Raw genomic sequence first — 40,516 nt, 5'->3', positions numbered from 1 at the left:
GTGAGTGTTTTTGGCGAGCGTGCGTGATCTCGTGCGTGAAAAGTTCCGATTCGAGACCGATTTTGAAATCGTCGGCGTTTACGAAAATATAATTCAGGAATGTGTGCGGAAGCGTCGGCGTCTTTTGGAGGACGAACGTCGCTTGATCGCGATTTACGTGTTCGTTTTTGGTAATTTTCGATTTGAGTTGGATCAGGTTTTTCACGAATCGGAAACCGAAAACTAAAAATCCGGTTGTATAAACTACAATGAAAACCATCGGCCATAAATCGAACTCCGATGCTGTTTGAACCGACGTCGCATTGATCGAAACCGGCAACATTTCAAAAACCTGAGGCGCGGCCGATGCGATATTTTCGGTTTCAATTTCAATCGTCACAAACGGAACGACAATCGAAAACACCAACGCGAACAGTAAATAGAACCTATTGAATCGGTGCATTTTCGTCTGTTCGAGCAGCAATTTATACAACGCGAAAAGCACGATCTGGCAGGTTATCGAAGTGACCAGGAAATCAATCATTGCTGTTTCTTTTTGATTTGTTCGTCTATGATCGAGCGCAGTTCCTTGAGTTCATTTTCAGACAAATTGGTCTCGGTCGTGAAAAAGGAAGCGAATTGGGACGCGGAATTGCCAAAGAAATTTTGAATCAATCCATTTACGTGTTTCGAGAAATAGTCGTTCTTCTTGACCAGCGGATAATATTCACGCGAGTTTCCGAACTCATTGTACGCGACGAATTTCTTGTCGATCATGCGTTTGAGCAACGTCGCGACCGTCGTTGTTGCGGGTTTCGGTTCAGGGAACGCATCGAGCAAATCTTTCATGAACGCTTTTTTGAGCTTCCAGAGATGTTGCATGAGTTGTTCTTCGGCGTTCGTTAGATTCATTTTTATTTGTATTGTTATTTTTTATCCGTTAGATCTTTTTCCCCGACGATTTCGCCTTTGTAATACGTGTCGATCCAAATGGGTTTCCCGATCGAATCGAAGGTTGTCCAATCGCCCGAGTAATACCAGTGAATTAAAGTTGCGGTGGTGTCGAGGCGCGTGTAACCTTCGCGCTTTAGTTTCTCGTCTTCTCCGTAAATGAACGTGTGGCAAACAGTGCCTTGGTATTTCTCTTTTTTGTAGCGTTTATTTTCGGCTATGTAAATCCAGGTTCCGGTTTGGTAGTTTTTATTGTAGCGACCTTTGGCGATGTAGACGATTCCGTTTACGGTGTCGCGTTCTTTCCAGAAACCTTGGCGTTTGCCGTTGGAAAACCGGTTCGAACACGAAAGGAAGGCTAAAGCGATGAAAAAGGTTGCTATTATTTTCATTCTACAAATATAGTTGTATTTCTACAAACGTAGAGTTATCAATTTTTATTGTGGAGGTTTTTACATTTTTATTTTTTGCCACGAAGGCACGAAGGCACGGAGTTTTGGGAATTGTATTTTCGGAGATGCTCGCGTTAGGGCTGGGAGCGGCATCCTTTTGTGAGGCACGAAACAAAAGATATAGCGGACAGCCCGGCGACGGCTTGACAGGTTTTAAGATTACCGATAAGTTCCAGCCGGCGCAACGCCAAAAAAAATAAACCATTAAGATCATTAAAACCATTAAGAATCAAAACGCTTAATGAACTTAATGGTTTAAAAATTCTCACCAAAAAACCGCCCGTACAGCTGAACCGCAAACCCTTAATTCTCTTAACTATCTTAATGGTTCAAAAAAAATCCGCTGCAAAGCGGATTCTAGTAACTTAAAAACTTCGTGTCTTCGTGCCTTCGTCGCAAAAAAAACTATCTCGATAATTCCACAAAGTACTTGTAAAACAACGGAATCGTCTCAATTCCCTTCAAGTAATTGAAAATCCCGAAATGCTCATTCGGCGAATGGATCGCATCGCTGTCCAACCCGAATCCCATCATAATCGTCTTGCTTTTGAGTTCCTTTTCAAACAACGCCACAATCGGGATCGAACCACCCGAGCGCACCGGAATCGGTTTCACGCCGAAGCTTTCCTCATACGCTTTTGCCGCGGCTTGATACCCGATGGAATCCGTCGGCGTAACATAACCTTGTCCGCCGTGATGCGGCGTGACTTTCACCTTGACGCTTTTCGGGGCGATCAACGTAAAATGTTTCGTGAACAATTCCGTAATTTCTTCCCAATCCTGGTTCGGAACGAGTCGCATCGAGATTTTCGCGAACGCTTTGCTCGCGATGACGGTTTTCGCGCCTTCGCCTGTGTAACCGCCCCAAATTCCGTTTACATCCAAAGTCGGACGGATGGAATTGCGCTCGTTCGTTACATAATCTTTCTCTCCATAAATATCTTCGATGTCGAGCGCTTTCTTGTAATTGTCGAGAGAGAACGGCGCTTTTGCCATTTCATCTCTTTCCTCGCGCGACAATTCTTCGACCTTGTCGTAAAATCCCGGAATCGTGATGTGGTTGTTTTCGTCGTGTAATGAAGCGATCATTTTCGCGAGAATGTTGATCGGGTTGGCGACCGCGCCTCCGTACAAACCGGAATGCAAATCTCTATTTGGGCCGGTAACTTCAACTTCGACGTAACTCAATCCGCGCAATCCGGTCGTAATTGACGGTTGTTGGTTCGAGATCATTCCCGTGTCTGAGATCAAGATCACGTCGCACTTTAATTTCTCCTGATTGTTTTCGACGAACCAGCCCAGGCTTTTAGACCCGACTTCTTCTTCGCCTTCGATCATGAATTTCACGTTGCACGGCAGATTGTTGTTGCGCACCATGTATTCGAGCGCCTTCACGTGCATGTACATTTGGCCTTTATCGTCGCAGGCGCCGCGCGCGAAAATCGCACCTTCAGGATGGATTTCAGTTTTTTTGATGACGGGTTCGAACGGTGGCGACGTCCACAAATCCATCGGGTCGGGCGGTTGCACGTCGTAATGTCCGTATACTAAAACGGTCGGTAAATTCGGGTCGATCGTCTTTTCGCCATATACGATCGGGTAACCCGGCGTGTCGCAAATCTCGACTTTGTCGCATCCGGCGGCTTCCAAACTCTTTTTGACGGCCTCGCTCATGTCAATTACGTCCTGCGAATACGCGCTGTCAGCTGATACCGACGGAATCTTTAAGATGTCAACTAATTCGCTGATAAAGCGATCCTTGTGCTGTTGCACATAAGGTTTTATGTCGTCCATGAAGGAAATTATTGGTTATGTATCAAAAGTAAGAAAAAGAAATAAATCAAAATTTGCGCAAAAATGATTTGGAAATTGTGATGAATGCTTATATTTGCACCCACAATTGCAATAGCAATTTGATTTCTACCGCGGATATGGTGAAATTGGTAGACACGCCAGACTTAGGATCTGGTGCCGCAAGGTGTGTAGGTTCGAGTCCTATTATCCGCACTTCAAAAGTCTCTAAAGTCTTGTAAATAAAGATTTTGGAGATTTTTTTTTGAATTATTCCCCTAAGATTCCCCTTTTTCGTAAAGTTAATGCATTTTAATCCTATTGAATCTACTGAAAGTTAATGATTCTTTGCAGTACTTTTAGATAACCCAACCAACTATTCTGTAGTCATTCTAAAATGTAGTTTTTACTTGAAGTAAAATTTTCTCCATTTTTTCAATAGCTTCTTGTTCTTTTAAATGCGCAACATAACGTAATTCGTTAGCTTTTAGGACAAGGTTATTTATCTCTTTTTGCTTTTCGTGGTTTTTTAATAATGGAATTTCGACTTGTGACAAGTGTCTATCGTCAATCTCGTCAACTACAGAGCCGTATGTATGGCGGGTAATTAGCCTGTATCCAAACTCTGTATTCAACCAACAATATATATATCCTGCAATGTCAAGGTTTGCGGGAACGATTCGCATAACATGTTGATTTAACGTCCAGTTTTCCCAATGTTTTGGGATTATGTTAACTTTCCCAATTGTGCCGCTACATGTAACAGCCACCATATTTTCTTTTAGAAAGAGCTGTTCGCCAATACGTTTTAAATGTTGGTCAAGCGACAAATATTTGATGTTGCTTGGATTTAACTCTAATAGCTGCTTCCCTCCAAAAAAAGGTATGCCATTATGCTTTTCAACGTAAACCCTCTTAAATCGCCCTGGCAGTATTATATTTGAAGCGATTCGTTTATCTCCTAAAGTTGTTACTTCTTTCGCATTTGCCTTTATGGCGGTTAATATAGCACTGGTTGAGGGAACATGAAATGATGCTTCCATCCTAAACCGTAAATTACTTAGCTTAGTGGAATAATTTCGAAGCTCAACAGAATTGTCAAAGCATTTGGTTTGTAATTCTTCAATTGGTTTAAGTTGAAGCTCATCGTAAAGAATTTGCTCAGCTTTATCAATTAACTCATTGGATTGGTCTCTAAGATTATAGGATTCGACCACGAGATTATGAATTTCTTTTTTAATTGGTTCAGGTGAGTTAGGAATAACGATTTTTTCAAAATGTTGAGGCTCAATTTGGTCAACAACCGCTCCAAATGTATTGCTCTTTACAATGGTTTTTCCTGTTTCAGTCTGAAAATACGCATACATATAACCTGCATTATTTTTCGCGATTATCCTGATTGCGTGCTCGCTGATTAAACTTTTTGCCAAAGTTTTATTTACAAATGTAACGTTGCCAATTGTCCCCGAACGGGAAATTAATATTGTACCCTCCTTAACTTTAAATTGCTCAACGTTAATTACATTTGAAGACAAAAACTTTATCGGTCGTGGGTTCACAAATAGCATTTCTGAACTACCTATAAAACCAACTGCACCGTCTGTGTTTCGGCTTACATAATTTCTTTTTGCGCGACCACCATAGAAACAATCTTGGATAAATCCGTCTTTCGACCAGGCGTAGACGAATCCATTCCGATTATTCATTACTTTATCTTTTGCAACTTTAGATTCTATGCTAAATGCACTTGCTTCTAATCGTAACTTGTTATTAAAAACTTCTGCAAGTGAAACGGACGTATATTTAGGTGGTTCGGGAAGAAAGCTGTAATCGACTTCTTCCTCAACATCTTGAAGTTTAAATGCTAGATTGTTGTTTACCATGAAATGCCTTGTTTAGTTTTCCACTTTTTGAAAACCTCCGCAACGTGAATAGTTTGGTCGTTCACAATTTTTTCTTGTGTCACTTCTTTACGGGCAATTAGATTTCCATCGGCATCCTTTTCTCTTACAACTTCCTCCACCTCAATCATTACGATATTGCCTTTTTCATCGCGCTTAAAAATTTTGCCTCCCCTTTTATCGTGCCCAATATGGTCAATCATAGTCATAAATATATCATAGTCGATAATTTCTCTCGACTTCTCTTCTTCCGAGATTTCACTCTTCGTTTTCTTTTGAAGAAACAAAATAGAACATTGCGTGCCATTTCGTGGTTGGAAAGCATCGGCATGTAAGTCTACACTAGCTACAATTTTAGTGTTTTTTATCAACCAATGGCGTATGTATTCAAGACCTGGAGCACCTAAAATTGAATCAGGTAAAACAATTGCAGTCCTTCCGCCCTCTTTTAAAAGTTGGATTATTCTTTCTATAAATAGTTGTTCAGGAGGAACACTTGATTGAAGTCGGTCTGTCTTAAACCAATTCGCAGTCTTGTCTTTATTCCAAATATATCCTAAGTCAAATTGCTCAAGTATTTGTTGGTCTTTTATGGGGATTTTTGAACCAAATGGAGGGTTAGTGACGATAATATCAAAATAACCTAAACTTTTGTGATTGCGAATATCATTTGGGGAGATATTTAATGCTTTAGCAAGTTTCTTTTTCGTGTCCTCTTCCCACTCTTGGGGCGGGAGCAGAGAATTAAGTTGAAGAATATTTCCGCTGCCATCATTGTTCATTACCATGTTCATTTTGGTAGCTTTTACCAAATCGGGATTAATATCAAATCCGTAATAATTTTCTGCGGCTATTTCAGAAATTTGTCGTAAAAAGATTTTTTTACATCTGGATTCCATTCTGCTTCTTTCCCGTATTCAATCTCCATTTTTTTTCTGAGAGCGTCAATTACGGAAGTCATCGCCGTTACAACGAAGCCACCCGTGCCACAACTACTATCCAAAACCTTTTCATTGGCTCTAGGATTTATCATGTCAACAGCCATTTTCATCACATTTCTCGGCGTGAAAAATTCTCCTCTATCGCCTCTTAAATTAGCTCCAACTATCTCCTCATAAGCTTTACCCTTTATATCAATATTTGTAGTTAGGAGCGCATATTTCTGAAGTTCAGCTACTAAATAAGTTACCGTTCTTGGAGTGAGCTTTATCTCGTCATTTTTATCAAAAATTTGCCCGTGGCGTGTTTTTACGTCTTCAAAAATCTTAGAAATTCTTTTATAAACGCTGGCTTGACCGTCCTTGTAATTCCTTTCTTTTGATGTGGTGTAAAATTCTATCGGTTCAAGTAAATTACGTTCATCATGAATTTTGCAAAAAATAATTTTTAGAAACTCAAAGAATGCAGGTTGTTTTTGCAGTCCTTCGTTAACATAAATTATATTGTGGCACGTCTTGAACGTAAAAAGTAAATTGTCTTCATACGCCTTTATGAGTGTATTACGATTAGGTCTTTCGTGTTCGTCAGTAGTTCCTTCAGCGGATGGAATGTCATTAAATTCTTCAAAGAGATACTTGCCTTCCTCGGTTTTTATTTTTCTCCAAACTTCTTTGTGCATACCATTTGTCCACATTCCCCACTCACAATTGCTGCAAGCCGCCATATAAGAACGCATTTGAGCAACCCCGTCTTTTTTGTCGCTTGGTTTTACAGATTCTTTTTTACATTCGATTACAAGCCAAATGTTATCTTGGTCTTTCATCACCTCGTCAGAACTACCTTTAGGGAATATTACAATGTCGGCTCTTTTCTTACCCGAACCCATTTGTACCAACCGTTCAATTTTAATTTGTTCTTTAAGGTATTTATGCTCGTTTATTAATCGTTTTTCAACGGTTTGCCGAACATATTCTTCTGGTGTATCAACGCGAATCGTGCCGTCGATATAGTCACGAAGTTTTCCTTCGGGAATTGAAATGATAACTTTAGTTTCTACCACTGTAATAGTAAGTTTATTGAGCCAATTAGTATGCTTATAATAAAATAGATTAGATGCTAGCTAATTTTTTAATATGGCTGCAAGATAAGGTAATAGAATGAAAAAACTACAACCTGGTTTCGTAGGTTTTGGATTACAGAATCTAGGCTATTTCGAAAATAACAAAAAATTAATTTCTGATAACTAATTGAAAATCAACGCACTTTTAAAAGTTGATATAGTTTTATTTCATCTATTTTTAGTTTCTGGAAAATGTCCTACCTCTGTAAAAGGAAATCAAAATACGATTGGTTTTCATGCTTTGAAGATGCATCACAAAAGCAGTTTTTAATATCCCCTGATTATCGAAACATTGATAGTCGGTCATAGAGTTTATGACTGAAATAGGGGAGCTTGTCAAATTTTTAAAAACTAAAGTTATGCGTGAATCAACATTTAAATTAATCGAAATCTCCATTGAAGAGCTTTCTGAAATTATAAGAACGGCAGTCGCAAAAGAATTACATAAGCAAAATCCTGTCAATCAAGTTGCGGATATAAACGTGTTAATGACACGGCAGGACGTTAAGGACTTTTTGCGAGTTTCATATACCACTTTATTTCACTGGAACAATAATAACATTTTAAAGGTGCACGTGAAAAGAGGACGAAAGGTGTTTTATTTAAAATCCGATGTGATTGGCTTAGACGATTCTAATCTCGATAAGGATGTTGCTTAATCTTACCCAATTTGTAACATCATGATTGACGGAATTAGAATGAAGATAGCAGACATAGAAAAGTTTGAAAACGACATTATGCTCGACGGTGTTTTGCCAATGGCTGGTGGAAAAACAGACTTTTTTACGGGTAATGTGTTAGAATACCCTAAAGGTGGAAATCTAAACAGTTTGGAGTACAAGATAACTGAGCAAGGCGCAATAATTAGCGGAAGCGTTCATAAATTTTACAATAATGTGATTTTAGGCGAAGACCAGAATTATGATGATTTTGGTTATTCAAAGCTCGTCAGTGCTACCAAACTTTTGAATCGATTTTTTCATTTGGAAGGCGGAACTACACTGACAAATTTAGAGTTTGGCTTTAACATTAAAATTGATGAAGACCCTAACGATTTTGTTAAATATAGAGTTTTGATGTACAATTTCCGAGACCATGAGGAGAGGGATAGGTTCGATACAGGCGAATATTATAAGGAATTTAGAAGAACCGATTACAAATGGAAAATCTACAAAAAAACAAACTTTAAAAAACCAAATGAAAACATTTTGAGAATTGAGATTAAATTTTTACGGTCACGGCAATTAGATAAGTTAGGAATCGTGTCAATCAACGATTTAACTAAAAAAGAGAATTTGGAAAATTTGTTTGATTTTTTTCTGGATAAATTTGAAGACCTGATGATTGTAGATAGCGGGATTGGAAACGTTGGGTCAATTGAACAAAGAAATCGACTGATGCAATTTACGAATATTAAATACTGGAACGATTTAATAGAACAGAATGTTACGGATAAAGTTCGTGATAACAGGAGGGCATCTGCTATTAAACTAATTAGCAATCTTAAGATGGACACTACGAAAAATATCCTTCGAGATAAAATCGTCTCGAAATTTTCCCTGCTTATAGCATCTTAAATTCATTAATGTTTAATTAAGGGAGGATTTGTCAGATACAATACTTATGACATTTAAGACTTGACAATGTTCCAAAATCTTTTTAGCGGCATTTTTTAAGCTGTTAGCCAGACTTTAAATCTATTTAGGTAATCTTTTTACTAATATTAAAATTTAAGGGTTCTTGGGCTTTGTTTTTCGTTCAGCAATATTTTGCTTGAGACTTTTTCCTTTGTACTCTAATTCGTAAAGTGTCTCAATCGTATGCTCAACAATTTTTATAGCAAGCTTCAATTCTAATCTAGGTGGTGCGGCGAGCTCATGGAGTGCTTCATTTCCGATAAATCTTAACTCGTGCAAAATTTCAGCATTCCCTTTAGTTAGATACCCTTGTTGTGCTAGGCCTTCGATTTTTCCTTGTAAGCATCGCACCATTTTTTTTGCCCCCGCTTTATCAATTATCGCTATCCCTTCAATTTTCTTATCAACGCAAATTCCTTCAATAATCGCTCTTAAGCCCCCGCTCGCAAGGATTAACTGATTATTATTATATGCTTCAATCGTTTCTTTATAAATGTTTCTGATATTTAACGGAGTGTGAGAAAAAGAAGTTATAGGCAAATGATGTATGCTCGAATTTGGAAATAGTTCCAATGAAAATGGTTCGTCCCCATCGTCCCAATGCGAAAGCGTTGCAACATCGTTATAAACTTTTCTAAAACTAATTGTTTTGCATCCTTTACATTGAATTACTTGGTAATAGTTATTCTCATAATAACCATCGTCCTCAATTAAATGCTCGTACGTTTGATGTAATACTTCTTGGTCGGTGGCGCCTTTGCACTTTCTACAAAAGCTATCTTTTTCAATTTTTTTTGGCTCCATTCAATTTGAATTAAGTTTCTGCTAAAAGTATTGTTTATTGGAAAGCTAACGACATTGTAACATTTTTTTCTGTAATGGCTTTTTTAACGTCTATTCAATCTAAGGTTTGCAGGAGCGGTAGTCATTAAAGTGTAATACGAACATAAGTTTTGCTCATCGCAAAATAAAAGAACTTGAAAAAAGTACCTGTAAAAATTTTGACATGATTTCTGTTCGTTTCTGCAGTTAAATATTTTAATCGTATTATATATATATAACATTAAAACCTTACTATGAGAATTAATCAATTTATGAACGAAAATTTGCGAGGAGTAAATGACGTAATTACTAGCTTGCCCAACAACAGATTTGATTCACATGAATTTATAAAGGCTTTCGCCAAGAAATTCGAAATCCAATATGTTAGTTTTTTGCAACTCTATAAGGTAAAGCCCCATCGAATCGTACATTCGTTAATTGCCCGTGATCTTACTAAGAATATGGTTCTTTTAAAAATTAGTAACGAAGGAAAGGTCATGAGTGAAACTATTTTTGGACTTATGAACCCGAATCAAATGTGGAATAAGAAAGTGAAAGGTAAGCTTTGCTCGAAGCCATCGGTTGACGAATCGCTTTAAAAGTATTCATTTAATTTATAGTTCCAAGATTAGCACAGGAAATTAAACGTAATTCATTTGTATTAGAATTATTACATTGCAATGATAACGGCTATTCGCTACTATCTTTAACTGTCACATAACTTTATTTTTGAACACACTTTACGAATTTATTAATGAGGAGCTAGAAAAAAGAGAACGAGACTATATCTCTTCTCCGGCGTATTTGGTAGAGCATTACAATATTGAACAGCAGAATATTGAATCTTACAACGGACGACAATTGTTGGAAATGATTCAAAATGCGGACGACGCCTGCGAAAACGCTCAAGTAAAAAAGGTAGTAATATCCTTAGACAATAATTATCTTAACATTTCAAATAATGGAGAGCCATTTAATGAAGATGGCTACAGGTCAATTATCTACAGTAACCTGAGTCAAAAGGCTTTGTTGCAAAATAAAATAGGCCACAAGGGCTTAGGTTTCCGTTCAATATTAAGTTGGTCTGATGAAGTAATTATCGATAGTGGGGGAATCAAACTTGGATTTTCGGAGGAAATTGCCCAACATTTTTTATTGGCTCTTCGAGAAAAGTCTGAAAGTGTTGACACTTTTTTAAAAACTCATAGTAAAAGTGATTTCCCAATAGCGACTTTAAGAGTTCCGAAATTACTTTCTAAGCAAATTGTCAGAAATAAGTTTGATACCACCATTTCAGTTAAACTAAAGGACAACATTTTCGATGATGTCCAGGAGCAAATATTTTCTGTAATAAATAAAGAGACTCTTATTTTCTTAAACCACATAGAAATTTTAGAAATTATAAGTCCGAAAAGGAAAATTCAGTTTGAAAAGAAATATCTAAATAAGGAAGAAACCGAAGTTTTAGTAACGAGTTTTGACCGGTTAAATGACTTATTTGAAGAGAAAACTTGGAATATAAAAAGTAAGCGCGGGATTCATAAAAATAAAAACTATGAATTATCTATTGCATGGAATGACCAATTAAATGATAGTGAAAATGTAGTCTTTAGTTACTTCAAAACCCAAGCACGTTTTCCCTTTCCGGCGTTGTTACATGGCACATTTGAATTAACCCCGGATAGAAATCAACTGACTAACGATACTGAGGGGCACAATAAATTTTTAACAAAGCAACTTGCAGATTTGCTCGTTGAAAGCTCATTAGAAATAGCGAAAAAAAATCCAATCTCAAATTATCTACCTCTATCGTTATTAAACATTGACTACGGAAAAGTCGATACTGTTTTGCTTAGCTTTGGTTTTGAAGACATTGTATTAGATAAAATTAAGTTATCGGCAATTTTTCCAAGTGTTAATGGTAGCTACCTCAGACACAAAGACAGGCCTGTTTATTATAACTATCCCGTAGCCAAAATATTGGAGGGTGATGACGTTAAGTCATTAATGCCACACACTGACAACTTAAAACTATTGGAATTTTTAAACAAGGTGGGCTACTTTCATTATAATCTGGATTCATTTATTTCAATAATATCAAACCGGCTTAGACAATTTGACAATGAAAAGTATTCTCATCTTTTATTTCATTTATTAAACTACCCATACTTTGTAGAGCAATTTTCAGACAGCGGATTTGATAAATCGTCGACGCAACCGTTTTTAAAAGACGATGACGGTAATCCTATACCATGGAAGGCTAATATATTTATCCAGCCTCTTGACGAAAGAGGGTTTAAGCTTCCAAGATTTTTGAATATAAGGTTTTTGGATTCTGAACTTGTGGATGAACTTCTAAAAAGATTCGATGAAGATGATATCGATATTATCATCGAAAAACTGGAATTTTTCCAAGTGAAAGAATACTCATTTCAAGAAATTACGGAAACCCTCATTAGTTATTACTATGCAAACGGACATTTAAGCGTAAAAAAAGTAACGGAACTTCACGCTTACTTATTCAAACTGTTTAAACGAGAAGTTAAGTATGCCAATTTGTCACCGTTGTCAGAAGCGATACATACTCCTGTGTTATCCATCAGCGGTAAAGTCAAACTATGTTCCGAAGTATATTTCGGGATTGATTATGGTAATAATTTGATTGAGCAATTGTATAGTTATGATAAGACTAAGATATTAGCTTCCCCACTTCTGTTGGAATTAGAAAACGAAAATATTGAAATTCTTCGAAAGTATTTTCATTGGCTTGGAGTTGTAGAAATCCCTCGTTATCAAATTTTAGAACTTGAACGGAAAACTTCTGAATTTAATGATTTTAAGGAACATGCCCTAAGAAATTATGATTATAGAAAGCGACTTGAACATGGGGAGCTTTACGATGATTTTAACCATTTGAATGGCGTACTAAGGGGAATAACTAAAATCAAAGTAGGCTATTTTGATGATATTAGAAAGATACTCGCCAAGTCAAAGCCGGAGTTAATTTTTGCATGGATAAGGGCAGACGATAATCTTAAAAAGACCCTTGAAGGGAATTGTGAAATACTTTCAGATACGACGATGTATGTGGATATTATAGGCAAAACTAACTATAGGTTCATTTCGAAATCGAACATGAGGTCATTTACAAAATGGCTGTTTGCTACTACGCCATGGTTGCCCGTAATTTCGTCTTCAAAAAAATCAATACCTGACACCTGTTGCTTGTCAAAAACAATCACCGATGAGTTTAGTCCTTTCGTCGAAAAACCGAAACTTGATTTAACTAAAATAGCAGATAAGTTAGACGTGCCAGAGGATGTAATTCAAAATTATTTACTATTAGTTGGTGTTCATCGAGAAATAAGCTCGTTTTCAATATCATCACTCTATACGATGCTGATGTCACTCCCGAAATCAGATGTAAACGGAAAGGCTGCTAGGAAAATTTATCGTGAGATAATTAGTAATTTTAATGAAAACAGAATAGACGTTCATCACCCAACTTATACCGACTTCGTGAAAAATGGTTCGATGTTTTGTCAAAAAGGGAAAAAGATGGAATACTTTCCTGTTTCCAACAGTTATTACATTCCGACGAAATCTTACGGCAACAACGTTTTGAAATTGTTCCCGCTAGCAATGATTGATAGTAAACAGGGAGCGCAGAAAATTGAAAAACTTTTCGGAGTTAAGAGGCTCAAAGATATTTTCTTCATTATAGCTGGCGAACCTAAAAAAAGTATTTTAAACGATAATTTTCAGAATGAAATAGAAAGGTTTAAGGGACTAATATATGTTTTACGGATGTATAAGGATACAAATCATGAAATTGCTAATAGACTTAAAAGAATAAAAATTATTCTCGCAAATGATATTGAAACTTCTTTCAAACATGACAACATCGCAACTAATTTCGAGCTAGAAAAATTTGAGTATATAACGCAAAAGAGAAATTTGTTTTATATTTCTGTGCCTGATTCTGTCGTCTCACACCACGAACTGCGGGAGTCTAACCAGTTTTGTCAATCTATTGCCGAAATTTTTTCTACTGTCCTCGAAACGGAGGAATACACAGATTTCATACATGACCTTTATTCTAAATCTGAAATAAGACGAGAGGCTAGATTATTAAGTTACACGCAAATGGATGATAACACTGACATTCAAGCTGCGAAAAATCAATTAAACATTGTGGACGATGCTAGACTATCCTTTTGGCGTGCATTTTCTATGTCGCTAAAATCTAAGAAAATTAAAGATATTGGCACCGAACATGACCTCAATATCTTTCTCAAAAATCTATCAAAAGTTGATGTTTCTTGTATTGAACAAATTGAATCAAATGATGTATTTAATCAATTGGAGGAATTGTCATCTCAAGAACTTATATATAATCTATTTACGAAGTTTAAAATTGATTACAAAATATTCGTACGACACTACTCCGGATTAGATCTATTACCTTTTTTTAAAAGCAAATTCGAGGACTTAAAGATTCTAAATAGAAACATTTTCTCTTTCGAGCTTTATAGAAAATTAGAGAATCAAGATATTAATGAAAAAGAACAGTATTTTGATTCAATAGACGATTACAATAGTTTAAAGTATAATGTTAGTGAACCATTTGTATTAGATTTTGAATTATATTTCAAAGGCCTCATTTTCAATTTGTTTTCAATTAATTGTCAGTCAAATGACGAGGTGTTTTCTATCGAAGAAAAGATAGGTGAAACAATCAGGGTACTTAAGGAGCAAAATATTATAATCCCCGAAAGACTTAGAGAGTTGAAAAGTTTTCAGGCGTTATTGTTATTTGGAGAGTCAGTGGAACTCCTTAGACGTATAGGCATTTTTAATTCCGAAATCAATTCCTCGGGTAATAGCTCGACTAGCCAGGTAAAATTTCGAGGGGAAACTATTGAGTACGACGATTTCGAATTCTTGGCAAAAAAAGTCCTTGCGGATTTAAATTTTGCGAAAATCAAATTGAACGTTAGTAAGACTGTCGCGGCGGAAGAGCAAAGTAACGACAATAGACCTGGGAAGAGAAGTAAAGGCCGCAAATTACGCTTCGATACAAAAAATGAGGAACAAATCGGTTTTATTGCAGAATTAATCTGCTATCACAAACTTACAAATAAATACGGGGAGAAAAACGTCAACTGGGTATCCGAAAATGCCAATCGAGCTTACCCCGAGAAATTTATTACACGAGAGGCTGGAATGGGATACGATATGGAATTAAATGATAAAGGGAAAGTGAGGTTTATTGAAGTAAAAGGAACTTCAAATATTAATAGTGGAATCTATATGAGTAAGGATGAAATAAAAAAAGCAATGGAATTTCCTGAACGATATGATTTGCTTATTATTGAAAGTCCGCTAAGCAACGAACCCACACTAAGACACATTAAGTCTCCCTTCAAATTTAAAAAGGATGAGTCATTATTTTCGAACGAAAAACTTAAAGTGTACAATGATAATTTTATAATTAAATTTAAGTGGGAGCAATAAATTTTAAAAACATATTACGAAAATATTAGTTCGAATTGGATAGAGTCCTAAAAATAAAGTGTCGACTCTGAAGCAATATTATCAAACATTTTTTTAAATTTTTGCCTTAACATGAACACGTTCTTCTCTAATATATTATAAAATTTATAATTAAACTGGTATGCAAAATTGCGTGTAGGAGTATTTCTACCTACCCCTATAGGCCGTAATTTCGCCTTTAAATTGAGATTGATTCTTTCTGCCAACATAGGCGTATATCTTATTATACTATTATTTATATTTTTGGCTCCTCGTATACATTCAAAAGGTCGTTCCGTATGACTGCTGGATAAGGCATTATTTTTACCTCGCCCCCCTGTTGCTAAATTTAAAAATGCACTAAAGGGTTCTGGGGTCGTAAAAAATCTAAGAATTTTCAGTATTTTTTTTCAAGATTTGCTGACTATTCCAGTAAGCTCTTAATCTTTCAGCATACTCTCGCGGCGTAATTTTAATATAGTTTAAAAACTGAGCTTCGGTCGAATGCCCAGTTAGCTTCATAAGTGTGAGAGTATCAACTTTGCCATAAAGATTTGTTGCAAGCGACCTGCGGCAAATGTGCGAGGTGACTAACTCATATTTTGGAAATTTTCCATGCGACTTGCGGTGAACAACTGTTTTTGATGTATTAGACGTTTCAAGGGGAATTAATTTTGCACCATCAACAATTTGTGTCAGACCTGCTTTCCTTGCAATTTCCTTGATATAGGTATTAAACTTTTGGTCACTAATTTGCCTGGGAAATTCCCCGTCTCTTTTATCAAGAATGCTTTGAACTTGGTCATGAATGGGGAGTATAACTGGATATTCTGTTTTTACAGTGACTTTTTCAATAAACCCGTCCTTGATATTGTTTTTTGATAGCTTTAGAAAGTCGGAAACTCTAAAGCCAGTTCTTAACCCGATAACAAACCAATCCTTAGCATTATTTAAATAGTCCTGCTCAAAGTTGCATTCGTAAATTTTATTAATCTCTTCCTCGGTAAGATAAATGTCATTGGTTTTGTTGGACGGACTGTAAAAATCCGAAAGCTTATAGTCATTTGGAAACCCAATTCCTTTTTTGTCGCCAACGCTGCAAAACATTTTTATGTCATCAATATAACCACCAATGGTGTTGGGGTTCAAACGCTCTTCATTTTCCAAGTAGTCAATAAAAGCACTATGAAATTTCAGGTTTATGTCTGAGATTTTTAAACGCCTACCCGAAAAGTTTTCAAATGATAAAATCTTATTCAAAGAAGTTTGGTAGTGCTGTATAGTCCTCGGTTTTAGGGTAGTATTCTTTTTAGTCTTTTTCGTGTGGGCACTTTTAATAAAGCTTTCAACGTAATTGGAGAAAAAAATCAATTTATCTACATCCTCGCTATTCGTTTCGCGATTAAGGAAAATATTAATTTTTTCTTTTACCCATTTAGAATCAATAGTGTTTCCCGCTAAAACTGAGATACTGCATTGACCGTTAATATATGTATCTAGTTCTTTTAGGCGCTGATTTATTTCTTTGAAGGCAACTTCATGTGTAGGTAAAACTTGTTGCTTTGTATCACTCCATCTTTCAGCAGGAATTCTAATGCCGATAGAATATTCAGCATCAAACTTTTTTCCCTCTTTAAATCGAAGATAAATCGTTGTCCATCCACTTTGAGCTTTCAGTCGGTATCGTGCGGTTGCCATACTTAATATCTTTTCCCAAAGGTACGATATTTAAAAAAAATCCCCTAGCAGTTTCCCCTAATATTCCCCTATTAAACGTTAACCTAATGAAATTTATTGAAATTTGATAATGTTGCAAAAGGCTTTTAAACATAGGGTGTGTATTGATTTTGTTGGTGATGGGTTAATTCTTTGAAATGTCTTTAAATTAGGGTTGCGCTCCTATTATCCGCACAAAGCTTCTCATAACGAGGAGCTTTTTTTATTTTTAGAAGTTTCGAGTTTGGCGTTGCGGCGAAACTATCAACGGCAACAATCACGACCAAGCGCCGCCAGGCTATCCGCTGTAGCCGCAAGCCAAAGCCGCGTTTCCCATCGGCGCCCGCGCGGCTTCCTTTGGTCGCCGGCCGGCGCCGTGGCAAACAGCAGCTTTGACTCACGGGCTGCCGCTGCTATCCTTAACGCAACAAATTCCAGATCACCGATTTCAAATCGTACAACGTCCGTATCTTAATATGTAAGGTGAAAACCTCGTCGCGGGATTATTTTAGCCAAAAATACAAACACGATGAAAGCGCAAAATCTGATTTTGAAATGCAACGGGAGCAAAATCCCAAATGATAAGGAATTACGTGAATTTGTTTTTGAGCAACTCGACAATCCGAACGTCGATTACTGCGGCGCACCGACCACTGTCTCAGACGCCGACAAAAATGCACTGCTACTGAACTTCCACTTTCAGACGGCTCACGAAGTCAGCGAGGAAGCGGCTCTTGAAATCATAACCTGGGCGTTCTACAAACGTCAGATCGAGAAAATCCGAACAAGAAAAAAGGGAATCGATATTTTCCTTTCATAACACAAAGACCTGCTGAGAAGCGGGTTTTTTTATGGTTACCGATAACCGTCGGTATTCAAACCCTTTGAGATTTCACAAGGCGACTTATATCCCGGAGCGAAGCATCTCGGGTCGGTTCCAAACATCCAAATGCGTTTTCCGTCGATAACGTATACGTTCGGTTCGCAATCTTTGCCTGAAATCATTGCCGATGTCAGCACGAAATAACCATCGGAGCCCGGGATTTCCTCGAGATAAAATTCATTTCCAAGTTTCTCAACCCAACGCAGAATCACTTTGTTCGCCGACTTTTTTGAAAGCTCCAAATACCAAAAGGTTTCTTTTTTCTCTCCGATCGTGCTCTTGGATTTGATCGCAATCCTGTCGAAATCAATTTCCTTTTTTGGGAAATGAATATTCGTCAAAAATGCCTTGAGCTTTAACGTATCGGTTTTCCAGACTAAAACATCTTTTTGTTTTATGGCGATGAGCGTACGACCGTCAGTGTTAAAATCGGCATGCTGCGCGAAACCCGAAAGTGCCCAAAACAGCGAAAAAATCAACAGTAGTTTTCTCATATTGTAATTTTTTTACAACCCGAAAAACGAAAAATCCACTCAAACTAAAATCGTTATCCGTGATAAACGCGGGACGAAACGATTTTTCCATCCAAGACTTCAAGCACTTCCGCGACCAGCAAATCGTCTTCGCCTTCGAGTTCGCGCACGTATTCCATGAAAACCTGATGCTCGTTTGCGGTAAGCGATGTCACTTTGTAGAACAAGGTCGGCAGTCGGTGAAAAGCATCTTGCCACCAAGCGCGCATCGCGTCTTTTCCTTTCACCAAACCATTGGTTTCCGGTTGGCGGATTTTTAACTTCGGGCTGTAATGTTGCGCGTCGTCATCATAAAGGTCGAGTAATCGGTCGAGGTTTTTTGCGTTGAAGGCGTCCATCCAACGAATGGCTGTTTGTTCTACTGACATGGATTTTAAATTTGTCTAAAAATAAACAATTCGCGGTTAAGCGGCCGATGTTTCGGCATCGAGATGTAAAAGTTCGTTGAGTAACGGATTGGCCTGCATGATCAGTCGCCATTTCTTGCAATCGCACCACGTTTTCACTTGTTCTGCCCTCGATCGCGCCGACTTGAGCGTCGTGTAATTCTCAAAGTAAATCAAGTGCGCGGGCTGGATTTCTTTTGAGAAAGAACAGGCCAGGATTTCGTGATCCGTAAATTGTCGGTTGAGATTTTCGGTCGCGCCAACCAACAGGAAAGTGCGCGACGCGTTGCTGAGGATGTAAAAACAAAAAAGTGGCATGGCAAATACGTTTGACGTAAAAATAAACACGCTCACCATTTTGGTGATGCAGATTTCATGTAAAGTTTCTTAAGATTTTAGAATCCGGAACACGAGTTTTACGCGTTTTACGCCGAAAACGTTAATTTTTTTGCTCGGCGTACGGGTTGTCGCTCAAAGCGTTCAAAAACGCGATCACCTGTTTTACTTCGTTTTCCGACAAATCAAGCGCATCGCCTGAAAGTGTCTGGTTGCTCACGGGCAAACCAAGTCCCAAACCGCCGCCTTTGTTGTAGAAATCCATGACTTCTTCGAGTGTCGAATACGCGCCGTTGTGGAAATAAGGCGCCGTCAAGCCGCTGTTGCGGACCGTAACGGTCTTGAACGATTGGTTGAAGATCCATGCGTTTTTCTCGACCGCTGTCTTGTTGTTGATTCGGCCCAAGTCAGTATCGGCGAGTTTTGTTTTCGGATGTTGCTGCAAGCCCAAAACCTCGCTTTCGTTCTCGTTGTACAAAGGTGGAACGAGCCCTGAAAACGTCGGCACGAAATGACATGTCGCACAATTCGCCTTTCCCATGAACAAATTGAAACCTTTATAAACGTCGTCGGGAATCTGGCTTGTTTCGCCTCTCGCGAACCGGTCGAATGCGCTGTTGTGCGATTGCAGCGACAATACATACGACGAAAGCGCCTTGATCACGACATCGCGATCGGTCTTGTTTTTCTTGAGTGCTTTTTTGCTGAGTTCCGAATACGATACGTCCGAATTCAGTTTATCGAGGATATTTTGATAATGCGTGTTGAATTCCTCTTTGTTGAACAACACGTGTTCGGCCTGTTGTTCGAGCCCGAAGGCGCGCAAATCGTAGAAATACCGGTCGGCGTACACTGAATTCAGCAGCGTCGGAGAATTGCGCAAAACAGTTTTCCCTGAAACGTTGCTCTCGGATTTCGGCTTCCCATCGGTGAACGCCAATTGCGGATTGTGGCAACTTGCGCAATTCATTTTTCCGTCGGAACTAAGATTCTTATCGTAAAATAACTTTTTTCCGAGCGTTTCGAGTGCGGCGTTGTTTTCAATTTTTGTGAGTTCGGTGAAGAAGTACGGATTCAGGAAATCGGCATCGAAAATCGATTCGCTGCGCGGATTCCAGGACGAGAATTTTTCGAGGTCGACATCCGGATTTCGCGCCAGTCCCGTTTTTCCGAGCGCCTTGTACAACGGGTCGATATGCTGCTTGAAGAAAGCCAACCGGTCGAACGAATTGAAATCGGGATTCGCGTTCAAATAATCGATCGCGGCTTCAAAACGGCTGTCGATATCGGCGTAAAAAGATTGTCCCGACTGCAGTTTGAAGAACGTTCGCATGCCTTCAAGCGAAACCGCCGATTCCGCGATTCCATTGAGCGTTCCGGGCGTGTCGAAACCGCTTACGCCCAGCGAGAAAATCCGTATGAGTTGTAGGCGCATCGCATCGATTTCGGCGAATTGCGCGTAATTGCGTTTTTGTAGACCGTTGAAAAGCATGCCGTAACTCACGACGAGTTTTTGCGTCAGGACTACGAGTTTGCTGCGTTCCGCTTTGAGTTCGGCGTCGTCCATGCCGGCCATTTCATCGAGCACTTGCAAACCTTCGGGTTCCTTGATGTTCATCACGTTTCCTTCGGCTTCGGGTTGCAGCAATGGCGCGCCATTGAGATATCCTGTCGTGAATTCGGGGTAATAGAAAGCGAGGTAAAATTCGACTTTTTTGTAGTCGAGGCGAGTTTGCGCAATTGCTTTCTTGACGTCTTCGCCCGATGCGGGATTCTTATGGAACGCATGTGCGGCCTCGTCGAGTTTTTTAACCGATTCCATCAAGTCGGAATTAGAAGTTGACAAAAACGTATTCACGGGACTGTAGTCGGCGTCCGATGAAAACGAACTTCCACTGAACCACAGCGCGATGATTCCTGAGATAAATAAAATTAAAAGGATGATGTCTTTTTTCATGGCGATAGGTTAGTCGGCGATTATGCGGCAGTTCGGCAAGGCTTTTCGGACGCGCGCGATTTCAGATTTTGAAATGGGATTTCCTGATAAGATCAATGTTTTGATGCTCGAATCGTTCGGGATTTTTGCCGGAAGACGTTCGATTTGGTTCTGTGACACGACCAGCAATTCGAGATTTTTCATCGAAAAAACGGCTTGCGGAATTTCCTTGATCGAATTGTGGTTCAGCGTTAGCGATTTTAGGTTCGGCATTTCGAGTATCTCGGTTGGAATCGATTGCAATCGGTTGAATTCCATGTTCAACGTTTCCATCGCTTTCATGTTTTTCCACGGGCCGTTCACCTCGTAAAATTGATTGTAGCCGAGATTCGCCGAATGCAGTTTTTTGAGCTTGAAAAATCCGTCGGGCAACGTATGAAGCTGGTTGTATTCCAGATCGATCACGCGAAGTTTTTTGCAGTTGGCGATTTCGTCGGGCAAGACCGTAAGTTGATTGGCTGAAAGGTGAAGTTCCTGCAGGCGTTTCAATTCGCCGATTTCTGACGGGATCGAATTCAGGTAGTTGTTCGCAAGATCGAGCCGCGTCAGTTTCTTATAACTTGAAATCTGAGCCGGAATGTATTTCAACGCGTTGAACCGGAAGTCGAGCACCTCGAGTTTTTCGAGCTTGAACAACGACGGTTCCCAGTATTCGACGAAATTGTTCATGAGGTTCACAAAACGCAATTCGGTGAGCGCACTGATGTCGGTCGGGATGAAAAACGTTTGGGTGTCGCGCAGGTTGAGTTGCTTTGCGTTCGGGTTTTCAGAAATCGCCTGCGATACCGACGTGTACATTTTTCCCGCGTCGGGCGACGGATAATGAACTTGCGAAAAACAGATCGTTCCAAGAAACAGCGAACCCAACATAAAAAAAGTTCTCATTTGCCAAAGTTGTAAAACAGAAGCAGGGGGAACGAATTCCCCCATTTTCTGGATTATTTTATAGATTTTTTATTTTGTGATGACCTTGAAAGATTCTTGTTTTCCGTCGGCTTTCACTTTCAGGATATACATGGAAGCCCTTTCGATATAAGGCGTGAGGTCGAGTTCGATGCGTTGTGCGTCCTGAACGTTGACATCTTTGGCCGAATAAACTGTTTTTCCGGTCAGGTCGACGACTTCAACCGAAACTTTTCCGGCCGGAGCGCTTGCCAATTCCACGAAAAGCACTCCGCCCGTCGGGTTTGGATAGACGCGGCTCGTGTTTTTGGCGCCGACGACATCCTCGACTGCCAATCCGATATTGTTTTCGTTTGAGAATACGAGCGAAGCCGATGCGTTGATCGTGACTTCGGTATCCGTTGCATCCATCTGGGCCGCGTTCGATCCGTTCGGATGTTGGATCGAGAAGAAACCGTATTTATAGTCAGGCGTGAACGTAAGTCCTGTCGGCTCCGAACCTGCAGGCATCGATCCCCAAAGTTTCACGCGTGGCTGGCTTTGGTTGTGGTCAGGCGTGATCATCCAGATGTAGTTGAGTCCGCCGTCCTGGCAAACCCAAAGGTTACCGCGGTCGTCGAAGGTAAGGTTGTCGTTTCCGTCGCCCCAAGGTTCGGTGAATGTTGCCGTTCCTGTTTCGATGTCGTACGATTTTCCACCGACGAAAGTCTCGAATTCCGAAACCGTAGTTCCATTGTCGATAAAATCGTACACGCGGTCAAAGCCTTTCGCCGTGAAAAAGATTTTTCCGTTTACAGGGTTGATTTCGACGTCTTCGACACCGTTGAAACTTGTTCCACCGACTGCGACTGCAACCGCGCTCATTGAATTTCTATCGGCTTGCGTATCGTTCGGGACTTCGACCCAAACACCTGTGCTGCTGCTCGGATCCTGTCCTGAGAGCGCGAGGTTGAGTTTAAGCACGTAAACCGTTCCGTTGCGCAAATCTCCGGGCGTATCCATTACATATTTGTAGACGCAGTTCGTTCCGCCGTCTTCGCCGTAGTAAGCGGTCGTTCCGTCATTGCTGATCACCACGTTTTCATGGTTCATGCGGCCCATTGCCCAAAGTTTTTCCTGACCTTGACCGTAGTCGCGCACTTTTGCGGTAACCGGATCGATTTCGACCAGCCAGCCCACGTCTTGATAACCATCGGAGTTGTTGTCACCGGCGTTCGTAGATTCTTCGGCCGTAACCACAGTTCCCCAAAGAGTAACGCCTCCGGAACAGTTACGCGTCGTGGAGACCAAAACGGGATTGTAGAAGTCCACGGCACGAGAATCAGTTTTTTCCCACAAAAGCGTCGATGGATTCAGGTGAAGATCGATGATCGACACGCCGCCCGGAGTATTCTCGTGGTTCACCGACAGATAACCGTTCGCACTGCTGTTGGCGATCCCGACGTAAGCCGTGTAATCGTGAAGTCCAGGAACTGTTGCGATGTTCGCTTCGGTGCTCGACATGTACGCGTCGCCTTCCTTGAACAATAGTTGGAATTGGTGTTCCTGCGGATAGATCAATACAGGCGTTTGTCCCGTTGGCTGGATCGACGTAAAACAGCTGATGTGGTTGTCGTTACAATCGATCGAAAGGTCTTCATAGTTCTTCAAGTACAAATCAAAACGCATGTCCGAACTCGTTACCGCGTCGTTGTGAAGCTCGACCGCGATCCTGTTCACGCCTTGTTGCAAAGCCGTTTTCGGGACCAAATACGTCTGGTAAATATTCTCGTCGATGTTGGCAACATTCGTCAGGGCCAAAGTCGAATAATTGACCGTTCCCGCAGGCAGATTCGAGCGCACGGCCTCGACACCGTTTACGTAAATAACGACACCGTCATCGCGACGCACGCCGAGTTCCATCATGTCTGAAACGTCGGCCAAGTCAACGTTGATGTCTTTTACGAAATACGTCGTTGGGAATTTGTTCGAAGCGTCCGGACCGAATGAAATGATCGTGTTCACCGGATCTCCGTAACCGAGCGGTGCGAAATTATGGCTCCAGGCCGTTACGTCGTTCGAGGCTGAATACCATGCTTGTCCGTCGAAACTTGTTCCTGCGTCCGAATATTTCCACTGTGAATCTTTTGCGATCGGATAATCCGTCACGACATATTGCTGCGGTTCTTCGTCCGACCCGGCAAGACCTTCGAGGCTCACGTCCAAACGCGTATCCGAACTTCCGGCGCTGCGTTGGTGCAGTTCGATCGCGATCACGTTTTCTCCGTCAACCAAAGTGTTCGGTACGATATATTCGTTCCATGCGGTTTCGGCGCCACCGTCGATCGTTTCGGCCGAAAAAGTATTGTAACCTACAGTTCCCGCAGGCATGTTCGAGCGTAAAACCTCGGCTCCGTTTACATAGATGATCACTCCGTCGTCGCGCTGGACATTGAATTTCAATTGGTCGAACACATCGGCAGCCGGAACTGAAATCGTCTTTCTAAAATAGTACGTCGGATATTTGCTCGATGAACTCGGACCGAATGACAATGTCGTCGCCATGCCCGAATCGCCGTAGCCAAGCGGTGCATTTCCGGTTTGCCAGTTCGTATCGTCATAATCGGACGCGCTCCAAGCGGTTGCCAAATCCTGGCCCAAGTCGTTGTAGCTCCAGTTCGAACCCGCTGCGAAAAGAATCGGATCGACCTCTGAAATGCCGTCCAATTTGAAATCGAGGCGAGTGTCAGAACTTCCGGCGCTGCGTTGGTGCAATTCGATAGCGATCACGTTGTCGCCGTCCACCAAAAGATTCGACGTGACGAAATCGTTCCAAGCCGTTTCGGCCGCTCCATCGATAGTTTCAGCCGAAAACATGCTATAAGCGATCGTTCCCGCCGCCATATTCGAACGGAAAGCCTCGACGCCGTTCACGTAAACCACGACGCCGTCATCGCGTTGCACCGAGAATTTGAGTTCGTCGAAAGCGCTCGCGTCGGCTACGTTAAAGGTTTTCCTGAAATAGTACGTCGGATACTTGTTGGACGAACTCGGCCCGAACGATAAAGTCGTCGCCATGCCCGAATCGCCATAACCAAGCGGTGCGTTTCCGCTCGCCCAGTTCGCGTCGTCAAAGTTCGTGTCTTTCCAGGCAGTGCCCAGATCTTGCCCTTGGTCGTTGAATTTCCACGCGCTTCCAGCGTTGAAAATGTTGGTTACGATCGGGTCGAAATCAACTGTCGTAGCAGTCGCTGCCGTTTTTTTTGTTTGTTCCGAAGCCGAAACAGTTTGCGCATTTTCAATGGCCGATGGCACGCTGAAACCGAAGTTTTCCCTGGCGTAACCATAAGCTGCCAAAATCGAAAATGCCGTCCCTAACAGAAGTACTTTTTTGTTCATTGCAGAAATTATTGGTTGTTTTCTGCAAAGCTACAATGGCATCAGGGCGCGCTCAAGGAATCGGAGTTATGAGATTTTTAAGGATGCGGTCTGTTTTTACGAAGTTGTTAAGCCTGTAAATCGCTGTGAAATAGGACCGTTTCGCGATCGATAACTTTTAGGTTACGTTAGCCGACGATCGCGTGACGTTTTTGAAATATTGACCTAACTTCCAAGTATCAAAAAACGCGGAAACTTAGGCGTTGCGCAGGTTTATGATTTCCTGTTCAGTCAGGAATCGCCAGTCGCCACGTTGCAAGTTTTTCTTGGTAAGTCCAGCAAAAGCCACGCGATCGATCTTTAATACGTTGTATTTGAACGATTCAAAAATAGAACGTACCACTTTTACGTTTGCCGTGCGGAGTTTTAATCCGATCTCGGTTTTGGGTTGGTTTTCGATGTACGAGATTTCGTCCACATACAAACGGTGCTCGTCCAATGTGACGCCGCCTGAAATCTTCTCGAGGTCTTCGAACTTCAGATTCTTGTCGAGGGAAACCTGATAGATTTTTGGGGATTTTTGGTTCGGCTGGCTGAACTTTCGGATCATGTCCGAATCGTTCGTGAACAACAACAATCCTGTCGTGTTCTTATCCATTCGGCCGACCGGCTTGAGTTTGTTGTTGCCCGAAGCCTTGATCAGATCGAGCACGTTGCGCATCTCGAGTTCGCCTTCTCCGGCCGTCGTGAAGTTTTTGGGCTTGTTGAGCAGTACGTATTCTTTCTTGTCGGGCGTGATCAGGGCACCGTCGAAATTCACGACATCGCCGGGTTTCACTTTGTAGCCCATTTCAGTCACGGGAACGCCGTTCACTTTTACATTGCCCGATTGGATATAGATATCGGCATCGCGGCGTGAGCACATGCCCGAATTCGCGATGTACTTGTTCAAACGGATCTCATCGGGATTTTTTGCGACTTTCGCCTTTGGTTCGCTCTTCCTAGGCGCACGCGCGGGTTTTTGTCCGGGCTTTTCAAACGCGGGTTTCGACTCGTCTTTCTTGGGTTTCTGGGAACGTTTCGGCAAGGCCGGTTTCGATTCGCTGCGTGCTGCGCCGCCTCGTGAAGGCTTGGAAAAATTGGTGCGTCCGTCAGATCCGGTCTTTTTGCTGAAGTTGCGTTTGTCGTTGTTAGGCTTGTCCATCCCGATGAATTTTTTGCAAAGATACGCAACGTTAACGCTTTCGGGCGCATCGTTTTGGGATTTGTTGTCGTAGTCGTTTGTGCCGGACCTTGAATCACTTCGAAATTCAATGTTCAGTAATCGATGTTCGGCATTCAAAAACGCTAAGCAAATGATTAATGACGAATAACGAACATTGAATAACGAATGTCGAAGTTAGATGGCCGACAACAACATCTTTTTTCCATGCCACAAAACACTCGGCTCGATCAAGACGATGCAGAAAACACCGGCGACGATGAGGAATTTCAACGTGTTGTGCAACGCGAGGAACTGCTTTCGGCTGTCGGAACGCCACAGAAAAATCACGAAGAATAGCAGAAAAATCAAACAGACGTAAAAGTAAATGTCCATGTAGCCGACGTCGACGGTTTCGATCAATACATAAACCGGGATCGTCGTGAGCGCCGCCAAAGTCGTAATCGCGGTCTTCGAAACCGATTCGCCATACACGACGGCAACGGTTTTATAATTGGTCGCAAAATCGCCTCGTAGATTCTCGAGGTCTTTCGTCATTTCGCGGATCAGCAGTAATAAAAACAGGAATGCAGCATGCGCGATGATGATTTCGAGTTGCATCGGTCGGAACATCGCATACGGATCGAGCTTGGAGAAATACAGCAGGATTCCGAAGAACGGCGCAATCGCAAGCAAACAGGCCGTAACATTCCCGATGATCGGATATTTCTTGAGCTTGTGCGAATAGAACCAGATCACGAAAATGTACATCGCATAAAACAACGCGACCCGCCACGAAACCAGCCAACCCACAAAAACCGACAGGAAATTGAGCGAGAAATACACATACAATTTCGTTTTTTGGCTCACCAGACGATCGAGCATGGATTTGCGCGGACGGTTGATCAGGTCTTTCTCGCTGTCGTAAAAATTATTGATGATGTAGCCCGAAGCGATCGCGATACTCGACGCCAAGACCAAAAGGAAAATGTCGATATTAAGCACGACCTCAAGCGCGGGCATGTGCGGAGGCGACAAAATAAACACCGCCGACAGATACTGCGCGATTGCGATCACGGGGATGTTGTAGCCGCGCACGACCGAGAACAAACTCACGATTTTTTTTACGCGTAATTTGCTCTTGCGGCTTAACATAGGGTTTGTGTTGGTGGAATTTCGATGTTGGATTAACCCTTTAAGGGTTTCAAACCCTTAAAGGGTTGTTCCCAAGACGTCAATCAAAATTGATAAACGACTTCCAATTTATAGTCTTTCAAAGCGTTCTGCGCTTTCTCCAAATCTTCGGTAAAGCCCAAAATATAACCGCCACCGCCAGATCCGCAGAGTTTCAGATAATAATCATTGGTGTCGATCCCGTGTTGCCAAATCCCATGGAATTGCTCGGGAATCATCGGCTTGAAATTATTCAACACGACTTTTGAAAGTTTCTTGGTGTTGGCAAAAAGCGATTTCATGTCGCCGCCGAGGAAGTTCTCGACGCACAAATCGGTATATTTTACGAATTGGTTTTTAAGCATCGCACGGAAACCTTTGTCTTTTAGGTTTTCCATGAAAATATTGACCATCGGCGCCGTTTCTCCAACGATTCCCGAGTCGAGCAAAAACACGGCTCCATGTCCGGTCGCGCGTTGTGCGGGAATTCCCGTCGCCTCAATATTGTCTTTCGAATTGATCAGGATCGGGATGCTCAAATATGAATTCAACGGGTCGAGTCCAGAACTTTTTCCGTGGAAAAACGATTCCATTTGTCCGAAAATCGTCTTGAGTTTCAATAGTTTTTCTCGAGTGAGATTCTCGAGCACCGTAATTTTATCTTTTGCGTATTTGTCATAGATCGCAGCAACCAAAGCGCCGCTTGATCCGACTCCGTAGCCTTGCGGGATCGATGAATCGAAATACATGCCTTCGGCGACATCGTGGTGCAGTTTCTCGATTTCAAATTGCACAAGTTCAGGTTGTTCCTGCTGCAGTTTCTCGAGATAGAAAACAAAACGGCTCAAACTCGCATTCGATGCTTTCGCCTCGTCGGTCTGATTGTCGGACACCTTCAAAGCGCCATTGTAAAAATTGTATGGAATTGATAAGCCTTTGGAATCTTTAATGATTCCGTATTCTCCGAAAAGTAGGATTTTTGAGTAAAATAATGGGCCTTTCATTTATTCAATTAATAATTAACAATGAATAATTAATAATTACTTGGACTTCGCAGTTTTGATAATTCTCGTCAATAAACGCAACAATTCCGATACCGAGATTTTTCGTTTTTGAAATGTCGCTTCGTCAATGTATTTGCAATCGAAAAGCAAATCCAACCAATATTCAGTCTCATTCGCTTCTTTAAGCGAGATGCACAATTTATGAATGAAATCAGCTTTGCTTTGAGCATATTCGGCTTCCCTGATATTTGCACCTATCGAAGTTCCCGATTTCAGAATCTGCCTCGAGAGCACAAATTCCCGTTGAAGAATCAATGACTGTGAAAGCTCAACGATTTCAATCGCGAATGCATACGATTTTTCGCGAACGATATTTCTTTTCATGACTTGGTCTGTATGGCGTGTATATAATCAAAGGTACGGCAATCATTATTAATTATTAATTATTCATTATTAATTATTAATTGACTGCCTCGTCCAATTCCATCACAAATGTACTCCCCATTTTTACAATACGCAACCAACTCACTCCTAATAAATTGCAAAACTTGAACGGTAACGTTTTCGGGATATAAAACATGCACATTTGCGCCTGCATCGAGCGTGAAACAGACCTGGATTCCCGTCTCGCGTCGGAATTTCCAGATACGGTTTATGATTTCAAGCGTATTCGGACGCATCAAGATAAAATACGGGTTGGACGTCATCATCATCGCATGTAGCGTGAGCGCTTCACTTTCCACGACATTCACGAACGATTCGAGATCGCCGTTTTCAAGCGCCGACTTGACTTTCGACAAATTTTCATGCGCCTGTTGAAAACGTCTTTCGGCAAACGGATGCCCGAACATCAACTCATGTCCGACCGTACTCGAAACTTCTTTCTGTCCTTTCTCAACGAGCAGAATCGTATCCTGATAATTCTCGAAATTTTCGTGTACGGTAAACGGGAATTCGACTCCGTACAAATCCGAACTTCCCGCAATTCCATCGTGTTTTCCCCAAACCACGATCTCGCCTTTCACGCTTCGGCACGCGCTTCCCGAACCGAGTCGCGCCAAGAACGATGCTTTTTGGTTGAAATAATCATCGGACATTCCAGGATCGAACAATTTTTCGACGCTCATCAAATTTACAGCGAGCGCCGCCATTCCCGATGCCGACGACGCGATCCCCGACGAATGCGGGAACGTATTTTTCGTATCGATCGTAAAATGAAAATCCTTCAAAAACGGCAAATATTCGAAAATGCGCAAAAAGAATTTCTCGATTTTGGGTTTGAAATCCTCTTTCGGCTGGCCTTCGAAGAGTAAGTCGAACGAGAAATTTCCATTGTTTACTTTTTTTTCAAAACCAAGCGTAGTAACCGTTTTGCACGAATCCAGCGTAAAACTGATCGACGGATTCGCGGGCAATTGCGGTTCCTTTTTTCCCCAATATTTCACGAGCGCGATGTTACTCGGCGCACTCCAGGTAAAACTTCCGCGTTCAGCGGTTTGGGAATATTGTTTCGGGATGAAATCAGTGTCTTTCGACATAAAAAATAGTTTGGGCAAAGATAGCAGGAAGTGCTGAAGTGCTGAAGTGCTGAAGCGGTAAAGTTTTTAAAAGTCGGGAAAGACGTTTAAGTTACGTTCGCGAATTCGCCTCCGAAGATAAAATGTCCTTCCTATCCAACTCGTCTTTACGGACTTTTGCGACTTTCCAAGTTCCCCAACTTTCTCCTTTCTTCCAAAAAAATCCCTAACTTTATCCTGTCTTCGCACAAATCCTAAGCGAAGCGTGTCTAAAGCGCAGCGCATCCTAAGTGCAACGCGTCCTAAAGCGAAGCGAGTCTATGAATAAACTTACCAAAATCGCCATCATGGTCGCCACCTGCGTCGGAGTCGGCTACATCTCGGGCCAAGTCACGCAGTCGAGCGTCAACACATGGTTCCCGTTACTCGAAAAACCATCGTTCAATCCGCCCAATTGGTTGTTCTTTCCTGTCTGGACAACGCTTTACGTAATGATGGGCGTCGCCGCGGGACTAGTTTGGGGTCGCATCGAAATCCAACGCGAAGACACCAAAAAAGCACTTCTATATTTTTTCATCCAACTCGCTTTAAACGCCGCGTGGTCGCTTTTGTTCTTCGGCTTGCGAAACCCGATGCTCGCGCTCATCGAAATCGCATTGTTGTGGCTCATGATCTACGAAACCTTCCACAAATTCATCCGACTCAACAAATTCGCGGGTTGGCTTTTCATTCCATATTTGCTTTGGGTAAGTTTCGCGATGGTGCTGAACGCTTCGATCTGGTATTTGAACCGATGATTTTTTGGGCGCGTCGCCGGCCTGGATCGTCTTGCTTAACGTTGAACTTTTGAAAAGGCCGCCGTCGGGCTACCGTTCCAATCTGCCTTTGCCGGGATCGACTTTTTTGTCGGGCACGAATCGTTCGGCAACGTCAGGATTTCCACTTGTATCCCTCGCGCGAACCAATCTCCGAATCGGCAATCGATAAAAACAAAAAAAGTCCTCTCCACAACTTAGGAAAGGACTTTTTTCACCTGATTACATTCGTTATTTGATAATCAATTTCTTCACGACACGACGGTCGTTTTCGGTCAGGATCTCTACCATATAAATTCCTTTTGATAATCCTGAAACGTCGACGCTGGTCTGTGAACCTGAACCCGCATCTTGTTTTCTCACGATCTTGCCCAGCATGTCGTGAACTGAAATGGTTTTCAGTCCGTCGGCAGTATGCGAAAGGCTGACCGTGAACGATGTATTCGTCGGGTTAGGGAACAAAATCAAGTTTCCGGCGTTGAAGTCGGCGGTTGCGAGCGCGGCCATGAATTCGGTGTTGAATGGTTCGGTAACCACGACCGGATTGCTGTCGAAATAAATTCCGGCGGCGTTCGGCACGATATCGCCAACCGCAAAACCGGGATTCAATTTGATCTTAAAGAACGCATAACCTTTACTGAGTTCCTCGTCCTGCAATTGTCCGGGAAGCATGATGTAGTCGAACGTCCAAACCAATTGGTTCCCGACGCGTTCCATCACATAGTCGTGGCTTGCATTTAGCATCACGATACTTTCCTCGTTGAGTTGGGCGTCGAGCACGTCCTCGATGCGAACCGTGATCGCGTTCGCAGTTCCCGTATTCTGGAAATGGATCGTGTAATATAAATAATCGTCCTGCGCAAAACTTTCAAAATCAATTTTCTCGCCGTGCGCTTCGGTCACCATGTTCGGATCGTACGACGCCACGACAACTTGCGTATTCGTGAACGAATTGTTGTCAAGGTCGATATCGCCTGACGGCGCCGAAATCGTAACTGAATTCGTGAGTAAATCACCGATGTTCACCGTCGGAATCGCCGGAACCGACAACGTGACCAAAAACTGTCGCGTCTCATTCGGCTGCAAATTGGTGAACGCATATGTAAATCCGGTCGCGTTGGCGACTGTTCCGGGTTGGGAAACCGAGGTAATCGTCGTAGGAGAATCTTTGGTAAACGAAACCGTTCCCGATGCCGCGCTCACGCCGTTGTTCGTATACACGATTTTTTCCTGATACGACGTTCCTGCACGCGGAGGCGAAACCGAAACGATGGAAACCGTCACGTCATTAAACGGCTGCGTCAGCACGATCGGGAAATAAACGGTCTGCGTTCCGCTTCCGGTCGCGATCGCCAAGTCGGCGTAAGAAGCTGAACTGCTGTAAAAAGCACCATATTGCGATTGCAACGCATAACCCAAATCGTATGAATTGGCAGGATTCGCATCGTATAAATCGTACGTGCCGAAAGGCGAATACACTTGTGAAACCGTACCTGAATTATTCTGCTCGACCGTGAACGAACCATGCGTAAACGCTTCTTCGCCCGTGTCTTTTACACCGTTCGAATTTTCATCGACGAAAGCCACGAGTTCAATCTTGTCGGAACATTGAGGCGGGCCCGATGTAAAACTTCCGGCCTCGATGAACACGGCCGAATCCAAAATGGCGTCGGTCCTGTCGGCAACAACGAGCTTGATATGATATTGATGGTTCGGGATGATCGCCGACGAAGCTGTCATCAACGCGGTTTGCCCGATGAAAACGTGGGCGGCATCCCAAAAAGCGGTTCCGAAATACTGATCGAAATAGCCTTCGTTGACTGACGCACAACTCGTATTATATTCGTCGTCGCGAATCGTTACGACCGAAACCGGATTCGTCGTTCCCGGAACAACTGCGAGATTCGTCGTGATTCCCGTTTCGACATCGGTGAGCAAAAACGCGAAAGCATCGGCGTATGTACATTGGAAATTTCCATATTCTTCAGACGCGAAAAGGAAATTGAAACTCATATATTCATTGAGTGCGGTAAAGTCGAATTCAAGCACTGTCGCGTTGTAGGAATTCATAGGCGCTCCAATCGCGGCGCTGATGATCACTTCAAGCTCCGGATCGCCAGGCCAGCCAAGACCACCTGTTCCAAGCGATGAAGGCGCTGGATCATTGATAAGATTTGCGTCGCCCGATACCAAAACGATTCCTGACGATAACGGAAAATTAGGATTGGTGTTCGTGAAGAATCCGATTCCATTCGTCGATCCGAAATTCGTTCCCGTACTCGACGTCACGTTCGATACCGCGATGCATGGATTGTCGACCAAAACCGACTGAACCAATTCAGATGTCGTATACAAACTCGTATCAACCGTCACCATATTCGCGTCGGGTATCGGCGTCGCGAAACCTACCGAATTCGAATAACCTGTGAAAATGTCGGCTGTGCAAATCGCCTTTATGTTTGCCGAATATTGTGAATTCGGAATCAAATCGCTAATCGTGTATGGGCTCGACGTCGCCGTATAAGTTTCAGGACCTTGGGCCGTATCCAGCGTTATCAACCACTGGGACGCTGTTCCTGTAGAATCCCAAGTAAGCGTAACGGTTTCGGCCGTCAAATCACTGAGCGCAAGATTCGTTGGTGCGAAACACGTATTCGTCGGATCGACGCAAATCACGTCGGCCGCCCAACCCGTAGAGGTTATCGTGAAGTCGCTTCGGAATACGAATGTGAGGCAACCATCGGCGCTCGACGATTCAAAAGGACCGGGAATGGAAGTGCCCCAGAATGAACCCGCCAGACCCGATGGAATAGACCCAGGGCCATTTGAACTCGCGATCTGTGGCGCCGATGTCGAATTTCCGTTGAAAACATAAAGACCATCAGAAGCAGCCTCGGTGCTAAAAGATGTAAAAGTCACGCGAACCGCATCGCCCGTGTTCTCAGGACAGACGGTTGTGACGATGTTGGCATCGTTCGGATAATTGGCAGCCGAACCTCCCGCGTCGAAAAATTGGTCGCCACATTCAAGCGGCGCAAAAAGTGTCGTGGCCGTAGCGCCGACGGTCCACAAACTGAAGCCGTCCGAGAAGCAATTCGATCGAACATAAAAATCGTAACATGTATTGGCTGCTAACGCCGGCACCATGAACGGATTCGCCGTAACCAAAGTCCCTGAAGTCGATGCCGTAGGAGCAGGGCTTCCACAAGGCAACGCGAGTACTTCCCAGGAAACCGCCGATCCGTTTTCGAGCCAAGTCAACACCGCAGTCATCGAAGTGACCGAAGCAACGGCCAAAGAAGTCGGCGCCGGACAAACAGGCGGAGGGCCGCAAGTCACGTTGGCGATCCAACCGGGATTATCGACAGACGAATCGCTCCGGAATTGGAACGTAAGGCAGCCATCAGGACTCGACGACGTAAAAGGACCGGGAATGGTAGTTCCCCAAAAAGCACCGGCGAGCCCGCCTGGAACGTTTTGCGGCGGATTCGCGCTTTCAATTTGGCCGCTGCTTATGCTGTTTCCGTTAAAGACGTACAATCCGTCCCAGCCGTTTTCAATATTGAAAGCCGTAAAAGTTATGGTGACGTAATCTCCGGGTGAATCGGGGCAGATCGTAGTTACTTGATTTGCGTTGTTAGGGTAATTTCCCGTTGGTCCGCCGCTGTCGGTAAAAATCGAATTACAGGCCGTCTGCGCAAATGAAGCCGACGAAAAAAGCGAAACGAAAAACACGAAGAGTAGTTGTTTTTTCATTGTTGTTGTTTTAGGTGATAGTAAATATATTGAAAGTCAGTCGACTAGACAATAGGTCAATTGCCTGATTCGTAGTAAAAACAAAAAATCCCGCTGATTACGCGGGATTGTATTTAAGATTTTTTTAAGTTTTTATTTGACGACCAATTTTTTGACTGTCTTGAGATTGTCCGATGTCGTAATCTCGACCAGATACATGCCTTTCGACAAACCGGAAACGTCGATCGGAACCTCGTCGGCAACATCAATTTGCGCAACCAAGATGTTTTTTCCGAGCAAATCCGTCACGATCACTTTTGACAAATGCGTGCCGGCTTGTTGCGACTTCACGGTAAACGAAGAACTCGCGGGATTTGGGAAAAGCGCGATCGAATTCTGGTTGAAATCAGGGCTTGAAAGCGCGTCGGTAAATGTCGTGGTAAATGTTTCGGTGACAATCGCCGGATTTCCGTCAAAGTAGATTTCGGCCAAGGCGGGAATCACATCGCCACTTTCGAAACCTGCATTCGCACGAATTTTGTACACGACGTAACCTTGGCTCAATTCCTCGCTTTGCGATTGCCAGGTAAGGTTGATGTCGTTGAATTTCCAGATTAAATCGTTTCCTGATCGTTCCATTACGTAATCATGGCTCGCGGCGACCATTCGGATGCTTTGCGCATCGAGCTGAGTGTCCAACGTGTTTTCAATTCGGACGTCGAACGCCTCGGCATTACCCGTGTTCTGGAAACGGATCGTGTAATATAAATATTCCGAGGCCGCGAATTCGTCAGCAATGATTTGCGGACCATGAGATTCGAAAATGTCATTCGGGTCGTAGGACGCAGTGACGAGTCGCGTGATCGAAAACGCATTGTTACTCGTATCGATGTCGCCGTCAACCGTAACATCGGCGCTGTTCGTGAGCGGTTGGTCGATTGCAACCTGCGGAATGTTAGGCACTAACATGTCGGTCGAAAACCATTGGACGCCACCCGAAGGTAAGTTGGTAAACGTGTGCGAAAAACCGTTGGCATTTAAAACAGGTCCAATTGGCGAGACGGATATGGAAGTCGTCACAGGATCTTTTGCGAAAGTCAAAGTCCCGCTGGCACTGCCCGTCCCGTTATTTCGGATGCTTACCGAATTGTTCCAGTTCATGCCCGCTCGCGGCGGCTGTGGAGACAAAATGACCACCGATACTTCGGTATACGTTTGATCCATCGAAATCGGGAACAAGATTTCAGTCGTCGTATTGGTTGCGGGAGCAGGAATATTCAGTTGCTGGTTTTGCGCAATGGAATAATAAGTTGAAAATTCAGGGAAGATCGAAAACGTGAAATCATATGTCGCCGTCGGGTCGGGCTCAGGTATTATGATTTGCCCGGAATTGGAGACGAATTGCGACACATCGCCCGAATCGTTTATTTCCATGCTGAAGGTTCCGAACGTAAAAAGAGGCTCGTTTGAATCCGCAACACCGTTGTCGTTGTCGTCCACGAAAGCTTTCAGGAGAAATCGGGTCGTGTTCTCGGTTTCGTTACCGGCTGGTCCCGCCCAAGCGCTTGTCACGTCGCTGCAATTCGCGCGTACGTAGAATTCGTAGCAAGTGTTCGCTGAAAGATCCGTGAAGGTATAGGTTGTCGCAGTGACAGGAATTCCCACGGTCGAGAAATTGGGAGACGGCGATCCGCACGGCAACGCAAGAACCTCCCAAGACGTCGCGTTAGCGGCTTCGGCCCAACTGAACGTGGCTGTTGTCGGCGTTGCACCTACGATAGCCAGATTCAACGGTTTCGGACAGTTGCCGATCACATTGCACGAAACGTTCGCTACAAATCCCGGAAGAGTAATCGCCGAATCACTCCTGAACCAAAACGTAAGGCAACCGTCGGCACTCGACGATTCGAAAGGTCCGGGAATAGTGGTTCCCCAGTATCCGCCAGGAAGGCCGCCGGGTACGTTGCCGGAAGCGTTCATGCTCAAAATTTGAGGCGAGGCGATAGAGTTGCCATCGTATACATATAAGGCGTCCCAACCTACTTCAGTATTGAATGCTGTGAACGTTACAAGTACGGCTTCGCCCGGTTGTTCGGGGCAAATGGTTATGACACTGTTTTCATTTGGGGAATAATTTCCCGCCACGCCTCCTGAATCGACGAACATACCGCCGCATTCCAAAGGCAACGGATTCGTGGTGCACATAATTGGGCCAATCCATTCGCTGGTCGAGAATTCGCACACACTTCTCACGAATATCTTATAAGCCGTAGCGGGCTGCAACCCCGTTGTTCCGGGCTGCGTCATTTCGTCCAGAAATACCATCGGACTTCCTGAAACCGTTATCGGCGTTCCCGATTGCGGATCGAAATTTTGGCCATCCTGAACCACATGTACTTCCCATTGGGCCGACGTTCCGGCCTGCCAGCTTAAGTTGATGAAAGACGCGCTCGGGGTCGCTGTCAGTCCCGAAGGAGGATCGCAGGCTGGGATAACCGCGACGTCATCAATAAGCCATCGGTCACCGCTAATATTGTCGTCAGGTTGCGTAAGTGTCCGAACGAATGCAAAATAATACGACTGAGCCGTTTCGAGCTGACCCAAAGATATCGTTTTGCTTTGGTACGTATTGAAAGGCATTGCGATCCCGTCCTCGGTCCAGGCGGCGAGTAGTGTCGTAAACGAGGCCATGTCGGTAGGATCGGATGAAGCGGGAGCCGCACGCAACTCATAAGTCGAAAATTGGTTGCCTGAAATCGTGGTGCGCGTATTGAATCGAAAAGTCGAATTTGATCCCGGGATAGGAGTTGCAGGCGTCACGAGGTAATCGATCGACGTATTTCCTGCTCCGATATTCTCACGCGCTATAAATGCGGCATGCGGTTGCGTGTTGGCGGGAAACGCCGTCGAGCCTTCAGGACTCATCGTGAAATGTTGGGTTCCGACGCCGTTGTTCAAAATCCTCCATGTTCCGCTTGGCAAAGCCCAGGTGTTTCCTGTCGGCGCCGCCACGCTCGCATCGTCAAAAGGCTCGATGAATTGTGCATTCGAAGAAAAACCGACAAACGAAAAAAGTGAAAATAGTAGAAATTTTTTCATGCAGTTTGTTTTCTCAAATATAACAAATTGCGCAATCGCTTGTTTTTCAGGTGATAGATTTTGCGAGAATAAAACCGCCCGTCCATGCATTCTGGAAATTAAATCCACCCGTTATGGCGTCGATGTTCAAAATTTCACCCGCGAAATACAGGTTGTCGTGCAGCTTGCTTTGCATCGTCTTGAAATTAACCTCACGCAAATCTATGCCGCCCGCCGTGACGAATTCGTCCTTGAACGTGCTCTTTCCATTAACGCTGAACTTGCAATCGGTTAGCTGTTTGGCGAGTTGCTGGATTTGGATTTTGTTGAGGTCGGCCCATTTTGTTTCCGACGGAATGCCCGACGCCAAAACCAAACTTTCCCAAAGCCTGTTCGCGAACTCAAAAGGCGATTTCGACGCGACCGACTTTTTGGGTTGTTCATTCTTAAGGTCGCGCAAAATGGTTTCGGCCTCGTCAATTTCTACCGAATCGAGCCAGTTCACCGAGATTCCGAACTGGTATTTCCTGTCTGACAAAATCCTCGCGCCCCAAGCTGAAAGTTTCAGGATCGCAGGCCCGCTCAAACCCCAATGCGTAACGAGCAACGGCCCGCGCGATTCGAGTTTCGTACCCGCGACTTTTACCGACGCCATGGCCGAAACTCCGGGTAAATCCTTGATCCGCGCATCTTTTATGTTGAACGTGAAAAGCGATGGAACGGGTTCGACGATCGAATGTCCGAGCGTTTCAAGCAATTCCCACATTTTAGGGTTGCTGCCCGAGGCGAAAATGAGTTTCGGTGTCGCGTATTGTTCGTTCTGCGTTTCGATTTTCCAATGTTTGTCGGTCTTGAAAACCGATTGCACGCTTTGGCCGGTCAGTATGTCGATCCTGCATTTTTTCGCGGCGTTCAAGAAACAGTCGATAATCGTTTGTGATGAATCCGACGTGGGGAACATGCGGCCGTCTTCCTCGATTTTGAGTTCGACGCCATGTTTTTCGAACCATTCAATCGTATCGCCCGACGCGAACGTATGGAACGGACCGCGCAATTCTTTCTCGCCTCTCGGATAAAATTTGACCAATTCACCTGGATCGAAACAAGCGTGCGTCACATTGCAGCGTCCGCCGCCTGAAATTCGGACTTTGGTAAGCGTTTCCTTTCCGCGTTCGAGTATCGCGATCTTGAGGTTCGGGTGCGCCTCGGCAATGTTGATCGCCGCGAAGAAACCGGCCGCGCCTCCGCCGATTATAACAATGTCGTAGCTTTTCATATTCGGTCAGGATAATCGGTTATGAGGCCGTCAACGCCGAGCGACCTTATGCGCGAAATATCTTCGGGCATATTGACTGTCCAGGCGTATAACAGCAAGTTTTCGGCTTTTGTTTTTTCGACGTTTTCAGGATTCAGCAAATGGAAATACGGATGAATCGTCTCAGCTTTTATCGATTTTGCGAATCCGATCGCCAGATCAAGATCGGTTTCGGTCAACACGCCAAGCGGGATTTTCGCGTTCCAATTCCGGATTTCCCGGAGCGCCGTCCAATCAAACGAGGAAACTAAAAACGAATCGTAGTTCCAGTTTTTTTCGGAAACATACTTCTCGATGAGCTCGGTCACGGGTTTTGCGGCGGCTTCGACTTTGAGTTCGATGTTGATGAGGATTTTTTTGTCGATGAGGTCGAACACTTCGGCGAGCGTCGGAATCTGATGGTGTAGATCGACTTTCAATTGTCGTATTTCGGCCAATGTCATATCAATCACCGAGCCCGAAACGCCCGTCAGTCGATCCGTATGTCCGTCATGGAATACGATGATTTCGCCATCGCTCGACAGGTGGACGTCGAGCTCGATGCCGTGAGCGTTCATTTCAAGCGCTTTTTGGAATGCCGCGATCGTGTTCTCACTGACATGACCTTTGGCGCCGCGATGTGCAATGACGTACATTCTTTTTTGGCAAAGGTACGGTTTCGGTTTGTTTCACAACCAGGTGAAAAAGTCATATTGTACAACAAATCACGCGTAAACTGTAAATGAAACGTGCAGTTCGTCGATTATTTTTGGCATGTCAAAACAACAATAAATAAAGTATGCAATCACACACATTGGCGCTGAACCTGATGATCTCAGAACGTGCCGACCAACGAAAAAAATTCGCCGAAATGATTCGCGAGGAAGTCGATTCCGAGCAGAACATCTCATCGGTAGCCGAAATCTTCAAGGCGAAATTATTCCTTCACGTAGATCGCTGCGTCGAAAACCCGAATTGCTCGAGCCGAACAGTACTTTTCGGTCTTGCCGAATTTTGGAATACGTTTTTCAAAACGAGAACAGAACGTCCGTTATTGGCGGCTTAACAACGATTTCCGATGACAATTTGGGAGTCGTCGGGTATCGAAAATAAGTTAGCGATAATAGAAACCGCCTTTTATGATTTAGTCGTGAAAGGCGGTTTTTGTTTAAATAGGAGTGTTTACGGTTAATTCCGAATAAGATTATGTCGTAATCCATAGATCGTTATTCAACTTAATGCGTAGCAAATGGAGAACGTATGAAGCCTGATTCGCCACGTTTGATATTAGTAGAATTTACCCTCGAAATCCTGTGACTTTCACGTCAATTGCGAATGCGATTTTTAATTCTTTAGTGCGTGTTTCGAACTCTTCGTCGGTGATGACTTTGGTTTGCTTTAACCAATTGAGATTTTGCAGGTTGTTTTGATATCCCATTTTTTTATCGATCGAAAAATATTT

Annotated in this window: 31 protein-coding genes, 1 tRNA gene and 1 pseudogene (1 of these 33 running past the window's edge); 8 read left to right on the top strand and 25 right to left on the bottom strand. The window is 43.1% G+C overall.

Annotated elements, in window-relative coordinates:
- The 4 genes and pseudogenes from EOO50_RS08815 to EOO50_RS08800 form a co-directional block, all read right to left on the bottom strand.
- Window positions 1-523: pseudogene (locus EOO50_RS08815) on the bottom strand (hypothetical protein); the annotation flags it as partial.
- Entirely contained in the window at window positions 520-891 is a 372-nt protein-coding gene (locus EOO50_RS08810; RefSeq protein WP_290839325.1) for a BlaI/MecI/CopY family transcriptional regulator, read from the bottom strand. The pseudogene EOO50_RS08815 and the gene EOO50_RS08810, both read right to left, overlap by 4 nt.
- 14 nt (window positions 892-905) lie before the next feature.
- Window positions 906-1,322, bottom strand: a complete 417-nt coding sequence (locus EOO50_RS08805) for a hypothetical protein (RefSeq protein ID WP_290839323.1) — start codon at window positions 1,320-1,322, stop codon at window positions 906-908.
- Window positions 1,323-1,787: 465 nt separating this feature from the next.
- Window positions 1,788-3,176, bottom strand: coding sequence for a dipeptidase (locus EOO50_RS08800; RefSeq protein ID WP_290839320.1), 1,389 nt, complete (start codon window positions 3,174-3,176; stop codon window positions 1,788-1,790).
- A 131-nt stretch (window positions 3,177-3,307) separates the two neighbouring features.
- Between EOO50_RS08800 and EOO50_RS08795 the strand changes: the two genes are divergently transcribed.
- A tRNA-Leu gene (locus EOO50_RS08795) sits at window positions 3,308-3,389 on the top strand.
- A gap of 176 nt (window positions 3,390-3,565) precedes the next feature.
- On the opposite strand, the gene EOO50_RS08790 is transcribed toward EOO50_RS08795, so the two are convergent.
- Genes EOO50_RS08790 through EOO50_RS08780 form a run of 3 tightly spaced genes read right to left on the bottom strand, consistent with a single transcriptional unit; the run spans window position 3,566 to window position 7,073 of the window.
- Window positions 3,566-5,056, bottom strand: a complete 1,491-nt coding sequence (locus tag EOO50_RS08790) for a restriction endonuclease subunit S (protein ID WP_290839318.1) — start codon at window positions 5,054-5,056, stop codon at window positions 3,566-3,568.
- Window positions 5,050-5,973 (bottom strand): N-6 DNA methylase, encoded by a 924-nt coding sequence (locus EOO50_RS08785; protein ID WP_290839316.1) that lies wholly within the window; start codon window positions 5,971-5,973, stop codon window positions 5,050-5,052. The genes EOO50_RS08790 and EOO50_RS08785 overlap by 7 nt, the downstream gene beginning before the upstream one ends.
- Entirely contained in the window at window positions 5,925-7,073 is a 1,149-nt protein-coding gene (locus EOO50_RS08780; RefSeq protein WP_290839314.1) for a type I restriction enzyme HsdR N-terminal domain-containing protein, read from the bottom strand. Before EOO50_RS08780 ends, EOO50_RS08785 begins: the two co-directional genes overlap by 49 nt.
- 374 nt (window positions 7,074-7,447) lie before the next feature.
- Here EOO50_RS08780 and EOO50_RS08775 point away from each other — a divergent pair, with 374 nt between their 5' ends.
- Together EOO50_RS08775 and EOO50_RS08770 are read left to right on the top strand one after the other, a co-directional pair.
- A complete protein-coding gene (locus EOO50_RS08775; RefSeq protein ID WP_290839312.1) occupies window positions 7,448-7,792 on the top strand; it encodes a hypothetical protein in 345 nt (114 codons plus the stop codon).
- Between the two features lie 21 nt (window positions 7,793-7,813).
- Complete coding sequence (locus tag EOO50_RS08770) at window positions 7,814-8,710, top strand: hypothetical protein (RefSeq protein ID WP_290839310.1); 897 nt, start codon at window positions 7,814-7,816, stop codon at window positions 8,708-8,710.
- 153 nt (window positions 8,711-8,863) lie between these two features.
- On the opposite strand, the gene EOO50_RS08765 is transcribed toward EOO50_RS08770, so the two are convergent.
- Window positions 8,864-9,574, bottom strand: a complete 711-nt coding sequence (locus tag EOO50_RS08765) for a DUF4145 domain-containing protein (protein WP_290839308.1) — start codon at window positions 9,572-9,574, stop codon at window positions 8,864-8,866.
- A gap of 272 nt (window positions 9,575-9,846) precedes the next feature.
- Here EOO50_RS08765 and EOO50_RS08760 point away from each other — a divergent pair, with 272 nt between their 5' ends.
- Window positions 9,847-10,191, top strand: a complete 345-nt coding sequence (locus tag EOO50_RS08760) for a hypothetical protein (protein ID WP_290839307.1) — start codon at window positions 9,847-9,849, stop codon at window positions 10,189-10,191.
- Between the two features lie 130 nt (window positions 10,192-10,321).
- Complete coding sequence (locus EOO50_RS08755; protein ID WP_290839306.1) at window positions 10,322-15,109, top strand: DUF3883 domain-containing protein; 4,788 nt, start codon at window positions 10,322-10,324, stop codon at window positions 15,107-15,109.
- A 405-nt stretch (window positions 15,110-15,514) separates the two neighbouring features.
- Here the strand turns inward: EOO50_RS08755 and EOO50_RS08750 are convergent, their stop codons facing one another.
- The gene (locus EOO50_RS08750) at window positions 15,515-16,825 is read right to left on the bottom strand and encodes a phage integrase SAM-like domain-containing protein (protein WP_290839305.1); all 1,311 of its coding nucleotides are present in this window, start codon (window positions 16,823-16,825) and stop codon (window positions 15,515-15,517) included.
- 547 nt (window positions 16,826-17,372) lie between these two features.
- On the opposite strand from EOO50_RS08750, the gene EOO50_RS08745 reads away from it, so the two are divergent.
- Complete coding sequence (locus EOO50_RS08745; protein ID WP_290839304.1) at window positions 17,373-17,663, top strand: hypothetical protein; 291 nt, start codon at window positions 17,373-17,375, stop codon at window positions 17,661-17,663.
- Between the two features lie 35 nt (window positions 17,664-17,698).
- On the opposite strand, the gene EOO50_RS08740 is transcribed toward EOO50_RS08745, so the two are convergent.
- From EOO50_RS08740 to EOO50_RS08690, 11 genes are all read right to left on the bottom strand, one after another.
- Entirely contained in the window at window positions 17,699-18,220 is a 522-nt protein-coding gene (locus EOO50_RS08740; RefSeq protein ID WP_290839303.1) for a hypothetical protein, read from the bottom strand.
- A gap of 53 nt (window positions 18,221-18,273) precedes the next feature.
- Window positions 18,274-18,627, bottom strand: coding sequence for a nuclear transport factor 2 family protein (locus EOO50_RS08735; RefSeq protein ID WP_290839302.1), 354 nt, complete (start codon window positions 18,625-18,627; stop codon window positions 18,274-18,276).
- A 36-nt stretch (window positions 18,628-18,663) separates the two neighbouring features.
- Window positions 18,664-18,963: a hypothetical protein gene (locus tag EOO50_RS08730; RefSeq protein ID WP_290839301.1), complete on the bottom strand. Its 300-nt coding sequence runs from the start codon at window positions 18,961-18,963 to the stop codon at window positions 18,664-18,666.
- 121 nt (window positions 18,964-19,084) lie between these two features.
- Window positions 19,085-20,938 (bottom strand): cytochrome c peroxidase, encoded by a 1,854-nt coding sequence (locus tag EOO50_RS08725; protein ID WP_290839300.1) that lies wholly within the window; start codon window positions 20,936-20,938, stop codon window positions 19,085-19,087.
- Between the two features lie 9 nt (window positions 20,939-20,947).
- Window positions 20,948-21,862: a leucine-rich repeat domain-containing protein gene (locus EOO50_RS08720; protein WP_290839299.1), complete on the bottom strand. Its 915-nt coding sequence runs from the start codon at window positions 21,860-21,862 to the stop codon at window positions 20,948-20,950.
- Between the two features lie 69 nt (window positions 21,863-21,931).
- Complete coding sequence (locus EOO50_RS08715; protein ID WP_290839298.1) at window positions 21,932-25,258, bottom strand: alkaline phosphatase PhoX; 3,327 nt, start codon at window positions 25,256-25,258, stop codon at window positions 21,932-21,934.
- 235 nt (window positions 25,259-25,493) lie between these two features.
- Window positions 25,494-26,441: a pseudouridine synthase gene (locus EOO50_RS08710; protein WP_290839297.1), complete on the bottom strand. Its 948-nt coding sequence runs from the start codon at window positions 26,439-26,441 to the stop codon at window positions 25,494-25,496.
- Between the two features lie 195 nt (window positions 26,442-26,636).
- Window positions 26,637-27,593 (bottom strand): geranylgeranylglycerol-phosphate geranylgeranyltransferase, encoded by a 957-nt coding sequence (locus EOO50_RS08705; RefSeq protein ID WP_290839296.1) that lies wholly within the window; start codon window positions 27,591-27,593, stop codon window positions 26,637-26,639.
- A gap of 83 nt (window positions 27,594-27,676) precedes the next feature.
- A complete protein-coding gene (locus EOO50_RS08700) occupies window positions 27,677-28,615 on the bottom strand; it encodes a mevalonate kinase (protein ID WP_290839295.1) in 939 nt (312 codons plus the stop codon).
- 36 nt (window positions 28,616-28,651) lie between these two features.
- Complete coding sequence (locus tag EOO50_RS08695; protein WP_290839294.1) at window positions 28,652-28,999, bottom strand: four helix bundle protein; 348 nt, start codon at window positions 28,997-28,999, stop codon at window positions 28,652-28,654.
- A 59-nt stretch (window positions 29,000-29,058) separates the two neighbouring features.
- Window positions 29,059-30,153: a diphosphomevalonate decarboxylase gene (locus tag EOO50_RS08690; RefSeq protein WP_290839293.1), complete on the bottom strand. Its 1,095-nt coding sequence runs from the start codon at window positions 30,151-30,153 to the stop codon at window positions 29,059-29,061.
- A 299-nt stretch (window positions 30,154-30,452) separates the two neighbouring features.
- On the opposite strand from EOO50_RS08690, the gene EOO50_RS08685 reads away from it, so the two are divergent.
- Entirely contained in the window at window positions 30,453-30,929 is a 477-nt protein-coding gene (locus EOO50_RS08685) for a TspO/MBR family protein (RefSeq protein ID WP_290839292.1), read from the top strand.
- A gap of 249 nt (window positions 30,930-31,178) precedes the next feature.
- Here EOO50_RS08685 and EOO50_RS08680 read toward each other — a convergent pair whose 3' ends face one another.
- The 4 genes from EOO50_RS08680 to EOO50_RS08665 all read right to left on the bottom strand — a co-directional run bounded on the left by EOO50_RS08680 (window position 31,179) and on the right by EOO50_RS08665 (window position 39,710).
- Complete coding sequence (locus tag EOO50_RS08680) at window positions 31,179-34,703, bottom strand: choice-of-anchor L domain-containing protein (RefSeq protein WP_290839291.1); 3,525 nt, start codon at window positions 34,701-34,703, stop codon at window positions 31,179-31,181.
- A 132-nt stretch (window positions 34,704-34,835) separates the two neighbouring features.
- Window positions 34,836-37,781 (bottom strand): T9SS type A sorting domain-containing protein, encoded by a 2,946-nt coding sequence (locus EOO50_RS08675; protein ID WP_290839290.1) that lies wholly within the window; start codon window positions 37,779-37,781, stop codon window positions 34,836-34,838.
- 46 nt (window positions 37,782-37,827) lie between these two features.
- Window positions 37,828-39,036 carry an NAD(P)/FAD-dependent oxidoreductase gene (locus EOO50_RS08670; protein WP_290839289.1) on the bottom strand — a complete coding sequence of 403 codons (1,209 nt, stop codon included), beginning with the start codon at window positions 39,034-39,036 and terminating at the stop codon, window positions 37,828-37,830.
- Window positions 39,033-39,710 carry a glycerophosphodiester phosphodiesterase family protein gene (locus EOO50_RS08665; RefSeq protein ID WP_290839288.1) on the bottom strand — a complete coding sequence of 226 codons (678 nt, stop codon included), beginning with the start codon at window positions 39,708-39,710 and terminating at the stop codon, window positions 39,033-39,035. The genes EOO50_RS08670 and EOO50_RS08665 overlap by 4 nt, the downstream gene beginning before the upstream one ends.
- Before the next feature lie 143 nt (window positions 39,711-39,853).
- Between EOO50_RS08665 and EOO50_RS08660 the strand changes: the two genes are divergently transcribed.
- Window positions 39,854-40,120 carry a hypothetical protein gene (locus tag EOO50_RS08660; protein ID WP_290839287.1) on the top strand — a complete coding sequence of 89 codons (267 nt, stop codon included), beginning with the start codon at window positions 39,854-39,856 and terminating at the stop codon, window positions 40,118-40,120.
- A gap of 231 nt (window positions 40,121-40,351) precedes the next feature.
- Here EOO50_RS08660 and EOO50_RS08655 read toward each other — a convergent pair whose 3' ends face one another.
- A protein-coding gene (locus EOO50_RS08655; RefSeq protein ID WP_290839285.1) for a hypothetical protein crosses the window boundary here: on the bottom strand, window positions 40,352-40,516 show its 3' portion. The gene runs 432 nt beyond the window's last position; only the last 165 of its 597 coding nucleotides appear in the window; its start codon lies off the right edge, out of view — the gene reads right to left on this strand; it ends in the stop codon at window positions 40,352-40,354.

The organism is Flavobacterium sp., assembly GCF_004211145.1.
GTDB lineage: Bacteria > Bacteroidota > Bacteroidia > Flavobacteriales > Flavobacteriaceae > Flavobacterium.
The sequence above is the reverse complement of the archived record's forward strand: the minus strand, read 5'-3'. Positions and strand labels throughout refer to the sequence as shown.

What these genes read in the sequence shown, in the direction of transcription:
- EOO50_RS08810 (WP_290839325.1), bottom strand. Translation starts at nt 891, where the DNA reads ATGAATCTAACGAACGCCGAAGAACAACTCATGCAACATCTCTGGAAG.
- EOO50_RS08805 (WP_290839323.1), bottom strand. Translation starts at nt 1,322, where the DNA reads ATGAAAATAATAGCAACCTTTTTCATCGCTTTAGCCTTCCTTTCGTGT.
- EOO50_RS08800 (WP_290839320.1), bottom strand. Translation starts at nt 3,176, where the DNA reads ATGGACGACATAAAACCTTATGTGCAACAGCACAAGGATCGCTTTATC.
- EOO50_RS08790 (WP_290839318.1), bottom strand. Translation starts at nt 5,056, where the DNA reads ATGGTAAACAACAATCTAGCATTTAAACTTCAAGATGTTGAGGAAGAA.
- EOO50_RS08785 (WP_290839316.1), bottom strand. Translation starts at nt 5,973, where the DNA reads ATGGAATCCAGATGTAAAAAAATCTTTTTACGACAAATTTCTGAAATA.
- EOO50_RS08775 (WP_290839312.1), top strand. Translation starts at nt 7,448, where the DNA reads ATGACTGAAATAGGGGAGCTTGTCAAATTTTTAAAAACTAAAGTTATG.
- EOO50_RS08770 (WP_290839310.1), top strand. Translation starts at nt 7,814, where the DNA reads ATGATTGACGGAATTAGAATGAAGATAGCAGACATAGAAAAGTTTGAA.
- EOO50_RS08765 (WP_290839308.1), bottom strand. Translation starts at nt 9,574, where the DNA reads ATGGAGCCAAAAAAAATTGAAAAAGATAGCTTTTGTAGAAAGTGCAAA.
- EOO50_RS08760 (WP_290839307.1), top strand. Translation starts at nt 9,847, where the DNA reads ATGAGAATTAATCAATTTATGAACGAAAATTTGCGAGGAGTAAATGAC.
- EOO50_RS08750 (WP_290839305.1), bottom strand. Translation starts at nt 16,825, where the DNA reads ATGGCAACCGCACGATACCGACTGAAAGCTCAAAGTGGATGGACAACG.
- EOO50_RS08745 (WP_290839304.1), top strand. Translation starts at nt 17,373, where the DNA reads ATGAAAGCGCAAAATCTGATTTTGAAATGCAACGGGAGCAAAATCCCA.
- EOO50_RS08740 (WP_290839303.1), bottom strand. Translation starts at nt 18,220, where the DNA reads ATGAGAAAACTACTGTTGATTTTTTCGCTGTTTTGGGCACTTTCGGGT.
- EOO50_RS08735 (WP_290839302.1), bottom strand. Translation starts at nt 18,627, where the DNA reads ATGTCAGTAGAACAAACAGCCATTCGTTGGATGGACGCCTTCAACGCA.
- EOO50_RS08730 (WP_290839301.1), bottom strand. Translation starts at nt 18,963, where the DNA reads ATGCCACTTTTTTGTTTTTACATCCTCAGCAACGCGTCGCGCACTTTC.
- EOO50_RS08725 (WP_290839300.1), bottom strand. Translation starts at nt 20,938, where the DNA reads ATGAAAAAAGACATCATCCTTTTAATTTTATTTATCTCAGGAATCATC.
- EOO50_RS08720 (WP_290839299.1), bottom strand. Translation starts at nt 21,862, where the DNA reads ATGAGAACTTTTTTTATGTTGGGTTCGCTGTTTCTTGGAACGATCTGT.
- EOO50_RS08715 (WP_290839298.1), bottom strand. Translation starts at nt 25,258, where the DNA reads ATGAACAAAAAAGTACTTCTGTTAGGGACGGCATTTTCGATTTTGGCA.
- EOO50_RS08710 (WP_290839297.1), bottom strand. Translation starts at nt 26,441, where the DNA reads ATGGACAAGCCTAACAACGACAAACGCAACTTCAGCAAAAAGACCGGA.
- EOO50_RS08705 (WP_290839296.1), bottom strand. Translation starts at nt 27,593, where the DNA reads ATGTTAAGCCGCAAGAGCAAATTACGCGTAAAAAAAATCGTGAGTTTG.
- EOO50_RS08700 (WP_290839295.1), bottom strand. Translation starts at nt 28,615, where the DNA reads ATGAAAGGCCCATTATTTTACTCAAAAATCCTACTTTTCGGAGAATAC.
- EOO50_RS08695 (WP_290839294.1), bottom strand. Translation starts at nt 28,999, where the DNA reads ATGAAAAGAAATATCGTTCGCGAAAAATCGTATGCATTCGCGATTGAA.
- EOO50_RS08690 (WP_290839293.1), bottom strand. Translation starts at nt 30,153, where the DNA reads ATGTCGAAAGACACTGATTTCATCCCGAAACAATATTCCCAAACCGCT.
- EOO50_RS08685 (WP_290839292.1), top strand. Translation starts at nt 30,453, where the DNA reads ATGAATAAACTTACCAAAATCGCCATCATGGTCGCCACCTGCGTCGGA.
- EOO50_RS08680 (WP_290839291.1), bottom strand. Translation starts at nt 34,703, where the DNA reads ATGAAAAAACAACTACTCTTCGTGTTTTTCGTTTCGCTTTTTTCGTCG.
- EOO50_RS08675 (WP_290839290.1), bottom strand. Translation starts at nt 37,781, where the DNA reads ATGAAAAAATTTCTACTATTTTCACTTTTTTCGTTTGTCGGTTTTTCT.
- EOO50_RS08670 (WP_290839289.1), bottom strand. Translation starts at nt 39,036, where the DNA reads ATGAAAAGCTACGACATTGTTATAATCGGCGGAGGCGCGGCCGGTTTC.
- EOO50_RS08665 (WP_290839288.1), bottom strand. Translation starts at nt 39,710, where the DNA reads ATGTACGTCATTGCACATCGCGGCGCCAAAGGTCATGTCAGTGAGAAC.
- EOO50_RS08660 (WP_290839287.1), top strand. Translation starts at nt 39,854, where the DNA reads ATGCAATCACACACATTGGCGCTGAACCTGATGATCTCAGAACGTGCC.